This window comes from Martinezella tropici (assembly GCF_003287875.1).
Taxonomy (GTDB): domain Bacteria; phylum Pseudomonadota; class Alphaproteobacteria; order Rhizobiales; family Rhizobiaceae; genus Rhizobium; species Rhizobium tropici_C.
The window spans coordinates 1-56,753 of sequence record NZ_QMKK01000061.1 but is presented as its reverse complement, the minus strand read 5'-3'; the positions used below and the strand labels follow the sequence as shown (position 1 = coordinate 56,753).

53 protein-coding genes, 2 pseudogenes and 1 riboswitch (1 of these 56 running past the window's edge) are annotated in these 56,753 nt (G+C 60.3%); of the genes and pseudogenes, 26 read left to right on the top strand and 29 right to left on the bottom strand.

Features of this window, described 5'->3' with window-relative positions:
* Positions 1-223 carry the final stretch of a response regulator gene (locus tag DQ393_RS34250; protein WP_348628036.1) on the top strand. 461 nt of this gene lie to the left of the window's left edge, so the window shows 223 of its 684 coding nt (coding positions 462-684); the start codon falls outside the window, past its left edge; the stop codon is at positions 221-223.
* Between the two features lie 103 nt (positions 224-326).
* Here the strand turns inward: DQ393_RS34250 and DQ393_RS31190 are convergent, their stop codons facing one another.
* The 4 genes from DQ393_RS31190 to DQ393_RS31175 form a co-directional block, all read right to left on the bottom strand.
* Entirely contained in the window at positions 327-1,100 is a 774-nt protein-coding gene (locus DQ393_RS31190; protein ID WP_112345550.1) for an ABC transporter permease, read from the bottom strand.
* On the bottom strand, positions 1,084-1,854 hold the full coding sequence (locus DQ393_RS31185) for an ABC transporter ATP-binding protein (protein ID WP_162736931.1): 771 nt from the start codon (positions 1,852-1,854) through the stop codon (positions 1,084-1,086). The genes DQ393_RS31190 and DQ393_RS31185 overlap by 17 nt, the downstream gene beginning before the upstream one ends.
* Before the next feature lie 74 nt (positions 1,855-1,928).
* Positions 1,929-2,930: an ABC transporter substrate-binding protein gene (locus tag DQ393_RS31180; protein ID WP_112345548.1), complete on the bottom strand. Its 1,002-nt coding sequence runs from the start codon at positions 2,928-2,930 to the stop codon at positions 1,929-1,931.
* A gap of 47 nt (positions 2,931-2,977) precedes the next feature.
* Entirely contained in the window at positions 2,978-4,060 is a 1,083-nt protein-coding gene (locus DQ393_RS31175; RefSeq protein ID WP_112345547.1) for a 4-oxalomesaconate tautomerase, read from the bottom strand.
* Positions 4,061-4,170: 110 nt separating this feature from the next.
* On the opposite strand from DQ393_RS31175, the gene DQ393_RS31170 reads away from it, so the two are divergent.
* Positions 4,171-5,070: a LysR family transcriptional regulator gene (locus DQ393_RS31170; protein ID WP_112345546.1), complete on the top strand. Its 900-nt coding sequence runs from the start codon at positions 4,171-4,173 to the stop codon at positions 5,068-5,070.
* A 126-nt stretch (positions 5,071-5,196) separates the two neighbouring features.
* Here DQ393_RS31170 and DQ393_RS31165 read toward each other — a convergent pair whose 3' ends face one another.
* Complete coding sequence (locus DQ393_RS31165; RefSeq protein WP_112345545.1) at positions 5,197-6,066, bottom strand: SDR family oxidoreductase; 870 nt, start codon at positions 6,064-6,066, stop codon at positions 5,197-5,199.
* A 104-nt stretch (positions 6,067-6,170) separates the two neighbouring features.
* Between DQ393_RS31165 and DQ393_RS31160 the strand changes: the two genes are divergently transcribed.
* The 8 genes from DQ393_RS31160 to atzF all read left to right on the top strand — a co-directional run bounded on the left by DQ393_RS31160 (position 6,171) and on the right by atzF (position 17,119).
* A complete protein-coding gene (locus DQ393_RS31160; RefSeq protein ID WP_112345544.1) occupies positions 6,171-7,064 on the top strand; it encodes a LysR family transcriptional regulator in 894 nt (297 codons plus the stop codon).
* Positions 7,065-7,324: 260 nt separating this feature from the next.
* Positions 7,325-7,436, top strand: a riboswitch (guanidine-I (ykkC/yxkD leader).
* 74 nt (positions 7,437-7,510) lie between these two features.
* Positions 7,511-8,584: a putative urea ABC transporter substrate-binding protein gene (locus DQ393_RS31155; protein ID WP_112345543.1), complete on the top strand. Its 1,074-nt coding sequence runs from the start codon at positions 7,511-7,513 to the stop codon at positions 8,582-8,584.
* A 58-nt stretch (positions 8,585-8,642) separates the two neighbouring features.
* On the top strand, positions 8,643-9,461 hold the full coding sequence (locus DQ393_RS31150; protein WP_112345542.1) for an ABC transporter permease: 819 nt from the start codon (positions 8,643-8,645) through the stop codon (positions 9,459-9,461).
* Complete coding sequence (locus DQ393_RS31145; protein WP_112345541.1) at positions 9,458-10,285, top strand: ABC transporter ATP-binding protein; 828 nt, start codon at positions 9,458-9,460, stop codon at positions 10,283-10,285. Before DQ393_RS31150 ends, DQ393_RS31145 begins: the two co-directional genes overlap by 4 nt.
* Entirely contained in the window at positions 10,282-11,103 is an 822-nt protein-coding gene (locus DQ393_RS31140) for an urea amidolyase associated protein UAAP1 (RefSeq protein ID WP_112345540.1), read from the top strand. The genes DQ393_RS31145 and DQ393_RS31140 overlap by 4 nt, the downstream gene beginning before the upstream one ends.
* A 16-nt stretch (positions 11,104-11,119) precedes the next feature.
* On the top strand, positions 11,120-11,770 hold the full coding sequence (locus DQ393_RS31135; protein WP_112345539.1) for an urea amidolyase associated protein UAAP2: 651 nt from the start codon (positions 11,120-11,122) through the stop codon (positions 11,768-11,770).
* A 1-nt stretch (position 11,771) separates the two neighbouring features.
* Positions 11,772-15,308, top strand: coding sequence for an urea carboxylase (gene uca / locus DQ393_RS31130; protein WP_112345538.1), 3,537 nt, complete (start codon positions 11,772-11,774; stop codon positions 15,306-15,308).
* Positions 15,308-17,119 (top strand): allophanate hydrolase, encoded by a 1,812-nt coding sequence (atzF, locus tag DQ393_RS31125; protein ID WP_112345537.1) that lies wholly within the window; start codon positions 15,308-15,310, stop codon positions 17,117-17,119. Before uca ends, atzF begins: the two co-directional genes overlap by 1 nt.
* Positions 17,120-17,444: 325 nt before the next feature.
* Here atzF and DQ393_RS31120 read toward each other — a convergent pair whose 3' ends face one another.
* Complete coding sequence (locus DQ393_RS31120) at positions 17,445-17,720, bottom strand: hypothetical protein (protein ID WP_112345536.1); 276 nt, start codon at positions 17,718-17,720, stop codon at positions 17,445-17,447.
* 261 nt (positions 17,721-17,981) lie between these two features.
* Between DQ393_RS31120 and DQ393_RS31115 the strand changes: the two are divergent.
* Positions 17,982-18,365, top strand: a pseudogene (locus tag DQ393_RS31115) (RNA polymerase sigma factor); the annotation flags it as partial.
* A 21-nt stretch (positions 18,366-18,386) separates the two neighbouring features.
* Here DQ393_RS31115 and DQ393_RS31110 read toward each other — a convergent pair.
* Positions 18,387-19,325 (bottom strand): LysR family transcriptional regulator, encoded by a 939-nt coding sequence (locus DQ393_RS31110; RefSeq protein ID WP_112345535.1) that lies wholly within the window; start codon positions 19,323-19,325, stop codon positions 18,387-18,389.
* A 97-nt stretch (positions 19,326-19,422) separates the two neighbouring features.
* Between DQ393_RS31110 and DQ393_RS31105 the strand changes: the two genes are divergently transcribed.
* Complete coding sequence (locus DQ393_RS31105) at positions 19,423-20,433, top strand: zinc-dependent alcohol dehydrogenase family protein (protein WP_112345534.1); 1,011 nt, start codon at positions 19,423-19,425, stop codon at positions 20,431-20,433.
* 197 nt (positions 20,434-20,630) lie between these two features.
* On the opposite strand, the gene DQ393_RS31100 is transcribed toward DQ393_RS31105, so the two are convergent.
* The 8 genes from DQ393_RS31100 to DQ393_RS31070 form a co-directional block, all read right to left on the bottom strand.
* Positions 20,631-22,157, bottom strand: coding sequence for a SulP family inorganic anion transporter (locus DQ393_RS31100; RefSeq protein WP_112345533.1), 1,527 nt, complete (start codon positions 22,155-22,157; stop codon positions 20,631-20,633).
* Between the two features lie 4 nt (positions 22,158-22,161).
* Positions 22,162-22,851: a carbonic anhydrase gene (locus DQ393_RS31095; RefSeq protein ID WP_112345532.1), complete on the bottom strand. Its 690-nt coding sequence runs from the start codon at positions 22,849-22,851 to the stop codon at positions 22,162-22,164.
* Between the two features lie 406 nt (positions 22,852-23,257).
* The gene (locus tag DQ393_RS34370) at positions 23,258-23,638 is read right to left on the bottom strand and encodes a CGNR zinc finger domain-containing protein (RefSeq protein ID WP_210209450.1); all 381 of its coding nucleotides are present in this window, start codon (positions 23,636-23,638) and stop codon (positions 23,258-23,260) included.
* The gene (locus DQ393_RS33700; protein WP_210209449.1) at positions 23,593-23,808 is read right to left on the bottom strand and encodes an ABATE domain-containing protein; all 216 of its coding nucleotides are present in this window, start codon (positions 23,806-23,808) and stop codon (positions 23,593-23,595) included. The genes DQ393_RS34370 and DQ393_RS33700 overlap by 46 nt, the downstream gene beginning before the upstream one ends.
* 79 nt (positions 23,809-23,887) lie before the next feature.
* Positions 23,888-24,214 carry an antibiotic biosynthesis monooxygenase family protein gene (locus DQ393_RS31085; protein ID WP_112345531.1) on the bottom strand — a complete coding sequence of 109 codons (327 nt, stop codon included), beginning with the start codon at positions 24,212-24,214 and terminating at the stop codon, positions 23,888-23,890.
* A 51-nt stretch (positions 24,215-24,265) separates the two neighbouring features.
* Positions 24,266-24,508, bottom strand: a complete 243-nt coding sequence (locus DQ393_RS31080; RefSeq protein ID WP_432422049.1) for an alpha/beta fold hydrolase — start codon at positions 24,506-24,508, stop codon at positions 24,266-24,268.
* Between the two features lie 341 nt (positions 24,509-24,849).
* Positions 24,850-25,350 (bottom strand): GFA family protein, encoded by a 501-nt coding sequence (locus DQ393_RS31075; protein WP_112345530.1) that lies wholly within the window; start codon positions 25,348-25,350, stop codon positions 24,850-24,852.
* A 292-nt stretch (positions 25,351-25,642) separates the two neighbouring features.
* Positions 25,643-26,428 carry a DUF899 domain-containing protein gene (locus tag DQ393_RS31070; protein ID WP_112345529.1) on the bottom strand — a complete coding sequence of 262 codons (786 nt, stop codon included), beginning with the start codon at positions 26,426-26,428 and terminating at the stop codon, positions 25,643-25,645.
* 181 nt (positions 26,429-26,609) lie between these two features.
* Here DQ393_RS31070 and DQ393_RS31065 point away from each other — a divergent pair, with 181 nt between their 5' ends.
* From DQ393_RS31065 to DQ393_RS31015, 11 genes are all read left to right on the top strand, one after another.
* Complete coding sequence (locus DQ393_RS31065) at positions 26,610-27,083, top strand: MarR family winged helix-turn-helix transcriptional regulator (protein WP_112345528.1); 474 nt, start codon at positions 26,610-26,612, stop codon at positions 27,081-27,083.
* Positions 27,064-28,395, top strand: a complete 1,332-nt coding sequence (locus tag DQ393_RS31060) for an alpha-amylase family glycosyl hydrolase (protein ID WP_112345527.1) — start codon at positions 27,064-27,066, stop codon at positions 28,393-28,395. The genes DQ393_RS31065 and DQ393_RS31060 overlap by 20 nt, the downstream gene beginning before the upstream one ends.
* A gap of 328 nt (positions 28,396-28,723) precedes the next feature.
* A complete protein-coding gene (locus DQ393_RS31055) occupies positions 28,724-29,587 on the top strand; it encodes a DMT family transporter (protein ID WP_112345526.1) in 864 nt (287 codons plus the stop codon).
* Between the two features lie 350 nt (positions 29,588-29,937).
* Positions 29,938-30,738, top strand: coding sequence for a class I SAM-dependent methyltransferase (locus DQ393_RS31050; RefSeq protein ID WP_112345525.1), 801 nt, complete (start codon positions 29,938-29,940; stop codon positions 30,736-30,738).
* Positions 30,739-30,832: 94 nt separating this feature from the next.
* Positions 30,833-31,864, top strand: coding sequence for a prephenate dehydratase domain-containing protein (locus DQ393_RS31045; protein ID WP_112345524.1), 1,032 nt, complete (start codon positions 30,833-30,835; stop codon positions 31,862-31,864).
* The gene (locus DQ393_RS31040) at positions 31,861-33,288 is read left to right on the top strand and encodes an FAD-binding oxidoreductase (protein ID WP_112345523.1); all 1,428 of its coding nucleotides are present in this window, start codon (positions 31,861-31,863) and stop codon (positions 33,286-33,288) included. The genes DQ393_RS31045 and DQ393_RS31040 overlap by 4 nt, the downstream gene beginning before the upstream one ends.
* Positions 33,289-33,323: 35 nt before the next feature.
* Entirely contained in the window at positions 33,324-34,544 is a 1,221-nt protein-coding gene (locus DQ393_RS31035; protein WP_112345522.1) for an alpha-hydroxy acid oxidase, read from the top strand.
* Positions 34,545-34,581: 37 nt separating this feature from the next.
* On the top strand, positions 34,582-35,562 hold the full coding sequence (locus DQ393_RS31030; protein ID WP_210209448.1) for an ABC transporter substrate-binding protein: 981 nt from the start codon (positions 34,582-34,584) through the stop codon (positions 35,560-35,562).
* Positions 35,559-36,491 carry an ABC transporter permease gene (locus DQ393_RS31025; RefSeq protein WP_112345520.1) on the top strand — a complete coding sequence of 311 codons (933 nt, stop codon included), beginning with the start codon at positions 35,559-35,561 and terminating at the stop codon, positions 36,489-36,491. The genes DQ393_RS31030 and DQ393_RS31025 overlap by 4 nt, the downstream gene beginning before the upstream one ends.
* Positions 36,491-37,288, top strand: coding sequence for an ABC transporter ATP-binding protein (locus DQ393_RS31020; RefSeq protein ID WP_181592471.1), 798 nt, complete (start codon positions 36,491-36,493; stop codon positions 37,286-37,288). Before DQ393_RS31025 ends, DQ393_RS31020 begins: the two co-directional genes overlap by 1 nt.
* Positions 37,289-37,343: 55 nt before the next feature.
* Positions 37,344-37,895, top strand: a complete 552-nt coding sequence (locus tag DQ393_RS31015; RefSeq protein ID WP_112345518.1) for a MarR family winged helix-turn-helix transcriptional regulator — start codon at positions 37,344-37,346, stop codon at positions 37,893-37,895.
* 85 nt (positions 37,896-37,980) lie between these two features.
* On the opposite strand, the gene DQ393_RS31010 is transcribed toward DQ393_RS31015, so the two are convergent.
* Positions 37,981-38,724, bottom strand: coding sequence for an SDR family NAD(P)-dependent oxidoreductase (locus DQ393_RS31010; protein WP_112345897.1), 744 nt, complete (start codon positions 38,722-38,724; stop codon positions 37,981-37,983).
* 532 nt (positions 38,725-39,256) lie between these two features.
* Between DQ393_RS31010 and DQ393_RS31000 the strand changes: the two genes are divergently transcribed.
* Positions 39,257-41,047, top strand: coding sequence for an ABC transporter ATP-binding protein (locus DQ393_RS31000; RefSeq protein WP_112345516.1), 1,791 nt, complete (start codon positions 39,257-39,259; stop codon positions 41,045-41,047).
* 182 nt (positions 41,048-41,229) lie between these two features.
* On the opposite strand, the gene DQ393_RS30995 is transcribed toward DQ393_RS31000, so the two are convergent.
* The gene (locus tag DQ393_RS30995) at positions 41,230-42,141 is read right to left on the bottom strand and encodes a helix-turn-helix transcriptional regulator (protein ID WP_112345515.1); all 912 of its coding nucleotides are present in this window, start codon (positions 42,139-42,141) and stop codon (positions 41,230-41,232) included.
* Positions 42,142-42,879: 738 nt separating this feature from the next.
* Here DQ393_RS30995 and DQ393_RS30990 point away from each other — a divergent pair.
* A complete protein-coding gene (locus DQ393_RS30990) occupies positions 42,880-43,497 on the top strand; it encodes a response regulator transcription factor (RefSeq protein ID WP_112345514.1) in 618 nt (205 codons plus the stop codon).
* A 181-nt stretch (positions 43,498-43,678) separates the two neighbouring features.
* Here the strand turns inward: DQ393_RS30990 and DQ393_RS30985 are convergent, their stop codons facing one another.
* The 5 genes from DQ393_RS30985 to DQ393_RS30965 all read right to left on the bottom strand — a co-directional run bounded on the left by DQ393_RS30985 (position 43,679) and on the right by DQ393_RS30965 (position 47,740).
* Positions 43,679-44,254, bottom strand: coding sequence for a helix-turn-helix domain-containing protein (locus DQ393_RS30985; RefSeq protein ID WP_112345513.1), 576 nt, complete (start codon positions 44,252-44,254; stop codon positions 43,679-43,681).
* Between the two features lie 334 nt (positions 44,255-44,588).
* Positions 44,589-45,656: an MBL fold metallo-hydrolase gene (locus tag DQ393_RS30980; RefSeq protein ID WP_112345512.1), complete on the bottom strand. Its 1,068-nt coding sequence runs from the start codon at positions 45,654-45,656 to the stop codon at positions 44,589-44,591.
* 171 nt (positions 45,657-45,827) lie between these two features.
* Positions 45,828-46,067: a DUF2188 domain-containing protein gene (locus DQ393_RS30975; RefSeq protein ID WP_112345511.1), complete on the bottom strand. Its 240-nt coding sequence runs from the start codon at positions 46,065-46,067 to the stop codon at positions 45,828-45,830.
* 291 nt (positions 46,068-46,358) lie between these two features.
* Positions 46,359-47,573 carry an MFS transporter gene (locus tag DQ393_RS30970; RefSeq protein ID WP_112345510.1) on the bottom strand — a complete coding sequence of 405 codons (1,215 nt, stop codon included), beginning with the start codon at positions 47,571-47,573 and terminating at the stop codon, positions 46,359-46,361.
* The gene (locus tag DQ393_RS30965; protein ID WP_181592456.1) at positions 47,570-47,740 is read right to left on the bottom strand and encodes a hypothetical protein; all 171 of its coding nucleotides are present in this window, start codon (positions 47,738-47,740) and stop codon (positions 47,570-47,572) included. The genes DQ393_RS30970 and DQ393_RS30965 overlap by 4 nt, the downstream gene beginning before the upstream one ends.
* 222 nt (positions 47,741-47,962) lie before the next feature.
* Here DQ393_RS30965 and DQ393_RS30960 point away from each other — a divergent pair, with 222 nt between their 5' ends.
* The gene (locus DQ393_RS30960) at positions 47,963-49,417 is read left to right on the top strand and encodes a cyclic nucleotide-binding domain-containing protein (RefSeq protein ID WP_245430542.1); all 1,455 of its coding nucleotides are present in this window, start codon (positions 47,963-47,965) and stop codon (positions 49,415-49,417) included.
* Between the two features lie 317 nt (positions 49,418-49,734).
* Here DQ393_RS30960 and DQ393_RS30955 read toward each other — a convergent pair whose 3' ends face one another.
* From DQ393_RS30955 to DQ393_RS34030, 7 genes and pseudogenes are all read right to left on the bottom strand, one after another.
* Positions 49,735-50,415: a YoaK family protein gene (locus DQ393_RS30955; RefSeq protein WP_112345509.1), complete on the bottom strand. Its 681-nt coding sequence runs from the start codon at positions 50,413-50,415 to the stop codon at positions 49,735-49,737.
* Positions 50,416-50,525: 110 nt separating this feature from the next.
* A complete protein-coding gene (locus DQ393_RS30950) occupies positions 50,526-51,506 on the bottom strand; it encodes an alpha/beta fold hydrolase (protein ID WP_112345508.1) in 981 nt (326 codons plus the stop codon).
* 129 nt (positions 51,507-51,635) lie between these two features.
* Complete coding sequence (locus tag DQ393_RS30945) at positions 51,636-53,036, bottom strand: alginate export family protein (protein ID WP_112345507.1); 1,401 nt, start codon at positions 53,034-53,036, stop codon at positions 51,636-51,638.
* A gap of 55 nt (positions 53,037-53,091) precedes the next feature.
* On the bottom strand, positions 53,092-53,991 hold the full coding sequence (locus DQ393_RS30940) for a glyoxalase (RefSeq protein WP_112345506.1): 900 nt from the start codon (positions 53,989-53,991) through the stop codon (positions 53,092-53,094).
* 10 nt (positions 53,992-54,001) lie between these two features.
* The gene (locus tag DQ393_RS30935) at positions 54,002-54,457 is read right to left on the bottom strand and encodes a DoxX family protein (RefSeq protein WP_112345895.1); all 456 of its coding nucleotides are present in this window, start codon (positions 54,455-54,457) and stop codon (positions 54,002-54,004) included.
* 162 nt (positions 54,458-54,619) lie between these two features.
* Positions 54,620-56,602 carry an amidohydrolase gene (locus tag DQ393_RS30930; RefSeq protein ID WP_112345236.1) on the bottom strand — a complete coding sequence of 661 codons (1,983 nt, stop codon included), beginning with the start codon at positions 56,600-56,602 and terminating at the stop codon, positions 54,620-54,622.
* Positions 56,602-56,753: pseudogene (locus DQ393_RS34030) on the bottom strand (DUF1427 family protein); the annotation flags it as partial. The gene DQ393_RS30930 and the pseudogene DQ393_RS34030, both read right to left, overlap by 1 nt.

Sequence of the window (56,753 nt, the reverse complement as noted above, 5' to 3'; positions counted from 1 at the left end):
CGAAGATGTCGACGCAGCCATTCTCGATATCAATCTGGACGGCGAAATGGTGTTTCCCGTGGCCGATAGGCTGAATGAACTCAATATCCCTTACGTCTTCGCAACCGGCTATGATCCGTCGATCATTCCGGCGCGCTTTACCGGCTTCATTCTTTGTGAAAAGCCGATCGAGATAGAGCGCATTGCACGAGCTCTGTTTGGCCCGTGGCAACAGGATTCTTGAGGAACGCTCGGCACCAGGGATGATTATCAAAACCCCGAAAGTTGTTGTCCAACTTTCGGGGCTCGTTCGATCGTTACGCGGGCTTTTGGCGTTCTTTGCGGAATCAGGTCGCGCGTTCTGCTACGCGCGGCCGCCACTTGATCAGGCGGCTCTCGACGAAATCCAGGACCAGATCGATCAGTAGGACAAACACCGCCAGGATGAAGATCCCCGCGAAGACGCCGACGGCATCGAAATTGCCTTCCGCCTGCGCGATCAGGTAGCCCAGACCGGCCGATGCGCCCAGGTATTCACCGATGATCGCACCAACAACCGCAAAACCGACGGATGTTCGAAGCGAAGACAGAATCCAACTCGCCGCAGCCGGAAAATAGACGTGACGCAGCAGTTCGGACTTCTTCGCGCCGAGAATGCGAGCGTTCGACAGCACGACGGGGTTGACTTCACGCACGCCCTGCATCGCGTTGAAAAAGGTGACGAAGAACACGAGCGTGACGGCGAGGGCCACCTTCGACCAGAGGCCCAGGCCGAGCCAAAGGACAAAGATCGGAGCAAGAACCACGCGCGGAATGGCGTTCAGGCCCTTGATGAACGGATCGAGGATACGCGCAGCCGAGCGCGACAGTCCGAGCCATACCCCTGCCGCGACGCCAAGTCCCGTACCGATGACGTAGCCAAGCACCGTTTCCGTAAGCGTGATGCTCACGTGCTTGAAAAAGCTTGGATCGGCAACCCATGCGAACACCTGCTTTATGATATCGACAGGCGAGGGAAAGAAGAAGACATCGACCAAGCCGAGGTTCACGCCGATTTCCCAACCGCCGACGATGACCAGCAACAATGCCAGTTGGGTAAGTCTTTCAGTCATGGCGTTCATAGCTTTTCTCCACTTCACCGCGCAGGGAAGCCCAAATATTGCGATAGAGGTCGGTAAAACGGGGATCGAGCTTGATCTCCGCGACATCGCGAGGCCGCTCCAGATCGACAGGGAAACTGTCGATGACGCGCGACCGCGGACCTGAGGCCAGAACCACAACACGATCCCCCAGAGCAATCGCTTCCTCAAGATCATGCGTAATCAGAACCACAGCCCGCTGCTCTTCCTGCCATAGGCGAAGCAATTCGTTTTGCATCAAATGCCGAGTGTGAATGTCGAGCGCGGAGAAAGGCTCGTCCATCAGGATTACCTTCGGTCCCGTTATCAGCGCCTGCGCCATTTGCACTCGTTTGCGCTGGCCGCCGGAAAGCTGATGCGGATAACGGTCTTCGAAGCCCTTGAGACCGACCTTCGCGAGCCATTTGAGAGCCCGCTCCCGCCGCTCGCCCGCGCCAACACCTTGGAACAAGGGGCCTAGTTCCACATTCTCGAGCGCGGTTTTCCAAGGGAATAGCGCGTCCTGCTGAAATAGATAACCGATGTTATTCTGAACGCCCGAGACCAGAGCCCCATCGATGGAAACAGATCCCTTCGCTGGCTTCAAAAGTCCGGCGATTGCATTCAGGATCGTACTTTTGCCACAGCCCGTCGGCCCGACAATGGCGACGAATTCGCCATCGGCTACCGTCAGATTTACATCCTGGACCGCAACGAAGGAGCCGAAGGACATGGTGACGTTTTCAATTGCCACCATTGCTTTGGGTGAGGCCCCGGCCTGGGGCGTCTGTTTTGCCGGCGCGAACGCTGCCACGGACATCTTAACCTCCCTCAATTCGATGCCGCCGCCGGCACCTTAGCTACGAATTCGTTGGTAAAAGTCTTCGACAGATCGATCTTGGCCGCCTTGACCTTGTCGTTGAACGAGGTCAGGACATCGAGAGGCGTCTTGATATCTTTTTCGTCGAGCAGCCCATCCGTGGAAAAGATCTGCCGCGCGTTTTCAACTGCCTTGATGTATGTCTCTTTGTCGCCCGAAATGAATTCCGGCGGAAGCTTTTCGACGATCTCGGCGGCGCTGTGCGTCTTCATCCATTGAAGCGCCTTCACCGTTGCATTTGTGACCTTCTGGATCGTTTCCGGATTTTTGGAGATGTAGTCCTGCGTGGCGTAAAGGACCGATGTCGGATAGATACCGCCATAGATCTCCTTGGCGCCGTCGTCATTCCGGGCGTCGATCAGGATCTTTCCGACACCCTTCTCGACAACGAACGTCGCCGCAGGGTCGTAATTTACGAGCAGATCGATCTTGCCTTGCTGAAGCGCTGCGACCGCAGCCGAGCCCGAGCCCACGCCGATAATCGAAACGTCGTTCGCCGAGAGACTATGCCGCTGGAGATAGTAGCGAATAAAGAAGTCCGAGGATGAGCCCGGAGCGGTGATTCCGATCTTGGCACCCTTGATCGTTTCGGGGTTTTTCGGATCGAATTTCGCGTCTTTGCCGCCGGCCAGAACGAGCCCTGAATTTCGCCCGAACTCCACGAAGGCGACAACGTGCTTGTTTTGCGACTGCATCTGAATCGTATGATCGTAGAAGCCGACGGCGACATCCGTCGAGCCGGCAACCAATGCCTGCAAGGTCTTCGATCCGCCCGACGCGAAGTTTTCGACGGTAACCTCCAGACCCTCTTTCTCATAAAGGCCCAAGCCCTGCGCGACGGGGAAAGGCAGGTTGTTGAGGTTGTAGGAACCGACGCTTATGCGAACAGGTTCCGCCAAAGCCGTTCCGGACAGCGCTACCGCTGCCGCGAGTGCGAGAATAAGCTTTTTCATTTGATCTCCTCCATTTTGGCACCCTCCCGGCACCATGGGTTTATCGATTATGCTGCACAAACCAGCGCTTTGGCAGGCTTTGCAAAGACATGGCCCTCAAAAAGCCTGCGCGCCGTGCGAAGAATCCCGGCGACGAGCTTCCCATCCCGCAGTTGCAGCTTCACGTCCAGATGGCCGCTGGGATGTTCAATGGAAAGCACGACGGGCGGTGTTTGAACGCCGATAAGGCGGGACGCCACGGTGTTTTCGCTCACACAGGCCGTTGCAATCCCGACAGCGCCTGTCGTCGCCAGTGATGGATGGCATTCATTCGGCATGAAGTAGCGAACATTCAACGCGCCGCCTTGTCTGGCTGGAGAGATGAGAACCGGTTTCGGAGTGACTTGACTGCGGACATCACCCATTCCCATTTTCTCGCCGGCAAGGATACGAAGTTTTTCCAGCCGCTCGATCAACGAATGATTGCCGTTCAGTTCAGCAGCACTCTCATATCCGGTCACACCGAGTGAAGCGGCCTCGATAAGGAGCATCGGCATCGCGCAATCGATACAGGTCACATCGATACCGGCGATCGTTTCTATCGATTTACCGCTTGGGAAAAGCTGGCCCGTTCGGGCACCCGCCGCATCCTTGAACGTGAGCGCGATCGGAGCAGCCTGGCCAGGTACGCCGTCAATTCTTGCGTCGCCGAGATAGGCAACCGCGCCATTCGGTGTCGGAACCTCGGCTTCGATCATCTTGCCGGTGTTGACGTTGAATATCTTGACGAGCGTGGTGTCTCCGGCAACCGGCACAAGCCCCGCCTCTATCGCGAACGGCCCGACAGCCGCCAGCATGTTCCCGCAATTGGGGGAGGTATCGACGATCTGCCTGTCGACGCGAACCTGCGCGAACAGATAGTCCACATCCGCGCCAGGCACCGTTCCCGGGCCGCAGATGGCAACTTTGCTGGTGACCGGGTTTCCCCCTCCAATACCATCGATCTGAAGCGGATGCCCCGAGCCCATAACGGACAAAAGCACCTGATCCCGCTCGGCCGGGTCCCGCGGCAGGTCCGACGCCAGAAAGAACGGGCCCTTTGAGGTGCCACCCCGCATCAGGACACACGGTATGGAGAGCAAATCATTCATGCGTTTTTCTCGCCAAATAATGTGTTTATCGTATTAATCCGCTTCGTTATTGCTATTATGGAATTAATGATTGATATGTGAAATGCTAAAATCGAGGACATTGATACGAAATGAACATCAATTGTGAGATCCTTGACCTGAGAGCGTTCCTGGCCGTCGTGGAACTGCAGGGCTTTCATCGCGCTGCCGATCAGCTAAACATGTCGCAACCGGCGCTCAGCCGGCGGATTCAAAAGCTGGAGCAGGCGATCGGCGCGCCGCTGCTGGAGAGGACGACGCGCCATGTCGCGGCTACGGCTCTCGGAACCGAGCTCGTGCCTCTGGTGCAGCGTATGCTCGAGGAGTTCGATGGCTCGCTATTCTCGATGCGGGAACTGGGAGCCAAACGCGGAGGCTTGGTAACGATTGCCTGCCTGCCGACGGCAGCCTTTTATTTCCTGCCTTCCGTCATTCGGCAATTCAATCAGGAATACCCGAACATTCGGCTTCGGATTCTCGATCTTACCGCGACCGACGCACTGCAGGCGGTGGCACGCGGCGAGGTCGAATTCGGAATCAACATCATGGGAAGCTCAGACAGCGATCTGGTGTTCGAGAGGCTTGCGGAGGATCCCTTCGTCCTGGCAGCCAAACGAGACCATCCGCTGGCCGAAACGACGGAAGTGCGATGGCAGGATCTCGAGCCTTATCCCCTTATTACGGTTCATCGCTCCAGCGCGAACAGGACACTCCTGGATGCGGCTCTGGCGAGAGCCAATATCAAGCTCAACTGGTTTTACGAGGTCACGCATCTTTCGACGTCACTCGGTCTGGTCGAAGCCGGATTGGGAATTTCGGTGCTGCCTAAGATGGCGACACCACAGGGCGAACATCCCTTCCTGATCACTCGCCCCATTCGAAATCCGGAGATCTCCCGCACCATCGGTGTCGTCCGGCGTCGCGGGGGGAAGCTTTCACCGGCCGCGGAGCATTTCATGCGCATGCTGATTGGCGCATGGGCGCAAAACTAGACAGGGCGGCTCAGCGATCCCGTGAAAAGCTGAACCGCCCTTTTCCATGGCGAACTTCACCTGCCCTTCCGCGCCGTTCAGCTCCATGCCGAGCTGCCGGATGGCGTGGGTCGGGTGGGCCGGATGTTAGACCGAGGTCGCAATCGCGACCGCAAAGTCGTGATAGGAGTGCAGCGAACGACCCAGGATCGTGGTTAGCCGTTCGACGTCGCCAGCCTCAGGAATCATGCCGTCACTGACATAGCGCTCCGCCATCAGGCGCATCTCATAGGCCGTCCACTTCGGCATGAAGCTCGCCATGCTCTGCTCGAACCCACTGGGATCGTCGCCGCCGTAGACGACCGGGCGGCCCAGGATATCCGACCAGATCTTCGCCACGCCAGGGCCGGTCAGCGTGTCGGGTCCGACCAGGTTGATGGTCTCGATCGGCAGCTTGCCCGAAGCGGAATCGCGGCGGATCAACTCGATCGCGGCGACCTCGGCGATATCGCGGGCATCCACCATGGCAACGCCCTTGCTGCCGATCGGCATTGGATAGACGCCGTGATCAAGGACCACGTCCCTGATCATCAGCTCATTGTCGATGAAGTAGGTCGGACGCAGGATGGTGGCGCTGAAGCCCATCTGCACGAGCATGCGCTCTGCGCCGAACTTGACGGCGAAATGGGGCACGTTTACCGCCCGATCGGCTTCGAACACCGACAGATAGACAACGCGGTCGACGCCCGCCTCGCGAGCAACATTGAGCGCGATGATCGCCTGGGTGAATTCGTCGCCGGTAACGGCATTCAGCAGAAACAGCGTGCTTATGCCATGGAAGGCGCCACGCAGGGCATCGATGTCGAGCAGATCGCCCTGAGCGACCTCGACGCCGGCCGGAACATCAGCCTTCGAGGGATCGCGCGTCAGGATGCGCACCTTGGCACCGCGCTGCGTAAGCTGTTCGACGACATGACGGCCGACACGGCCGGTGGCGCCAGTAACGAGAATGGTCATGGTGGTTACTCCAGATTGGGTTCAGTTGACATCCACCAAGTTAATGATCCAAATTAATCCCGATAGACGCTATATCTGGACGCATCGTCTCACTGGTGAAACACATGGATCTGCTCGCCCTTGCCGACTTCAATCTGGTTGCCCGTTATGGCGGGTTCGGTAAAGCCGCACGCGCAGCCGGCCGTCCGAAGGCAACGCTCTCCCGGCGCGTGGCCGAGCTGGAAGCAAATCTCGATCTGCGCCTGTTCGAGCGAGGCGCGCGAACGCTCAAGCTCACGGAAGAAGGACGCGCTCTGTTCGAGCGTACAGGCGCTCTGCTGATCGAGCTCGACGAGACGGCGAAAGCGATCGCTTCGGGCGGTCGCAGCCCGCGCGGCCGATTGCGCATCAGCGCGCCTTTGCTCTTCTCGCAGACGGCCATCGGTAAGCTAGCGGCCGGCTTTGTCATCAAGTATCCCGAAGTTCAGCTTGAGATCACGACGGAAGACCGGACTGTCGACATGATCGAGGAAGCCTATGACCTGGTCATCCGCGTCAATCCCGAGCCGGATGCGAACCTAGTCGGTCGCGTTTTCCTCCGCGATCGTTTGGTGGTCGTGGCTAGACCGGACTTCATGCCGCCGACAGACCGCAGTCCGTTGCCGGCAGTCACCCGAGGAGCACTGAGGCAAACCGAAACGTGGGAGGTGACGACATCGGCGGGGAAGTCGACGATAACAGTCAAGCCGGTTCTGAGCCTGTCGTCTTTTCTCATGGTCCGCGATGCGGTTCGCCTGGGTGCGGGCGTGGCTCGCCTGCCCCTGTCGCTGGCAAGTTCCGATCTTGCTGCCGGCACCCTGGTGCATTGGGGCGATGTTGATGGACCCGATACCGCACTCTGGGCGCTCTATCCGACACGTCGCCTCCTCAGCGCCCGCGTCTCGGCCCTTCTTGACTATCTGAAGGAGACTTTCCAGCACGGGACAGCCGATGAACTCGCGGCCTATGTCGGAGAATGAAGAAGCGGCGGGCAAGGTGGGCAGGGCTAACGCGATAATCTGCAACATCCGGATACGGCCGCTGAGGGCTGCCGATTCCACATGCCGGTCGCGGGACTGTCATCACCCGCTGCTGCCTACCGGAGGATCAAACCGCCACACGAAATTGCACATTTTTCGTGCGTATTTTTGACTTGCTGAATTTTTAGAAGAAAGACTTTGCCGCCGGGTAATAAAATCAATGATTTGCAAACTGGCACGCACCTTGCTTCCCTGAAAATCGAGTTGGTGGCTAGGGTTCCGGCGTTTGGATAAAGCGTGCTGGTCCGAGAGCCACCACCGGTTGGGGGAGAAATCCCACCGGATGCACGGCGGGATAAAAGCCCGGGAGACCTCGTAAGCCAAGGGATTGGCGGCGCGATGGTCTTTGCCGATCCCTTTTTGAAAAAAGCAAAAGGGGAATTTCTATGCAGACTTTTTCGAAGATCCTTTCCGTAACGGCCCTTTCGATATCGCTGACCCTCGGGCTCGGTTCCGTCGCCAGTGCCGCGCCGAAAACCAGTTTCAAGGTCGCCTGGTCCATCTATGTCGGCTGGATGCCCTGGGGCTATGCGAGCGACCACGGCATCGTCAAGAAATGGGCCGACAAATACGACATCAACATCGAGGTCACCCAGTTCAACGATTATGTCGAGTCGATGAACCAGTACACCGCCGGCGCCTTCGACGCCGTGACGCTGACCAATATGGACGGTCTGTCGATCCCCGCCGCCGGCGGCGTCGATACGACTGCCGTCATCGTCGGTGACTTTTCCAACGGCAATGACGCGGTCATCCTGAAGGACAAGACCAGCCTGGCCGACATCAAGGGGCAAAACGTCAATCTCGTCGAATATTCCGTCTCGCACTATCTGCTCGCCCGCGCGCTCGACAGCATCAAGCTTAGTGAACGCGACGTGAAGGTGGTCAATACCTCCGACGCCGACATGGTCGCGGCCTACAAAACGCCCGACGTCTCCGCCGTCGTGACCTGGAATCCGCTGGTCTCGACCATTCTCGAAGAACTTTCCGCCAAGAAGGTCTTCGACAGTTCGCAGGTGCCTGGCGAAATCATCGACCTGATGGTCGCCAACAGCAATGTGCTGAAGGACAATCCGAATTTCGGCAAGGCGCTGGCCGGCATCTGGTATGAAACGGTGGCGCTGATGAAAGCGGACACGCCCGAAGGCAAGGCTGCGCGCGAGGCGATGGGGGCTGCCTCGGGCACGGACCTGAAGGGCTTCGAGGCGCAGCTTGCCGCAACGAAGCTCTTCGACAAGCCCGCCGAGGCGGTTGCCTTCACCGCCTCGCCGAACCTGCCGAAGACGATGAATCTGGTGCGTAGCTTCCTGTTCCAGAAGGGCCTGCTCGGCAATGGTGCGCCATCGGCCGATGTCATCGGCATCGAAATGCCCGATGGCAAGGTTCTCGGCGACAGCGCAAACGTCAAGCTGCGCTTCACGGAAACTTACATGAAGGCCGTCGCCGACGCTTCACTTTGAGCGAATCTTCACCGGCGGCGCCCATGCGCCGCCTGCCCCTTCATTCGCGGAGTTTCTCATGCGTTGGATCAACACCAGGCCCAGTCCCGGCGCACAGCTTGCCCTGACGCTCCTGCCTTTTGCCCTGCTGATCGTCGCCTATGGCGCCGGTTCGGCGGCGCGGCTTGCCGAAAACGCCAACGACAAGCTGTTGCCCAGCCTTGCCGGCTTTGCCGACGCCATCAACCGCATGGCCTTCATTGCCGACCCGCGCACGGGAGAATATCTGCTATGGTCGGATACCGGGGCAAGCCTGATCCGGCTTTTCGCGGGCCTCGGCATCTCCACGGTCACAGCGCTGCTGATCGGCATGCTGATCGGCATGCTGCCTTATCTCAGAGCCCTGCTCTCTCCCTTCGTCGCCGTCATCTCGATGGTGCCGCCGCTGGCGCTTCTGCCGATCCTCTTCATCGTCATGGGTCTCGGCGAGACGTCGAAGATCGCTCTCATCGTCATCGGCGTCGCGCCGACGATGATCCGCGACCTGGCGCTGAAGGCGCTGGAATTGCCGCGCGAGCAGATCGTCAAGGCCGAGACCCTCGGCGGCTCCTCCTGGCAGATCGCACTTCGCGTCGTGCTGCCGCAGATCCTGCCGCGACTGATCACCTGCCTCAGGCTGCAACTCGGACCGGCCTGGCTGTTCCTGATCGCGGCGGAAGCGATCTCGTCCGATTCCGGGTTGGGCTACCGCATCTTTCTCGTCCGCCGCTATCTGTCGATGGATGTGATCTTTCCCTATGTCGTCTGGATCACCCTGCTTGCCGTGCTCATGAACTATCTTCTCGATCGTCTGCGCGTCGCCGTCTTCCCCTGGTCCGAACTGGAGAAGCAGGCATGAGCGAGCTCAGGATAGACAGGGTCTGGAAGGAATATGGCGACCAGATCGTGCTCGAGGACCTGTCCTTGACGGTCGCTTCGCGAGCCTTCGTCGCTCTGGTCGGCCCGTCCGGTTGCGGCAAGTCGACCTTCCTGCGCATGCTGCTGGGGCAGGAACAGCCTACCCGCGGTACGATCTTCCTCGACGGCGCGGCGCTGCCCGCCGAGCCGGGCGCGGATCGCGGGGTAGTCTTCCAGCGCTATTCGGTCTTTCCGCATCTGACCGCGCTCGGCAACGTGCTGCTCGGCAAGGAACTTGCGGCCTCGCGCTACAAAGCCAAACTCTTCGGCGCCGCACGCCGCGGTGCCATCGAGGCGGCGCGTCAGCTCATCGCCGAAGTCGGCCTTGCCGGCGCCGAGGACAAATATCCGGCCCAGCTTTCCGGCGGCATGCAGCAGCGACTGGCGCTCGCCCAGGCGCTCATCATGCGCCCCAAGGTCCTGCTGCTCGACGAACCCTTCGGTGCGCTCGATCCGGGCATCCGAGCCGAAATCCATACGTTGATGAAACGCCTCTGGCACGAGACGCAAATGACCGTTGTCATGGTGACTCATGACATGCGCGAAGCTTTCACGCTTGCGACCCGCGTCGTCGCCTTCGAACGCCGCCGCAACCGGCCGGAAGAGAAGGAGCGCTACGGCGCAACTATTACCAAGGATATTTCCATCTGGCCGCCGCGCATCGCCGGCGCGCCATCGATCTTCAGCCCCGACCGGGACGGCCCGGTCGCTTCCCTGGGGCACCGCCGGGACGACCTGGCTTCGTCGGGAGAAATCCAGCCATGACAACACATGTCAGACGTTCGCCGGAAGAAATAGCCGCCAACCGCGCGCGCTACGAAGAGCATCAAAGGAAGGGCCTGGAATTCGCACCCAAGGCCCTGCCCGGGGCAAGCCCCTTGCCGGCGCCCGAAATCGCGTATGACAAGATCGTCCACCGCGAAGTGATCCCCGGCGGCTGGTACTGGTCGACCCGCCTCCGGAAGCACGAAACGTTGCGCCTCAGCCTCGATCATGGCTTCTCGACGCTGTCCCTCGTCGCCTGGAGCGCCGCCGACACCAGCGAGAGGCTGAACCTGCCCGATACGGTGAAGATGCAGTGGACGACCGCACTCGGCAAAGGCCGGGTGATCTTTTCGGACATGGGCCGGGTGATGTTTTCGGTGACGGAAGATAGTTCCGGTGCCCATGACGCGCTGATGGGTGGCTCGACCTTGTCATCGAATGCGGCGAAATACGGGGAAGATAAGCGCAACACGCGAGACAACCTCGTCCTGCTCGCCACCAAGGCCGGGCTTGATAAGCGGGATATTCCCTCGGTGCTGGCGCTCTTCGCCCCAGTCCGCGTCGACCGGGACGGCACGTTCCTATGGAAGCCGGAGCTTTTGCGCAGCGGCGATTATGTCGAGCTGCGTGCCGAGATGGACCTGATCGTCGGCTTTTCCAATTGCCCGCATCCGCTCGATCCCGACCCCGGCTACCGGCCGAACCCGGTGACCGTCACACGTATCGCAGCCGTGGAGCCATCGACCGAGGACCTGTGCCGGACCGCGACCGCCGAAGCCGTGCGCGGATTTGAAAACAACGTGCTGGCGGCGATCTGAGGGGGGGAGCGAGACCATGAGCGATTTCATCCAGACAGCACCGGGCCGCACGCTCGAAAACGCCGTGCAGGATCATGTCATTGCCGCGGAAGCGCCGTTCTCGACGGTGGTCCGGAAAGGCCAGACGTTGCGCATCGAGGATAGCTATGGCCAGCAGGCAATCGACACGCTGTTCTACAATGCCGCCGACTTCTCCGAGCGCTATTCCAACCAGGATACGATGCGCGAACAGGGTGCCGCCTATATCTCCACGCATACGAAGATCATCTCGAATGAGGGCCGGGTCATGCTGACCATGACCGCGGACAGTTGCGGTCGTCACGACACGTCGGCCGGCGCCTGCTCCTGCGAAAGCAACACGGTGCGCTTCGGCCACGGTACCAAATACCTCCATGCCTGCCGTGACAATTTCGTTCTGGAAGTCTCCAAGCATGGCATGAGCAAGCGCGATATCGTTCCCAACATCAACTTCTTCATGAACGTGCCGATCGAACCGTCGGGCGAGATGACGATCGTCGACGGCATTTCCGCGCCAGGCGATTATGTCGAATTGAGAGCGGAAATGGACGTGCTGCTCGTCATCTCCAATTGCCCGCAGATCAACAATCCCTGCAACGGTTTCGATCCGACACCGATCCGGGTGCTGGTCTGGGACAGCGAGGCCTGACATGTTCAACAAGGTTCTGATCGCAAACCGGGGCGAAATCGCTGTCCGGATCATCAAGACGTTGCGGCGCATGGGCATCGCCTCCGTCGCCGTCTATTCCGATGCCGACCGCTTTTCCAAGGCGGTGCTGATGGCTGACGAAGCGGTGAGGCTCGGCCCGGCGCCAGCCAGTGAGAGTTATCTCGATGTCGATGCCGTCATAGCTGCCTGCAAGACGACCGGCGCCGAGGCCGTGCATCCGGGCTATGGCTTCCTTTCGGAGAACATCGGCTTTGCCGAGCGGCTTGCGGAGGAAGGCATCGTTTTCATCGGTCCGACACAAGACAACATCGCCGCCTTCGGACTGAAGCATAGGGCCCGTGAACTGGCCCGCGAAAGCGGCGTGCCGCTGCTGCCCGGCAGCGGCCTCTTGGAAACGTGCGATGAAGCGCTGAAAGCCGCAACCGAGATCGGTTATCCGGTCATGCTGAAATCCACCGCCGGCGGCGGCGGCATCGGCATGCAGCTTTGCCACGGCCCGGAAAGCCTGAATGCCGCCTTCGAGAGCGTGCAACGCACCGCGCGCGCAAGCTTCGGCGATGCGCGTGTCTACCTCGAGCGTTTCGTGGCCAACGCCCGCCATGTCGAGGTGCAGATCTTCGGCGACGGCAAGGGCCGGGTGATCGCGCTCGGCGAGCGCGACTGCTCCTTGCAGCGCCGGAACCAGAAGGTGATCGAGGAGACGCCGGCGCCGGGGCTATCCGATGCAGTTCGGAGCCGCCTGCATGGCGCGGCCGTCGCACTCGGTATCTCCGCCCACTATCAGTCGGCGGGAACGGTCGAGTTCATCTACGACCCCGCACACGAAGAATTCTATTTCCTCGAGGTCAATACCCGCCTGCAGGTCGAACATCCCGTGACCGAAGCGGTCTTCGGCATCGATCTCGTCGAATGGATGATCCGGCAGGCGGCTGGCGAAGACGTTCTCACGGGCAAGGAGAACCTCGCTCCCAAGGGTGCAGCCATCGAGGCGCGCATCTATGCCGAAATGCCGCACGCCGGCTTCAGGCCGAGCGCCGGGCTGCTGACCGAGGTTGTCTTTCCGGACAAGATACGTGTCGATGGCTGGATCGAGACAGGCACCGAGGTCAGCCCCTATTACGACCCCATGCTTGCCAAGGTGATCGTGACGGGTGAAGATCGCGCAAGTGCGATCGAGGCGCTCGGCAAGGCGCTCGAAGAGAGCACGATCTCGGGTATCGAGACCAATCTCAACTATCTGAAAGCCATCGCCGCCTCGGATCTTCTGGCGAGCGGCCATGTGGCGACCACGGCTCTCAAGGATTTCGTCTTCTTGCCAGATGTGGTCGAGGTGGTTTCGCCAGGCGCCCAGTCGAGCCTGCAGGAGCTGCCGGGGCGGCTGGGCCTCTGGCATGTCGGCGTGCCACCAAGCGGACCGATGGACGAGCGATCCTTCCGCCATGCCAACCGGCTGGTCGGAAATGCCGACGAGACGGCGGCGCTGGAGCTGACCGTCTCAGGACCGGTGCTGAAATTCTTCTCGGATGTCACGATCGCACTTGCCGGCGCGCAGATGGCGATGACGCTCGATGGCATGCCGGCTCAACATGATGCGGCGATCCTCATCAAGGCGGGCCAGACGCTTTCGATCGGTGCGATCGCGGGAGCCGGCCAGCGGGCCTATCTCGCCGTTGCCGGCGGGTTCGCGGCCCCGGAGGTGCTCGGTTCGCGCGCGACCTTCGGCCTAGGCCAGTTCGGCGGTCATGCGACGGGACCGCTTCGCGCCGGCCATGTGCTGCGGCTTGCCCGGGCTCCGCAGCCTGGATCCAAGCCGGCCAACGCGCCGGCCGAGCTCACGCGTGAGTGGGAAGTCGGCGTGCTCTATGGCCCGCACGGCGCCCCCGATTTCTTCCTGGAGGACGATATCGAAATGCTGTTTTCGACCGAATACGAGGTTCATTTCAACAGCGCCCGCACCGGCGTCCGCCTGATCGGCCCGGCGCCGAAATGGGCGCGCACGGACGGCGGCGAAGCCGGGCTTCATCCCTCCAACCTGCACGACAATGCCTATGCCGTCGGCGCGATCGACTTCACCGGCGACATGCCCATCATTCTCGGCCCCGATGGCCCGAGCCTCGGCGGTTTCGTCTGCCCGGCGGTAATCGCGCGCGACGAGCAATGGAAGATGGGCCAGTTCAAACCGGGCGACAAGATCCGCTTCCGCGCGGAAAAACGCGCCGGGGACCCGATCGCCGGACCGGTGGTCAAGCGCATAGGCGACGATGCGGGGGCCACGATCATGGGGCGCAGCGAGGCGGGACCCGTGCCCGTGGTCTATCGCCGGCAGGGGGACGACAATCTGCTGGTCGAATATGGACCGATGCAGCTCGACATCGCGCTGCGCCTGCGCGTGCATCTTCTCATGCAGGCGATCAAGGAAGCAAAGCTTCCGGGCCTCATCGACCTGACACCGGGCATTCGGTCGCTGCAGATCCATTATGACGGAACGAGCCTTGCGCGCACACGCGTTCTCGGACTTCTGAGCGAAATGGAGGCTTCGCTGCCGCCGGCGCAGGCGGTGAAGGTGCCAAGCCGGATCGTGCATCTGCCGCTCTCCTGGAATGATCCCGATGCCGAACTTGCAATGCGCAAATATCAGGAGCTCGTCCGCCCAAATGCGCCCTGGTGCCCGTCGAATATCGAGTTCATCCGCCGCATCAACGGACTGGCCGACGAACAGGCGGTGCGCGACATCGTCTTCGACGCCAGCTATCTCGTCCTCGGGCTTGGCGATGTCTATCTCGGGGCGCCGGTCGCAACTCCGATGGATCCGCGCCATCGGCTGGTGACGACGAAGTACAATCCCGCCCGGACATGGACGCCGGAAAACGCTGTCGGCATCGGCGGCGCCTATATGTGCATCTACGGCATGGAAGGCCCCGGCGGCTATCAGCTCTTCGGCCGCACGATCCAGGTCTGGAACACCTGGCGCCAGACGCCGGTCTTTTCCAAGGAAAAGCCGTGGCTGCTCGACTTCTTCGACCAGATCCGCTTCTTCCCGGTGAGCCACCAGGAACTGAGCGAAGCGCGCGCCGCCTTCCCGCATGGCGGCTATCCGATCCGCATCGAGGAGAGCGAATTCTCCTATGCGGCCTATGAGGCGGACCTTGCCGCCAACGCGCTGGCGATCGGCACCTTCAAGGCCCGCCAGCAATCGGCCTTCGAGGCCGAGCGGCAGCGCTGGAAGGATCTCGGCCTCGACAGCTTTTCCGTCGACGAGGATAGTGGTCCCGGTCTCGCGGGCGACATCCCAGCAGGTTGTTTCGGCGTTGAAAGCGCCGTGCCCGGCAATGTCTGGAAGGTCCTCGTCGAGGAGGGGCAGCCCGTCGTCGCGGGCGAGACAGTCGCCATCATCGAATCCATGAAAATGGAAATCAACGTGACCGCTCACGCCGCGGGCCGCGTCCGCGATCTGCGCGCAGGCCCCGGTCGCAACGTCAAAGCCGGCGATGTCCTCGTCGTGCTGGAGGAAATCTGATGCTTCCCACCATTCTCGATCTCGCTTCGCTCCAATCCGCCTATGCGGCCGGCTTGTCTCCTTTTGATCTTGTCGAGGAGGTGATCCGCCGCCGCCTGGCGTCCGACGATCCGGCGATCTTCATCACGCTAACCCCGGACGATGACCTGCGCACTGCCGCCAAGGCGCTGCTGGCCCGCGCGCCGAAACCGAACAGCCTGCCGCTCTGGGGCATTCCTTTCGCAGTCAAGGACAATATCGACGTCGCGGGTCTTCCGACCACCGCCGCCTGCCCGGCCTTCGCCTATCATCCCGCTGATGATGCGACGGTGGTAGCCAGGCTGAGGGCCGCCGGGGCGCTGGTGATCGGCAAGACCAATCTCGACCAGTTCGCCACCGGCCTCAATGGCACGCGCTCGCCGCACGGCGCACCGCGCTCGGTCTTCGACAGGGATTATGTGTCAGGCGGCTCGAGCTCCGGTTCGGCGGTCGCCGTCGCTTCGGGCCTCGCCAGTTTCGCGCTCGGCACCGACACGGCCGGTTCAGGCCGTGTGCCGGCGGCCTTCAACAATCTCGTCGGCATCAAGCCCACACCGGGGCTCGTGCCGAATGTCGGCGTCGTGCCGGCCTGCCGCAGTGTCGATGTCGTTACCATTTTTGCCGCGACCGTCGGCGACGGCGTTGCAATCCGCAAGGTGATGGAGGGCTATGACGCCGCCGACCCGTTCTCGCGCAAAGCGGCATCCACCAGCCTGCCCGCCTCCGGACAGCGGATTGGCGTGCTCGACGAAGCAGAACGGGAATTCTTCGGCAACAGAGATGTGGAGGCCCTTTACGACGCTGCAATCGAACGGGCGCGCGCGCTCGGAGCGACCATCGTTCCCTTCGATTATACGCCCTTCCGGCTGTCGGCCGAGCTGCTCTATAACGGACCGTGGGTCGCCGAACGGCTGGCCGCGGTGAAGGATTTTCTCGCCAGCAATGCCGATGATTTCGACCCCACGGTGCGCACCATCATCGAAGGCGCGAAAGCCTATGATGCCGTCGATGCCTTCGAAGGCAGATACAGGCTCGAAACGCTGCGCCAGAAGACCCGGCGGGAATGGGAGAAGGTGGATATCCTGATGCTGCCGACCTCGCCGACCACTTATACGGTCGAGGAGATGATGGCGGACCCCATCGTCAAAAACGGGCATTTCGGCCGATACACCAACTTCGTCAATCTGCTCGATTGTGCGGCGATCGCCATTCCGGCCGGCTTCGACGCCAATGGCCACCTGCCGGCGGGCGTGACGCTGATCGGCCCGGCCTTCACCGACGAGGCGCTGGCCCCCTTCGCCGACGCCATGCACCGGACCTTGAGCGCGGGCATGGGTCGGGATCGCGCGGCAGCGATCCCCGAGGCAAGCCGTGTGCCGCCGGCGGATGACGGCTCGGTACCGATCGTTGTCGTCGGGGCACATTTAAGCGGCATGCCGCTCAACCACGAGCTCACCTCCTCCGGTGGCTATCGGCTGAAGACCTGCCGGACGGCCGGCGACTACCGTCTTTTCGCGCTGCCGGGGACGGTCCCGCCCAAGCCGGGACTGGTGCGCGAACCGGGCTTTACAGGCGGCGGCATAGAAGTCGAGGTCTGGGCGGTGTCACCGGAGGCCTTCGGCCGCTTCGTCCAGAAGATCCCAGCCCCGCTCGGCATCGGCAAGGTTATGCTGGATGACGGCACGGCGGTTTCCGGTTTTCTCTGCGAGGCCCACGCCACCACGGCGGCCAAAGACATTACCGAATTTGGCGGCTGGCGAAATTTCATTCGCGCGGCAGAGACCATGGCTTGAACAACGGAGGAACGAGATGAGAAAACTCCTCCTGCGGGCAATACAGGTCCTTCTCCACGGCCTGATCGCCAGAACGCTTGCAATTGATAGTCGCGATTTAACGCAATCCTCCCGCGGTTCCCGGCGAGGCATCCCGCGAGAATGATCGATCGTGCCAAGCGAAGCTGTGAATGGCCGACAATCGCGATCGATCGCTTTGAGCGTACGCAAGCAATTTCTATGAGCAATGGCCGCAACAATCGAAGGAGCAACCTTCCGTGCGGAAGGCGGCCTGTGCGTCCATCCAGACGGGCAGGCTCACCGATCTAAGAGCTTATTATGGAAACTATTTTTCCACTTGAACTTCTTTGTTGTTCATATCGCTGACGGCCGATTTCGTGCTGTCGGATTCCCGGCTTGTTTTCAGATCATTCTCGTCGAAGGCGTATCGGCGTAATAAGGCGAAAAGTGCCTCGTTCATATGAGGCCCATCCAACAGCTCGGGATTATCACAGATAACGTTGATGGTCCGCCGCACAACGCGATCTGCCGCGGCCTCCGATTCGACGAATTTACCTGCCCATTTCAGCAGGATAGGGCGAAGGTCACGATCCAGCGACATGTCTGTCGATCTCGAAGGGGGCATAGAGTTCCTCGTATTCCCGGGCGACCGGCTTACACTCTGTCCTGCGATCACAAGCGCCTGAGATGTGATGGCGGTATGTTCCATACTACGCGTTAAATGGCAGGAGTCCACTTGAGTGCCGCATTTTGTTGCGGTGCACACGCGGTGGAATGCTCGACAAGGCAACGGCCGCATCATGACCACCCGCCTCCACCCTTCGCGGGAGCTTCCGGCTCCTTGCATCGGACGAACCGCTTAACGGAGGCATTGGCGCGCTATGTCTCACTGTTCAATGGACGCGATTGGGACAGTCCGCGCGCGCTTCTGGCAGATGACGTCAAACTGCATCAGTCCGCGTACCCGGTTCGCGTCGGCTCGGCTGACGTTGGAAACTTCTTCAGCATCTATGCGGAGATTGAAGGTGTGTGGCTCGTGCCGGCTTGGCTTGGCGGACGGGAAGTCGTCGCTGTCTTTTCCGATCGGGCGAATGCCACGCCCGACTATTTCATGTGGCTGGAATGGCTCGACGGCCGGATCAGCTTCATACGCGACTATCGTTATGTCCGCTATGTCATCGATGACACGGAATTGACCTTGGCACCGCCAGCGGACTACCAAGACGCGGAGCATCCTTCCGATTGAGGAAAGACATTCAGACTGGACTTATTCAGGTTGTGGGTTCGACCATGGCGCCCGACTGAGCCGCGTTGCGATCCAGTCTGCAAATGCACGCGTTTTCGTGGGCAGACCGGCTTTCGAAGGTGTCATGACATAGATTCCGCCCTCGTCGGGAAGCGACCATTCGGGCAGGATTCGAACGAGGCGCCCGTCGGCGAGTTCCCGCCCCACCAGCCAGTCAGTGGCGTAAACTATCCCGAGGCCTGCAATTCCAGCCTGGACAAGGGTTTCGGCATCATCCGAGGCCATTGGACCGGAAACTGGCACAACACGCTCACCGCGCTCGGCATTGTCGAACTCCCAGACATGCGGGTTCGCTTTACCCGTGAAGCGTAGGCACGCGTGGTGTACGAGCTCGTCGGGGGTCCGGGGCTCTCCCCTTTCTCTGAGGTAGCTGGGAGCGGCGCATAGAAGACGACGACGGTCTGCGACCTTGCGTACGATCAGCCGCGAATCCGCAAGGCTTCCGAGACGAATAGCCAGATCATAGCCTTCGCCGATCAGGTCCACGTAGGCATTCGAAAAACTGGCCTCAATGGAGACAAGGGGATGCTCGCGCAGAAAAAGCGGTAATAGCGGCGCGATCCATTGGCGGCCGAATGCGGAGGGCAGAGCCAGCTTGATGGAACCGCGTGGCTCGCCTTCAGCAAGAGCGGCCGTCTCGAGCTCCGCTGTCTTGAGACTATCGAGGAGTGGCCTGATCCGCTCAAGATATGCCCGGCCTGCTTCGGTCAATACAACCTTGCGGGTGCTACGCTCTGCCAGGCGGACACCAAGCCGTACCTCGAGAGACTGAACACGCCTTGAGACAGCCGTCGGATTTCGCCGCAGTCTCTGGCCAGCCGCAATAAACGACCCGCATTCCGCGAGCGCTACGAAGGCGGATATGTCTCCAAGATCGGGATTGCTTATCCATTCCTGCATAATACGCAGTTCTAAACCGCCATATAAGGCAATTCAAGGCGGAGGAACGCAGTATTAGATTTCAGCTGGAGCTAGATTTCGGCTGAAAGGAGCCATCATGCATCAGATCGAACTCACGGGACCCGGACTCGATAACTTCCAGCATCGCCAGAGACAGGAGCCATCCGCGCCGTCCAGAGGGCAGGCGCTGGTCCGCATGCGGGCGGCAAGCCTGAATTTCATTGATCTTGCTGTTGCGCAGGGCAGCTATCCCGGCATCAATTATCCGCTGGTTCCCATCGCCGATGGCGCCGGGGAGATTATCGCGATCGGGCCGGAGGTGACCAACCTGTCCGTCGGTGACCGAGTGGCGCTTCACCCCAAGATTCTCTGGCACGCTGGTCGTGCGAATGCCCTGCAGGCGCGCACCATGCGCGGAGTGGATCAGCCCGGCTCGCTGTCCGAGTTCGCGACGGTGGACACGGCAACGCTTGTCAGGGCAGCCGATCACCTGACATGGGAAGCGATCGCGACCTTGCCCATCAGCGCTACCACATCCTGGAACGCGCTAGCGACGGCCGAGATCGGGCCGGGCTCGACTGTCGCACTGCTTGGCACTGGTGGCGTCTCCATCTTTGCGCTGCAGCTTGCCAAGGCGCGCGGTGGGCGGGTCATCATAACCTCGTCGTCGGATGAAAAGCTGGATCGCGCGCGAGCGCTCGGCGCCGATGAGACCGTGAACTATCGAAGCAATCCCGAATGGGACAAGGAAGTACTCGACCTCACCGGGGGCGTAGGAGCTGACCTTGTGCTCGACACGGTGGGCAGCTCGACCTTTGCGCGGTCCCTGGCCGCCGTTCGCCAGGGGGGCGTGGTCTACACAGTGGGTTTCGTGACGGGTTCGAAGCTCGAGCTCGATCTCATGCCGTTGATCGTCAAGGCAATCCGCGTCGTGGGAAACAACACCGGGTCCGTGGCCAATCTCTCGGATGCGGCAGCCGCAATCGCCGCCCATCGAATCGAACCGGTGATCGACCGGGTCTTCGGGATCGCGGAGCTCTCCGATGCCTACGCGGCCCTTGCCGCCGGCGGTCACGTGGGCAAGCTTGCAATCCGCCTGGATTGGTAGGCGGACCCAGAGGGTCCGGCGAACCTTGGATGTATCGTGATGGTTCTATTCGCTGTGACCGGGACTGCACACCAAGAGCGTTTCCAGGAAAATGCGCGGTAGTTTTCCGTCCGGAATTGCGAGCAGACAAAAGGATAGAGCGGCTCAGAGGTTCCGTGAAAAGCTGAGCCGCTCCAGCGGTTGGAGCGTGGCTGAGGTTAGGCTACCTCCTCCGAAAGCCGTTCAAAAATCGGCTTCAGCCGAGGATGGCGCCCGGCCGGTGGATGCTGGATTTCGATCAGGCGTCCCGATTTCTTCTGGCGTTTCACCCACTCGCGCAGGGTTTCGGCACTCGTATGGTCAAGATAATGCAGGCGAGTGCCCGCAATCCTGATCTTGCGTCCCTCGGGAAGCGCTTCCAGCATATTGAGCAACGTGGGAACGTCTCTGCAGGTCGCCACGCCGGCGAGATCGAGATGAATGGTTTCCTCATCTTCCAACCTGTCGATCGCAAGCTTGCGACGAAGATATGGAAAGATCTCCAGTATGGACAGAGCCAGGCCAAGCGCCACGCCGACGAGCAGGTCCTGGAGCACCACCATCGCCACCGTCGCGGTCCAGATCCCCACGGGAACCCAACCGTGGTGCTCGAAGAGATGGCGGACGTGATGAAGGCTGATCAACCGCCATCCCGTCACCAGCAGAACGGCGGCAAGCGCCGTCAGCGGCACCATTACGAGCAGCTGCGGCAGAAACGCCACGAGCCCGAGAATCCAGACGCCGTGCAGAATGGCCGATGCCCGGGTGCGCGCGCCTGCCTGAATGTTGGCGGAGGATCTGACGATGACGCCCGTGATCGGCAACGCACCAAGCAGGCCGCAAAGTCCGTTGCCGATGCCTTGCGCGAACAGCTCCTTGTTGAAGCGGGTCCGCACGCCATCATGCATGCGATCGACGGCCGCGGATGACAGCAGCGTTTCCGCACTGGCGATCACCGCGATGACCAGCGTCGCCACGATGATACCGGGCTCGATCATCCTAGCAAAACTCTCGAGCGTCGGCAGCGAAATGCTTTCGATGAGAGAGGACGGCACCTCCACCCGGGCGATCGGCAGCTGCATCCCGGCCGTCAATATCGTGCCAACCGCAACCCCCACCAGAGCGCCGGGTACCAGCGTCAATGGCTTCGGCCTGAACTTCTCCCATGCGATTGTGGCCAGCAAAGAGATCAATCCCACGAGGAGAGCCACCGATTCCCGGGTCAATCCCGCACCCCATACGCGACCGAGGGTCTGCTCCATGGCGGTGACGTTCTCGATGCCTCCGGCAGCAGGTCTCGCCCCCATCAGCACATGGACTTGTCCGAGAATGATAAGGATGCCGATCCCGGCGAGCATGCCGTGGACCACCGCAGGCGAAATGGCCCGAAACCACGATCCGATCTTCAGGAAGCCGGCAAGGACCTGCAACAATCCCGCCACGATGAGAACCGGCCCTAGCATGGCAACGCCATATTGCTCGACGAAGCTGAAGACGATCACGGCCAGACCGGCCGCCGGCCCTGACACCTGAAGTGGAGATCCGGCCAAAAGGCCGACGACGATGCCGCCGACAATGCCTGAAATGAGGCCCATCGCCACCGGAACTCCTGACGCCACCGCAATCCCGAGGCAAAGTGGTATGGCGACCAAGAATACGACGAGCGACGACGCGAAGTCGCGCGAAAGAGCAGAGCTTGACATCATCGGCCTACTCCGCGGCTTGAGGGATCACATGCGGACGACCGCGCCCGGTGACAGCGACAGGCAAGGGCCTGTCCTCGAGGATTTCCGTGAAGCGAGCCGCCCCACCGTCATAAACAAGCACCTCTCCTGTCTCGATATCGAAGAACCAGCCATGCAAAGTGATGTCACTGGTCGCCAGCTTGGCGGCGACGGAAGGATGGGTGCGCAGATGGTCCAGCTGGACGACGACATTTTCCATGGCGATGGCGCGAACCCTTTGGCGCTCGGGCAGATCGGCGGGATAGGCTTCGCAAACAATCGAATGGGCCGCATGACTGTGTTTCAGCCAGGCAGCGACATTCGGCATCGGCTTCAGAAGATCGGGATGGCAGAGCCCTTTCATCGCACCGCAATCGGAATGCCCGCAAACGATGATGTCACGAACGCCGAGCGCCACGACGGCATATTCGATCGCCGACGATACACCGCCATTCGCCGTGGAAAACGGCGGAACAATGTTTCCGGCATTGCGGCAGACGAAGAGTTCGCCGGGGCCTGATTGCGTGATCGTTTCGGGCATCACCCTGCTGTCGGCGCAGGAAATCATCAGCGCGTGCGGCTGCTGCCCTTCTTCCGCCAGCCGGCGGTAAAGTGCCTGATGATCGGGAAACACGGCACCGCGAAAGCTGGAGATTCCTTTGAGCAAATCACCCATTGTCGAGTCCTTGTGATGGGCCGGACGGCAGGCAGGGGGCGTACCCATGCCCGGCGGGTTGGAATGCGCGATCATTTCGCAAGTGCGAGATAGGTACGGGTGGCGGGAAGAAAATAGCGAGATCGGATTTAGTCAAATCTAATTTATAAAAATCTTGTGAGTGGATTGTGAGATGACTTTAGTTGCTCCGGCAATCTCTATGCGTTCGCCACCATCGATCCGAGCAATCCCGTCCCGGCAATTCCGGATTTGCGGCGTTCCACATCAGAAGCGGAGGGCATCTCATGACCGGAGCCCGGCGATCCCGAGCCGGATTGCGGCCGGGATATCTACCTTGAGAACATGCTATAGCGGTTGAGAAGAAGAAAGACCGTGCGGTGGCCAGCGTGCCGTCGTCAATTGAGCATCAGGCGCCATGTCGATGTGCGTGCTTCTTGGCTCGATTGCCGCAGGTAGCCATGTCGCACCAGCGACGCGAAAGATTCTTCGTGCGGTCGATGAACAACCATTGGCAATCGTCTGGCGGACATTGCTTCAGCCGGGATAATTCGTCGCCGCGAAGCAGATCCAACGCGGCCCAGGCGATAGTGCCGACAATCTGATCAATGCCCTCAAATTCGAGGATTGCGGGAACTCCCGAGACAGTAGCGGACTGCAGGGCGCCCGCAGCTAGATCGCGGATGATGTCGAAGGCAGATGAGGGAGGTTCCCTACCCTGCGCAATCGCAGCGCCAGCCTCACCTATCGCTGAGCGCAACGACGGGTGCGGTTGATCAACATATCGCATTCGCTCGCATCTATGGCGTAACTGCCTGCAACCAAACCGCCTTCCTTTGCCCACGCCACAATGTCCTCGGCGCTTGCCAGATGATCGATCTCGCGATCCCTACCACACCAGGACACGGTATTGGCGAGATCCAGCGCGATGTCGCCAGCGATGCGATGCAGGAAGGACATGGGCTCAGCCCCCGGCCTTTTTGCGATGCTTCCTCTTGTGCGATAGCGCGACGTCAGGCCCAGATCAGCGACATGCCGATCAACGCAGGTTCTGGTCGTCGACTAGGATGCGGTGGATTTCGATTTGCTCAGGCAATTCCATCAGCAGTTCGGCATCACGGTCGAGGTGATGCACCTTGGTGGGTTCGCCCTTGGTGAAGGCGGTCATCGCCTCGATGTCGTGCCAATAGGAGATGGTGGTGAACCAAGTCTCGTCCTTACGATCCTCGCGGAAGAGCTGAACGCCGAGTGCAACCTTCTGAAGTGGCGGAATGCCTTCAGCTCGTATGTAAGGCTCGTAGATATCGGCGATGTCTCGACGCGTGCGGCCGCGCCAGATGCGTGCAATGGTCGGCTTCGTAACCATGATTGGGCTCCTTTCGGTGACGTGCCAGTGACTCCTCAATAGGTTGGGGTTTTAGTGAAGCGTTCGGGAGAGATCGCGGATGAGCGGCAGAGCGTCATCGAAGTGTGTTTCCAGCAGCCAGTGACCGGCATCCTCAATGAGATGCAGTTCCGCCTCCGGCACATCGCGAAGATAAGCGCGGGCCGATTCCGCCGGCATGTAGCCGTCCTGCGGCCCCCAGACGAGCCGGCATGAGGCGACGGAATTGAAAGGACGAACATGGATAACCATGCGGCAGAAGCAGGGCTGGAGCATCTACCGGTCCGGCTTCGCGGATAAAGAGGTTTCGATTACCAATCCTGCCATGTCGATGTCGTGTCACCTTGCCATGCATGTCTCGCATCCCCATGAATGGAACCATCTAAATGCAGTTAGACCGTTCCGCGTTCCATCTTGGATGAGAATGCGCGGTTGTGAACTGGAGAAACAGATCGTGCGGAGCGGTTCCGCCGCGGGTCAACAGGGGCGAGCAGACCTTCATTCACTCTGCATGCACCATCTCGACAGTAGGCTGTTGCTATCGTCCGTTTCGGGCATGATGACTATTCGAAATAGCCGCGAGAGACAGGGCCGCACCGGCAACCGCCGGAATGGGATCAGCCGTCGCGCGCCCTCACCGCCCATGAGGCGGTATCGTGGTCGGGGTGCTGGTTGTTGCTTCCCTTGATCGCCGCGGCCCAATCGACGCCGTTATTCTCAGTCGCGCCGGTATTTTCTATGCCTGTGATCGTATCGAACCATGTCACCATGTTCTCGGTGCAGGTATTGGCGTGCGGCGCGAAGGCGTTGGGATCGTCAAGCGAACCGATCATCAAATTGGTGCGACCGTTTTCGAGGTGGTGGAAGAACAGCGGCGTGCCGCAATTGGCACAAAAACCGCGCTCGACAAGTTCCGAACTCTTCCAGACGCTCGGTTTGCCGCGTGTCCAGGTGAGCGCATCATCCGGCGCCGCGACCAGCGCGGCAAAGATGTTGCCCGAGGCTTTCTGGCACATGCGGCAATGGCAGAGATGCGAATTGTCGAGCATAGCGGTTGCGTGGTAGCGCACGGCACCACACTGGCAGCCGCCACTCACCTCCATCTCGATGCGCTTCATGTTTCTCCTCCGTCATGACGCGGTTTGATCTCTTTTAGGTTTTCGTCGTTTGATCGTCCAGCGGAAGGACGGACCGGCCACGTCTTTTCGACCTGCAGCCCACAACTTCCGCGTCAACCACCGCTTAAGCGGTGGCCGAAGTTCGCAGAGACTGTTGGGTCGCACCGGCCTGAGCCAACATCGACGCTGCACAAAACTCAGCCGTAGAATGTGGGTCCGCAGGCCGACAGGACACACCGCGATGCGTCCATGCCTGATAGTGCCGGTTGCTTCGAACCGTGGATGGCCGCCCTTATCGCTTCGGCTCGGCTTTCCCATTGCGGAATGCCGCCTCGCCTGCGTCCGATACCTCTGCCCATCGCGCACTGGGTGTTACCTCGGTCTCGTAGTTATCATTCCAGTTCCACCATTTATACGGAGGCTCCTGCGGATAACCTGCCGGAGAATCCTCCCAGATTTCCTGTCGCCCAAGCGGGGTTAGATCGAGATAGCTCCAAACGGTGCCCAATGCCTCGTCGCCGCGATTATCGGTGAAATAGGTACGGTAGATCTGGCCGCCGTCGTGAATGAAGACATTGTGACCATGCCATTCGTCGACCCCGAAATCTCGATCGAAGTCGTCTGTGATCGTGTACCAGGGGATGTGTTCCCACCCCATGCGCGTCTTCAGTCGCCTGATATCCTCTTGTGATGCGCGAGACGCGTAGACGAGAGTGGTGTCACGTGCGTTTAGATGGACCAGATTGGAAACCTGGTCCGCGCCAAGCGAGCAGCCGCGGCAGGCATGATCGGGCCAACCGAAGACCCCAGGCTCGAAGAAGGCGCGATAGACGATCAGCTGTCGGCGCCCTGCGAAAAGGTCGTGCAGGCTGGCTTTGCCGTCGGGCCCTTCAAACACATAATCCTTTTCGACGGCCATCCAAGGCATCCTCCGGCGCTCGGCGGCAAGCGCATCACGCGCCCTGACATGTGCCTTTTCCTTGATCAGCATCGCCTGCCGCGCCGCGCGCCATTCGCTGGCCGAAACGACGGAGGGATGATTCGGGAGGGTTCTGGTCAATTCATTGTCGGTGTTCATGAGCTTCTCCTTTCACGCTGAGTTGCCATTAGGAGCTGTGATCCAAACGGTCGCCATGAAAGAATTACCGCCGAATGGCGAGAGGCCGGGAGTAACAATTCTGCCGGGATTCGCTTGGTGGACAACCGGCGTCGGCAGGAGAGGACTCGCCTTTCTCCAATTGATACGCTATGCGTAGCATATGGCGAAAGATCTTGATCAAGAAGCTCTCTTCCTGCTCCGTGCCGTCCTCGCGCTCGGGCGGCGCTTGCGCTCGGAGCGCCCGGAAGGCGCGGTGACGCTGGCCGCGATCAGTCTTCTTGGAACGCTCGGTCGCCTTGGACCAACGCCGGCCGTGCAACTGGCCGCCGAGGAGCGCCTTCAACCTCAATCTCTGACGCGGATCATTGCCGGTCTCCAACGCGACGGGCTGATCGAACGCCGGAGAGACCCGACCGACCGGCGAGCGTTGATCATCGCTCTGACGGAGAAGGGCAAGACCGTGTTCGCGGACGATTTACGCGCGCGTCAGGCGTGGTTGCGCGATGCAATGCTGGGAGCGCTTTCAGAAGAGGAGCGCACGGCTTTGATCGCGGCCGCCGACATCATGCTCAAGCTGGCCTTCGATGGCCATGGCAAACGGGATACGGGGCTTCATGACTCGCTGGATCGATAATGCCGTCTTCTGGCATCTCTATCCCCTCGGTTTCGTAGGGGCCGCGCAGCATGCGGAAACCGGCCTTCGTCATCGTCTCGCCCACATCGTGGATTGGCTCGATTATGCGGTCGCGCTGGGGGCATCAGGTCTCCTGTTGGGACCGATCTTTGCCTCATCGACGCACGGCTACGACACGATAGACCATTTTCGGATAGATCCTCGCCTGGGAGATGGCGGGGATTTCGACCAGCTCATCACCGAGGCGCAACGATGCGGATTGCGGGTCGTTCTCGATGGTGTCTTCAACCATGTCGGAAGGGACTTTCCGCTTCTCCGGGCAGCTCTTGAGAGCGGCCCAACTTCCGTTGAAGCGGGCTGGTTCCGCTGGCTCGGCGGCGCGGACAGCGCAGGCGAGCCCGATTATGCGACGTTCGAAGGACATCACGCACTGGTCGCACTCAATCATGAGTCACCGGATGTCATCGCCTATGTGACGCGCGTGATGAACCACTGGCTGGACCGGGGCGCCTCTGGATGGCGGCTCGATGCAGCCTATGCAGTCCCTCGGCCGTTCTGGAAGACTGTGCTATCGGATGTGCGCCGAAACCATCCCGACGCCTACATATTCGGCGAGGTCATTCATGGCGATTACAAGGGGATCGTGGCGGACACGGGCGTCGACGCCGTGACGCAGTACGAATTGTGGAAAGCGATCTGGAGCGCGATCAACGACGGCAATCTGTTCGAGCTGCAATGGGCGCTCGATCGGCACAACGGTTTCCTCGAGCATTTCCAGCCGCTCACCTTCGTTGGAAACCATGACGTGACACGACTGGCGAGCCGGCTGACCGACGAACGGCACCTTGCCCACGCCTTGGCACTCCTACTGACCATCGGCGGTACGCCAACCATCTACGCGGGTGATGAGCAGGCCTTTCGAGGTATCAAGGAAAACCGGGCGGGCGGCGATGATGCGGTCCGGCCTGCCTTTCCCTCGACGCCGGAGGGTTTGGCACCGTTCGGCTGGTCGACTTACCGACTTCATCAGCAGCTCATAGGCCTTCGCCGTCGTCACCCCTGGCTTTTCAAAGCCAGAAGCCGCAAGATTCACCTCACAAAGCGGGAGGCCGTCTGGGCCATGGAAGCGGACGACAACAGCCTTCTCGTGGCGCTCAATCTCAGTGATGGCGACGCCATTCTCTCTGCGCCGGGTGGCGGCGATGTGCTGGCCGGAGCTGCCGAGGTGAGAACGACCTTTCCCGGTCGCGCAACGTCGGTCCGACTGCCATCGCACGGATGGGCCGTGCTCGCGGCTTCGAGGCGCAACTGAAAACTATCTCCTGGCAGACCTGCCAGGGGTCTCCTCCTCGGCGCCGGTCCTGAACTCGCCGAGAGCTCCACCCGTCGGTCATAGCGGTGAGAACCGGCACCGGTGCGAGCCATATTGCACCACGGGAGAGCTCTGCAGGGACATCGACGTTGCTCAACTTCCGCGCCCGATGTCGCCGCGCTTGAGAGCCAAGGGTTATGATGGCGCCGAGAATATGAATTTCTATTAGTTGCATTTTACAAGTAAATGATCGACATTATGCCTCATATCCCATGCGCATCACGCCAAAGCAGGCACTTGCCTGGATTCCAGCTACAAAGGATGTGAGATGACCGCAGCCCTCTTTCTCGCGACCGTACTTTTCTGGGGTTCTGGCGCCATTGTGACGTCCCTCCAAGCAAGCGCTTCTGCTCCCGAATTGTCGGTCGCAATCCGCATGTTTCTCGTAGGGTTAGGCATGCTCGGATTTTCGATCGCCACCGGCAGACCGATCACGATAGCCCGCAGCGACCGTCCTTGGGTGGCGTTGCAAGGCGTGTTGTTTTTCGGACTTGCCTTCATCGCCTTTTATAAGGCGACGAAGGGTATTCCCAGCGGGATTGCAGCTTTGGTGCTATCGAGCTCCTCGCTGTTCGCGGCCATCGTCAGCCGATTGCTTCTGAATCTGCGGATAAGCCGCCGCGCGACGATCGGCATAATTTGTGGTCTTCTGGGTCTTGGCATCGTCGCCGCCCCACAGATCTTCGCGCTGCATCTCAACCCGCAAACCGTGACGGGCTTCGTCTGGGCAGGCGTCGCGGCGGTGGCGACGGGTGCAGGGACAGCGATTGCTGCACGCAACCAGCGGCGCGGCCTGCCGATCCCGGTGCTCATGGGTTGGGGCGCATTGTGCGGATGCGGTTTCGGGGTCGCCTGGGCGGTCGTTGTCGGCACGTCTCTTACGACACCTGTCACCGCTGGCTATCTGGCGCAGCTCGCCTATCTCGCAATTGTCGCCTCCTGCGTTACGTTCCTCATGTATTTCACGCTCATCGAGAAGGTCGGCCCTGCACGGGCGGCCTATGCGCTGACCGTTGTTCCGATTGTGGCCATAACGATCTCGGTCATTTTCGAAGGCCTGCACATCGATACCCGTCTTGCCTTTGGTGGCGCGACAATCCTTCTTGGCAATATCCTGGTGCTCAACGCCTGAAACTGGGCAATCACAATGCCATCTGCGATCGGGCCTTACCCGTCACAGAGGCTGGCGTGTTGCGATAATGGTCCCACTGTAGTTTCGCAGCTCACCCCTGCAGTTGCGACGCGCTGCCGCCATTGTGAAGAATATTCCCTCAGAACCGGCTATTTCCTCGGGTAAAGTGCCTCCAATCAGAGCGATTGCCCAAAGTTTATGCATGTCTAAATTACTTGCAAATAGCAATTGATTTCCTAGCAAATCCGTGTTGTAGTTTTAATCATAAGAGGTAAATCGCACCGTGATTACCCGTATAACTAGAATCTAGGGAGATGTCCGAACCGCAACAATTTTGGAAGGCATATGTCATGTATATGTCCTCGACACCGATCGAATCTGAGATCGTCTTTTCCGGCCGCCGCTCGGCGACCTACCGTGATGCACTCCATCTCTTTCCCGATGCCTGGCTTGACGATATTGCCGCCATGCGCCGCTTCCTGCAGCCGATCGACGGCCGACGCGTCTTGGAAATCGGCGCCGGCAACGGTCATTTCAGCCGCGCGATCGCCGAAGATGTCGGCCCTGCCGGCTTATTGGTCGCGACCGATCCGTCCACCGAGCAGCTTGAGGATCTCGAACTCGAAAGTGATGGCCGGATCAGGGTCTTCGGTCAGGCAGCGCACATGCTCGACCTGCCGATCCGCGATTTTGACATGGCCTGGTCGCGCGGCGCCGTGCATCATATTTCCGACAAGACTGCCGCCTGGAAGGCGATCGCAGCGCATATGCGGCCCGGCGGCAAGCTGGTGATTGCCGACATCTTCGCCGGAACGCGGCTTGCCGCCTATTTCGACGATTTCATCGCGCTGAGTTGCTGTACCGGCCACGAGGTCTCTTTCCTTTCGCGGGAATTTGCAACGAGCCTGTGCGCTCTGACCGGATGGGACAAGCCTCAATTTACCGATGTCACCACCCGCTGGCGCTTCGACACCAAGGCGGATCTTGGACATTTTCTACGATTGCTGTTCTCGGCGACTGAGATCTTCACCGATGACGACTGCCTTGTTGCAGCGGAACGCCATCTTGACATCGTTTCCGACGGCAACGGCATCGCCCTGCTTTGGCCGATGACGGTGATGGAAACAACAAGGCTGCCGACCGCAAATTAATCATGGATGAGCGATGACAGGCGCTCGACGCGGGACGGCACAATACCGCCCGCGGCGTGACCTGGCGTGCACAAATTTCCTTCGGAGATCGCCTATGACTTCGACCGCCGCAAACCCTGGGTCCCAGACCCCTTCCCCCGCGATCCCTTTCGATCCGAATGCAAGCGCATCGCATCCGGTTGGCACGAAACTCGGCTCGGACACAACAGTCCATAAGGTCGGCTATAACGGTCGGCCCGGTGCATTCGCGGATGTTGCCTGCCGAACAGCGTTCCCATTCGCGGACCGCATTGCCCTGCCGAGCTTGGAGACCACGATCGCCAGCACCGTCCGCGGTGAAGTCGACCGGATCCTCCTGCCATGCGAAAACAGCCTGGTCGGGCGCGTGCCGGATGTGCACAGAATCGTGCCCGACAGTGGTCTGCATATCGTCGGCGAGCATTTTCAGCGCGTCGAACATTGCCTGATGGCACCGGCGGGCGCATCGCTTGCAAGTATCAGGAGGGTGCGTTCGCATCCCGTGGCACTTGGTCAGGTCAGCCGGCTTATCGCAGCGCTCGATCTCGAGGCCATCGCCGCGCCGACGACATCCCACGCCGCCGAGCTGGTGGCCTCCTGCGAGGATCCGAGCGAAGCCGCGATTGCTTCGGATCTCGCCGCCGACCTTTACGGATTGGATATCCTCAAACGCAATGTCGAAGACGATCCGCATAACACGACGCGGTTTTATGTGCTGTCTGCCGAACCTCAAGCGGCCGAGCAGAAAACACAGCTTCTGACGACGATCGTCTTCCGCACACAGAACCGGCCGGGCTGCCTTTACCATGCCATTGCCGGATTTGCCGAAAACGGCATCAACATGACCAAGATCGAAAGCTACCTTGTCGGCGGGCAATTCGTGCCGTCCCGCTTCCTCTGCGAGTTCGAGGGCGATCCGGCCACACCGGAGGTGGCCGATGCGCTCGATACTCTCGCCCGCCATGCTCGGGAGCTGGTCGTGCTCGGGACATTTCCGATGGCGAGCCGCCATCTGCGCAACCGCAGCGAGGAACATCTCTCGTCATGGGGGACCAAGCCTCCGGCCGCCTTTCGATGGTCCGATAGCCAGCAGGAGGCGGGACGATGACGATCGCAGTGAACCACCACGGACGCCATGGCGATCTTGTCGACGCCGCAATCACGAAGTTGAAGCTGCATTTTGGCGATCGGCTGACAACGGCGCCGGCCGTGCGTGACCAGCATGGCCATGACGTAAGCTGGCATCCGTCCTATCCGCCGGACGCGGTCGTTTTCCCTGATACGGCGGAGGAGGTATCGCGTATCGTGGCGACTTGCCACGCCTTTGACGTGCCGGTGATCCCGTTTGGGACCGGCACGTCCTGCGAAGGACATATTGCAGCCCTCATGGGTGGAATATGCATCGATCTCTCACGGTTGGATCGGATTTTGACGATTCGACCGGACGACATGACAGCGACGGTCGAGGCAGGCGTAACCCGCAAGCGCCTGAACGCTGAACTGCGCGATACAGGGCTGTTCTTTCCCGTCGATCCCGGCGCGGATGCCTCACTTGGCGGAATGGCCTCGACACGCGCCTCCGGCACGAATGCCATGCGTTATGGCACGATGAAAGACAACGTCGTTTCGCTCGGCGTCGTCCTGCCCAATGGTGATCGGATCCGCACCGCAAGCCATGCTCGGAAATCGGCTGCCGGCTACGATCTGACACGTCTCTGGGTGGGATCGGAAGGTACGCTCGGTATCGTAACCGACGTCACCGTCAAATTGCATCCGATTCCGGACCACATCGTTGCGATTTCGGCGAGTTTCTCCACGCTGGAACAGGCGGTCGGCTTCGTGCTAGTCGCGACCAGGCTCACCGACACCCTGGCACGCATCGAACTGCTCGATGAACTGCAGGTGGAGGCCGTCAATCGCTATTCAAAACTCTCCCTGCCGGTCGAGCCAACGCTTTTTATCGAACTGCACGGCAGCCGCGCGGCGGTCGAGGCCGCCTTGCCGTTCATCGAGGAGGAGGCGCGTGCCGCAGGCGCCAGTCGGTTCGATACCGCCGTATCGGCGGAGGCCAGGGGCCGGCTCTGGCAGGCACGCCATGATATCTGGTGGGCCAATCTTGCGCTACGTCCGGGCGCAAGTGCCCTTCCCACGGATAGCTGCGTCCCGGTATCGCGGCTTGTCGAGGCCATACTCGCCGCCAAGGATGACGTGCGGGATCTTGGCCTCCTCGCACCGATCTGCGGCCATGTCGGTGACGGCAATTTCCATCTTTGCGTCCTCTTCGATCCCGCCGATGCCGATGAGCGCCAGCGGGTTGAGGCTCTGACCAAGCGTCTCGCAGCCCGCGCCATCACGCTGCAGGGAACGTCGACCGGCGAGCATGGGATAGGCCACGGCAAAATAGCAGCGCTTGTCGCGGAGCACGGGCCTGCCATCCGGGTCATGGCCGCGATCAAACGCGCCATCGATCCTCACAACATCATGAATCCGGGCAAGATTTTCAATCTCGCCGAGGCGCCGCCTTTCAATTGAGCGAGATCCATAAACCAGGGAGGTAGTGAGAATTTATGTCCAATCCGCATGGTCCGGCATCGATCGCCGACTTCAGAACCGCCGCGCGGCGCGCATTGCCGAAAATGGTGTTTGACTTCTTCGACGGCGGCGCCGGCTCGGAGCTGACGCTGCGCGAAAACCGGGCGGCACTAGATCGGATCCGTCTCGTCGGCTCCGCCCCGGTCGACGTCGGCCTTCGCTCTGCCGCCATCTCGCTCTTTGGCAAGCCGCTCACAATGCCAGTCATCATCGGACCGACCGGACTGGCAGGCGCGGCTTGGCCCGCAGGCGACCAGGCGCTGGCCCGGGCCGCCGGACAGGCGGGAATCCCCTTTGTCATGAGTTCGGCGGCCAGCGCGACCATGGAAGCCGTGGCAGCCACCGGCGAAGGCAGGAAGTGGTTTCAGCTCTACCTGTTCCGGGACCGCGAGGTAAGCCTCAGGCTCCTGAAGCAGGCCGAAGCGCTGGGCTTCGAAGCGCTCGAGATTACCGTCGACAACGCCATTCCCGGCAGACGGTTGCGCGATGCCCGCAATGGCTTTTCGCTGCCGTTCCGCTGGACGCCCAGAAAGCTCCTGAGCCTTGCGGCCCATCCCGGATGGGCCTTGCGAATGGCCATGACCGGCGCTCCACGCCTGAAAGTCATGGAAGCCGGGTTCGACCTCAAATCCGCAGGAACGATTGCCGAGGTGATGGAACAGCAGCTCGACCCGACCGTGTCCTGGGACGATATCGCCTTCATACGGGATCGCTGGAAGGGACCGCTGATCCTCAAGGGATTGCTCAATCCGAGGCAGGGCAGCCGGGCAGCCGAGCTTGGGCTTGACGGCATCGTGGTCAGCAATCACGGCGGCCGGCAACTCGATGGAGCCGTCGCGAGTATCGACATCCTGCCGGAATTCGTCAGCGCCGTCGGGGGCAAGCTCGCAATCCTGGTCGACAGCGGCTTTCGCAGCGGCACCGATGTTGCCAAGGCGCTGGCGCTTGGAGCAACGGCCGTGCAGCTCGGACGTGCGACACTCTACGCCTTGGCAAGTGGCGGCGAGAATGCCGTGTTCAGAGCCCTTGCCATCATCGCCGCCGAACTCGACGTCGCCCAGGCAATGATGGGTGCGCCCACCATTGCCGATCTTCGACCTTCCAAGCTTCGCCTTCCTCCAATGCTGTTGCGGCCCGAGCAGGTTTCCGCCCGCGAACCCATGTCACCCCGCCCGCAGTCACCATTTGCCGCCTGACCCGTCATTGCCAAAACCTTACAAGGAGATTGCTCCGGTGAAACGCAGAACCGCTTTCGTACACGCACTGACCCTCTCGGCCCTGCTCCTGTCTTTCTCCGCCACGGTCACCACTGCGGCGAACAAGACAGTGGCGCTGACCTATATCGTCGAGCATCCGGCCATCGATGCGGCCCGCAAAGGGATCGTCGATGCACTGGCCGATGCCGGCTTCGTCGACGGCAAGACCGTCACGCTCGACATCGCAAGCGCTCAAGGAAGCATGCCGACGCAGACGCAGATCGCCAAGACATTTGCCGGCAAATCGCCCGACGTGATCGTTGCCATCTCCACACCGTCTGCCCAGGCCTGCCAGGCCGCAGCCAAAGGAGCAATCCCGATCGTCTTCTCGGCTGTGACCGATCCCGTCGCCGCGAAATTGGTCAAAAGCTTCGCTCAACCAGACGGCACGCTGACCGGAACCAGCGACAAGCAGCCTCTGAACCTGACCTTCGAACTGATCCATAAACTGACGCCAACGGCAACGAAGATCGGCGTCCTCTATAATGCTGGCGAGGCCAATTCCGTCGCACAAGTGGCTGAGATGAAAACCGAGGCGGCGAAGATCGGCATGAGTATCGTCGAGGCGACGGCGGCACAGTCGGCCGCGGTGCCGGACGCCGCCCGCAGCCTCGTCGGCAAGGCCGATGTGATCCTCCTGCCGACCGACAGCACGGTGGTTTCCGCTGTCGAAAGCGTGGTCAAGGTCGGCGTCGACGCGAAGATCCCGGTCTATGCCAGCGACACCAATTCGGTCGAGCGGGGTGCGATGGCTGCACTCGGATTCAATTATTACAAGCTGGGACGGCTGACGGGCGAGATTGCCGCCAAAGTTCTGAACGGCACAAAGCCGGGCGACATCCCGGTCGGAACGCTGGAGAGCGAGGATCTCTACCTCAATCTCGCCTCGGCCAAGAAGATGGGCGTCACTCTCTCTGAAGCCATGACACAGAGCGCAGCGAAGGTGATCGACCAATGAGCCTGATTGCCCTTTCCGGCGCCTGCGAAGCAGGCCTGCTGTTTGCCCTCGTTGCCCTTGGCGTCTATCTCTCGTTCCGGGTGCTCGATTTTCCGGATCTAACTGTCGACGGCAGTTTCCCGCTCGGCGCGTCGGTCGCGGCATCGACCATCATGGCGGGCGTGCCGCCCATCATCGCAACGCTCCTCGGATTTGCCGCGGGCGCGTCTGCGGGCTTCGTCACGGCGTTCCTGTCGGTCCGGTTGAAGATCATGAACCTTCTCGCAGGGATCCTGACCATGGTCGCATTGTTCTCGATCAATCTGCGCGTCATGGGTAAGCCGAATGTTTCACTTTATGGGACCGATACCATCTTTTCCTGGATCGACGGGATCGCAGCGCTCGGGGTCTGGGCCAATACGGTATTGCTCCTCTGCATCATATTGGCCGCAAAGATGTTCGTAGACTGGTTCCTTGCCACGCAAATGGGTCTGGCCTTGCGTGCAACCGGCGCCAGCCCGAGGATGGCCGAGGCACAGGCCGTCGACAACGGCCGCATGGTCATGCTCGGCATGGCCCTCGCCAACGGTCTCGTCGGACTTGCCGGGGCGCTTTATGCCGAAAGCCAGGGCGTTGCCGATGTCTCGATGGGTATCGGCACGATCGTCACCGGTCTTGCCGCCGTCATTATCGGCGAAACGGTCGTCGGTGCAGGATCGGTCGCACGAGCCACGTTCGGCTGTATCCTCGGTGCATTGATCTACCGGCTGGTTATTGCCCTGGCGCTCGACGGCGGCGTGATCGGAATCCAGGCACAGGATCTCAATCTGGTAACCGCATTGGTCGTTGCCGTCGCCGTAATGATTTCGAAAACGCGGTTGAAGAAGCTGCCCTCCATAAGGCGTACCCGGCTGCCTGAGCCATCGAAAGCAGAAGGAACGGCCTCATGATGCTGATTCTCGATACGATATCGGTCACGTTCAACCCGGGGACAGCTCTCGAAGTGGCCGCACTGCGCAGCCTGTCCCTGGCGATCCCACAAGGGCAGTTCGCAACCGTCATCGGCAGCAATGGTGCCGGAAAGTCGACGCTGCTTTCGGTCATTGCCGGCGCTACTCCGCCCGATCGGGGTCGGATCGTCATCGACGGCGTCGACGTTACGCGGTTGTCGACCCAGGCACGGGCGCGATTCATCGGCCGCGTCTTCCAGGACCCCCGGGTCGGAACCTGCGAGGCTCTTACGGTTGAGGAAAATCTCGCGCTCGCTTCCGCGCGCGCTGGGCGGCGCGGACTGTCCCTCGCTCTCGGCCGCCGGAATGGACGCGCGCGGTTTGAAGAACAGCTTTCCAGTCTCGGTCTTGGACTTGAAAGGAAGCTCAAGGCGGGGATCGGCACGCTTTCCGGCGGCCAGCGACAGGCGGTAAGCCTGCTGATGGCGACACTGCTGCCGATGAAGCTGCTTCTTCTCGACGAGCATACGGCAGCGCTCGATCCCAAGGCAGCGTCGCGCATCCTGGCGCTTTCGGCTGAGATCAGCGAACGTCAGCACCTCACCACGCTGATGGTCACGCACAGCATGCGCCATGCCCTCGACTATGGCGAGCGCACCATCATGATGAGCGGTGGACGCATCGTGCTTGACGTCGCGGGGGATGAACGGGCCGGCTATGATGTACCCGGCCTGATCGCCTTGTTCGGAGCGGCGAGTGGCGGCGAGATTGCCGAGGACAGGCTGCTGCTCGCTTGATTGCCGCCGCGATCGGCCGCTTGTTTTCGAAACTTCGCTGGAATATAGCTGCAATATGCAATTAAAAAATGATCAACCTGATAAGGGGCTGGCGGAGGAACGCGAGGATGGGACGGCGGTAAAGCCGGCCTTTCGGCTGGATCGCTGGGTACCCTATCGAATGTTTCTCGTGGCAAGTAGCACCGCCGAGCTGCTCGCGTCCTACTACGGGCCAAGATATGGTTTGTCGCAAGCGTCGTGGCGAATTCTCGCAATCGCCGGCGGCCGACCCGGGCTTTCGAGCAAGGAAATCTGTCATGCCGGTGCGCTGGATCAATTCGCCGTCAGCCGCGGCATAGCGCAACTGGTCTCTTTAGGTTTTGCCCGGCGCAATGCCGGTGCCGGTGACCGGCGGTTTTCTGCGGTCGAACTGACAGCCGAAGGCTACAAGGTGCTCGAAGAGATCGTATCCATCGGCCAGGCCATGGAAGCGCGTATACTCGAAAGTCTATCCGAGGGTGAACGCGAGGCACTGCATGCCATGCTTGATCGCATCGAAGATGCCTGTGCCGGAGCGGTTGCCCGCGGCTGGCAGGCTGTCGTGGCCGACGTCAAACCTGGAACCTGAACACCTGGTTCGGATCAGCACTATGAATTAATGGCAGCCGTTTGCGCCGAGCGGCACGGCAATGCCATTCGGTGCAAACAGAGCGTCAGTGGTGACAACAGTCCAGAGCCGCCTCAGCTATCGGCGGAACATAAGCGGCAAATTCCCGCTCGAGAGCCTTGATGACGCTGGTGTGCCAGCCATCTGCAATGCGTTCGGAATAGGGGTCTGGAAAGATATCCTCCTCGCCTCTTTCGAAGCCGTTGAATATTCCGGCTGCCACCAGGCCGGGCGGCGACTTCGGCACCTCGAAGCCGCGTGTCATGTCGGTATCGACGGGCCCGGTGAAACAATTATGTACCGTGACATCGTGCGCTGACAGGAGCGCTCGAAAGGCCTGCATCAAATTATGTGCCGCCGCCTTCGAAAGCGAATAGGCCGGCGTGGAGGCGACCGGCACGAGCGCCGATAGCGAGAGGTTGTTGATGATAGCGCCTTTCGATCGCATCAATGCAGGAAGAAAGGCCTGAGTCACTTTCAGCGGCCCGAAGAAATTGACCGCCAGATGGCGATTGATGATGTCAGCGTCGCCGAGATCGTCAGGCATGAAGATGCCGGCATTGTTGATGAGGATATCGAGCTTCCCGATCGTCCCGACGGTCTCCCGGACGTCGCGCTCGTCGGTTATGTCGAGTTTGACGAAGGTGACGCGTTCATCGTCATGACGCTGCTCGCTACGCGACCCCGAATAGACACGCTTTGCACCGCGCCGCAGCGCTTCGTCCATAAGAGCCCGGCCGATGCCGCGATTGGCGCCTGTGATCAGGACCGTTTTGTTTTCGATGTTCAAGACATGCTCCTGTAACTGACCGCCCATCAGGAGGGGTTTCCTGATGATCGTCGAGAAGCTTAGTCCCGGGCAGCCGATACATGGGAGTAACAAGGTTGGCGGGATTTCTGAGGTGTCTGCCGATGACTGGACCGCCGGATCGCTGCGCGACCGGCAGCCTACGCGGCGCGCCAGCGACCATCGGTTCGATCAGGCGGATGCGCCGAAATGGTGTGGCATTCGGGCATCATTCTCCGCAAAGTAGAAAATATTGGGTTGGCAAAAACGAAATAGTTCGGTACAGAATTCCTACCGCAGCAGATCAATCACAGGAGGCGTTGCATGACATCAGCATTCATCGAAACCCTCCCGTCCGGAATGATCCGACACTAGGTCATTTCCATTCGCGGCCCGCCACAGGGCGCGACATGCGGTTTTTAATTTCCTTCACAGCTCGATCGATCTGCCGGGATTAGTTCGTCTCCCGTGCGACTGTGTCTATTAACTCTCGATTTTGGGGCCGACTGCCAAATACGGAGTCGGACTGGTTAAAATGACTCGCAAGAAGCTCGACTTCCGCGCCGATGCTTATCGCAACGTACTCGGCTTTGTTTTTCGTCAGTGGGCCTATCGCCCTGCGCTGGTGGGCATCATCATCCTGCTGGTAATCGCCAGCACGCTGGCTGAAGTTCTGGTGCCGGTATTTTCCGGCCAGATTGTCGATGCGATTGCCGGCGGCGATGCGGCTGGCGATGCAATACGTGCCTTCGCTGTCGTTGCGACCCTGGGCCTGACCAGTGTCACCTTGCGCTGGTTCATCTTCAACGGGATCATACGGCTGACGTTGCGCATCATGGCGGATGTGGTCAATAATGGCTTCCACAAGGTCCAGCGGTTCTCGACCGATTGGCATGCCAATAGTTTCGCCGGCTCGACGGTACGCAAGATCACCCGCGGTATGTGGGCGCTCGATTCTCTCAACGACCTGCTGCTCGTAGCCCTGCTGCCTTCGATCGTCATGCTGGTGGGCGCGAGTATCGTGCTGGGCACTTATTGGCCGATCATGGGCCTGATCGTGGCTGCCGGATCGCTGATCTATATCGGCGTGACCGTGATGCTTTCGGTGGGCTTCGTGTCGCCGGCGGCGAAGCTTGCCAATGCCTGGGATACCAGGCTCGGTGGTGCTCTGGCTGATGCCATCAGCTGCAACTCGGTGGTGAAGGCTTTCGGTGCTGAAATCCGTGAGGAGGAACGCTTGCGCCACGTATTGGCCAAGTGGGACAAGCGAACGCGACGGACCTGGAAGCGCGGGACACTGAACGGCACGATCCAGGGCTTCATGATGGTCTTCATGCAGGCCGGCATTCTTGGTACCGGTCTTGTCATGTGGCAGCGGGGGCTGGCGACGCCCGGCGATATCACATTTGTCCTGGCGATGTTTTTCGTCCTGCAGGGATATCTGCGTTCGGTGGGGCAAGACATTCGAAACCTGCAGCGCGCTGTCAACGACATGGAGGAACTTGTCCTGCTCGACAAAACGCCGTTGGGCATCGAGGATAAGCCGAACGCGAAGGCCATCACGATCGGTGAGGGCGAAATCGTGTTCGATCGCGTCACTTTCCAGTACGGTGCCCATCCTACCCCGCTCTACGACGATTTCTCGGTCACGATCAAACCGGGAGAGCGGGTCGGATTGGTGGGACATTCGGGCTCGGGCAAGACGACCTTTGTCAAGCTCATCCAGCGCCTCCATGACGTGAAGTCCGGTTCGATCCGAATCGACGGACAGGATATCGGCCAGGTCAAGCAATCGAGCCTGCGTGGCCAGATCGCTATCGTGCAGCAGGAGCCCATCCTGTTTCATCGCACTCTGGCCGAAAACATCGCCTATGGCCGGCCAAACGCGTCCCGGCGTGAGATCGAGAATGCAGCGAAACAGGCCAGTGCGCATCGCTTTATCATGGACCTGCCGAAGGGCTATGAGACGATGGTGGGCGAACGCGGGGTCAAGCTGTCGGGAGGCGAGCGTCAGCGTGTCGCCATCGCGCGGGCATTTCTGGCTGATGCACCCGTGCTGATCCTGGACGAGGCGACCTCCAGCCTGGACAGCGAAAGCGAAGTGCAGATCCAGCAGGCCATGGAGCGCCTGATGGAGGGTCGTACGACACTCGTGATCGCGCACCGCCTATCGACGGTGCGGGCGCTCGACCGGCTGCTGGTTTTCGACAAAGGAAAGATCGTCGAAGAAGGCGACCATCAAGCACTCATCCGGCTTAACAACGGCATCTATCGCCGACTGTTCGAGCGGCAGGCGCTCGAACTGACCAAGGGACTGGTGGCATGAGCCGTAGCACTTGAGCTTCCGACCAAATTGCTGACGTGAAGATCCAAGTGCCTAGTTTCGGCGGCGGGCGCCAGCGGTAGCCATAGGCCCCGCCCGCTCGCCCTACGCCGTGTCCCCTTGGGAACTGGGAGGATATCCCTCTTGATCACGGCATGCCGTATAAATAGGGCAGGCCGTCGTTTTCACTGAGGCCTGACGCCAGCGGCACTTCGCCATGCTTCAGGTGTGACGGTCATCGATCTTGTAAACGCGGCAACAAAATTGGGGACGTCCGGATATCCGCAGGCAGCGGCGACGTCCGCGACAGAGAACGCTCCATTCCGAAGCAACAGACAAGCGCGCTCCAGACGTGCTTGCCGAAGCCATTCGTTGGGCGTCATCCCGGTCGTCTCACGGAAGGCGCGGATGAAAGTGAATCTCGGCAGACCGCAGAGCGAAGCGATCTCGCCGATCGAAATCTCAGCGGGAATCCGGCTGCTCAGAAGCTCCTTTGCGAGATCCTCCTGCTTCTTCGAGAGAGTCAATCGACGATCTGTCGTCCGAAGCCGACCGTTCCCGTAGCTGTGGGCCAGGTGAACACCAATCGCCGCGGAGATCTGGTCCACAAAGAGGCGATTGCTCTGGTGCCTTGCTCCACACTCAAGTAGCGTGCGTAACAATCCAGCTAGCAGCGCATCCGGGCGCGCGGTGGTAATGGCGAGGGTGTCAACGTCTCCCAAGTCGGACGCTGCAGCGATTTCCTGAAGATCCGAGCCCGAAATTTCCGCCAGAATGAAATCAAACGAGCCGCTCAGATCGGCTTTGTAGGGCTCGCGCAGATCACGGACATAGATATGATCCTCTCCAAAATCGTAAACGGTCGAGCGTCGCTCGTCAAAAATCCTTCTTCGATGCCCGCCCTGGACCGAGAGGCCAATTAGATAACCATCGGTGCCCGGGGACGTGGTGACCCTCCCCGGTGCCGTTTTCGATGCTTTTCTGAAAAAGGTCATGTTGCCGGCAAAAAGCTGCCAGTCCTCGTCGAGTCCCGCCACGGTACATCCGAAGGAATCCCTTTTATGCTGGGCTTCAGCGCCAAGACCTTCCCCTGTCATCGGCTTTGCCTTTCGGTTTCGACGGAACTCGGGTGGCGTTTAGCCCACCATTGTCTAGCGACCTATAACGCGACACCCACGCCAAATCTATATGTCCGCACTCGAGCCGCGCATCAAATTAGCCGTCAATTTTGAAGGAAAGGCTTGTTCTTTGGCGCATAGCTCCGTCTTGTAAATTCCACCTATGGTGCGGCCGAAATCGCTGTGATAGCGTCCGGATAGTTCAAAAAACTTCAGTTCTTCCAATGGAGTAAGACGGATGCCAAACTTGACCGTCCGCGACGACACGCGTCTTTACTACAAAGACTGGGGTAGCGGCCCACCTGGCGCCTCGATCTTTCGCCCACACGTCCGCTGGAAGGCGGACAAGGCGTAGATCCTGCACGTGATCGTCAATCTCGCCCTGAATGCCACCCAGGCAATGTCGGACGGACAGGCGTGGAACAGGACGTTGTGTATTGGCACTCGGCAGCGCGCCACCCATGGCTGGATGTCGACGACAGCGAACCGGAATTGATCCCCATAATCGCGAGCGACTTTTCGAGAGTTTTTTCTCAACCAGAGAAACCGGCGTCGGCATGGGTCTTGCCCGTATCGAGCTCCAATCGACGCCCCCTTGGGGCACATTTCAGCTTGGCCTTCCCGCGGAGCAGACGCGCACGAACGGATCGCTGATCAACAATGCGCAGGATGACGGTGCTCCCGAAAGATCGGCTTTGGTCTCAACTCGGTTTGGATATGAATACGACACCAATTGTGCATGTCATCGATGATGACCGGGGCTTGCGTCTTTCGCTCGACAGCTTGCTTCGGTCGGTCGGCTTGAAAACAGTGCTGCATGAAACGATTCCGAATTTCTCTGTTTTCACGGAATCGGTTGGCCCATGCTGTGCGCTCGTGGACGTACGTCTTCCCGGCTTCAGCGGTCTCGATTTCCAGGACCAGCTTTTGAAGAGCGAGAAGTCCATCCCTTTGATCTTCATGACCGGTTTTGGAGATATCCCGATGACGGTCCGCGCCATGAGGGCCGGTGCCATAGACTTTCTTCCAAAGCCCTTTCGAGATCAGGATATGCTTGACGCTGTGTCACGAGCACTGGAGGTCGACCGGCAGCGACGGTCGAAGGATTCCGAGGTCTCGTCACTGCGAGCACGCTACGAGGATCTGAGCTCGCGCGAAAAGGAAGTGATGGCGCTGGTCACGACCGGGCTGATGAACAAGCAGATCGCCGGGCGACTGTCGCTGAGCGAGGTTACGGTCAAGATTCATCGTGGATCGGCGATGCGCAAGATGGGTGCTCGCACGCTGGCCGACCTCATCAAAATGGCTGAAATACTCAGGCTGAACGAGCCCTGATCTGCCTCATTCGGCAATCACGCGATTTCCCTCAGGCTTGATGCGAACTCTTCGAAACCCAACGGCTGCAAATTTCTTTCACTTTTGAAGTAGTCCGGACGCAAAGCGAACGTCGCCTAAATTGGCCATTCGTCCTCGCGCTGGACCTGCGTCAAAGCAGCGCCTTGACGGCATCATTCCCTCATGCGGCGACCGCCCGACTTCCGGGGCTCGCCATGCATCGACGCCAGGCGCTCGGCGTCGTTCCGGTCACACGCCGGAAAATGCGCGAGAGATGAGCCTGGTCGGCCAGCCCGCAGTCCAGCGCAATCTCGCAGAGCGGGGCGTCACTGTTCAGCATGCGATGCTTTGCAAATTCCACCCTGCGTTCGATGACATAATTATGGGGAGACGTACCGAAGGTCACCTTAAACGCGGCGGAAAAGTAGCTGGTGCTGAGCTTTACGACCTGCGCGAGCTCATCGAGCGCAATCGGGTGGGAAATGCGATCTTCAATGTAGTTCTTCACGCGATTGATCTGCCAGGGAGCAAGGCCGCCGGCCGAATTGCGCGAGCGCTCGGCGGGTTCGACCGGGATCGAGAACGGCTTCAGCAAACGGGAAGCCTGCTTTATGAGAGCGATGGCGATCGTCTTGTCCTTTTCGACACAGCGGATCGCGCACAAAAGAAGGGAAGACACCTCCTCCGCTGTTTCCGTCGCGACGTTCTTGAAAGTGATGGGGGAAGCGTTCTGGGTGAAAACAGCGGCGGCGGACATCGTCAATCTCCAATGTGACCCTTCAAATTCTTGATAAGGTCATCTTGAAACGGACAGGCCGCCGGCGAAATCGTACACTGATCCGGTTTCCAGCATACATGCGTCCTACCGGATCATACCAAGGTATTATCGGCGCAAAATGGATGAAAGAAGGTTCGATCGATCACGCCTCGAACCCGTTGATCTACGGACGATCTGAGCGAGCCCTCGGCTGGCCAGCACACCAACCCAAACCTGCCCAACCGCAAAGGCAAGGCGCCGCAAGCCTACGACACCTCGCCTCATCCAAGAGCCCATCATACCGACGCCCTTCATCCGCGCCTTGAGGTTGCGTTCAGTTTGCGCCTGCTGGAGCAGCGTCGTAATTGGCGGGGATCCAGAAGAAGTGGCCGTCCTTCGCCTTCACATGACCGAGGCCCGGGAAGGAGATGTGGGCGGCTCCGATCCAATAGCCCTTCTGTGCGGCGTCGGCGAAGATCGCGAGCCGCTCGCTTTCGGCCATTTCGGCATCGCCGTCATAGGCGACGGTCACGGCAGGGTCAGGGAACTGCACGGCGCCGACATGAACGATATCGCCCCACAACAGCAATTTGGCCCCGTTGCTTTCGACCTCGAAGAAGCTATGGCCGGGCGTGTGTCCGGGGCTGGCGATCGGCTTGATGCCGGGGGAAAGTTCCTCGCCATAGGTGAACGGTTTGAAACGGCCAGCGTCGATATAGGGCTTCAGAGATGCCTTGGCGCCTTCGAACATCGATTTCAGGAGCTCTGGCGCCGCCGCTTCATTGGCGTCCTTCAGCCAATAGTCGGCATCGGTCTGGCTCACCCTGACGATGGCGTTCGGAAAGGCGATCTTGCCGTTCGGTGCCACGCCGCCGACGTGATCGGCATGCAGATGGGTGAGATAGATCTCATCGACCTGATCGGGCACGTAACCGGCCGCCCGAAGATTCTCGATGAGGTGGCCGCAGCAACCGCCGTAGAGGCTGCCCGCACCGCTATCGACCAGGATAAGCTTCGATCCGGTATTGATCAGGAAGGCGTTGATCGATCCGGCGACCGGAACGGCGAGATTGCTTTCGGCAAGCAGCGCATCTGCCTCGCCTGGGGAGGACTGGTCTAGCGGCACGCTCTGCCCACCGGTCGACAATGTCTTGGTGAGGACCTTGTGGACCGGGAATGCATGCGTGCCATCGGAGAGCGCGGTGATTTCAAAATTGCCGAGGGTCATGCGGTAAAAGCCGGGGGCTTGCGTGCCGACTTTCGAGGCTGCGGCCAGCGCATATCCATTCAACAAAGTGACGGCGAGGACCGAGCAGAGGGCGAACAGCGCAAGGCTCAAGCCCAGGTCCACAGCTCTCCGTTGCCGGCTGAAGGAGCCAGCTAGGAAATCTCGGTATCTCATGAATTTCTCCTGATTATTAATGGGACATACTGCTTCATCGCGCTGTGCATCGTTGCTCGGCGTCGCAATTAATTCGGAATGGAGAGATGGAGCCGTGGAACCAGAGAAGCTGGGAAACCGGAGCGTCGGCCCACCGGGCGCCTGTGAGCTCCGGAACCCTACGCCGCGGTGCTACTCGTTAGCGACATCGACTTCAGGACGATCGCCGGCTTCGACATGTTCCCGATGCCATGAACCGTCCTCGGATTGGAAAAGGATCTCCGCATCGTGGCCCCCAAGCTGCTGCCGGCGAGCGGCGCGATGGGCTGCGGCGCGTGCTGCCGCATGGCTCGGATAGGGCTCCGACCAGACGCCGTCCAGTCGATGAGCCCAGCCCCCGTCATGCTGGCCAATGTGATATGTCAGATGCATCGATACGCTTCCTTTTCATAGTGATCTCTCCGGAGGCTCAGTCTCCGGGCAGCGAAGCAGTGCGACAAGCTCTTGTCGAACGGCCTGCAGGCCTCCTGTGTTCTGAACCATTCGTAGGGAAAGCTGATCCATCGGTATTGTCAGTTTCTCCGTTCCATGGACGTTTCACCTGCCGATGTCGGCAGCAGTGGCAGATTGATTATCGATGGCGGCATCTGTCTCGAAGCTCTCGGTTATCGCGAACGTCCTGGGCCGGTCTTACGATCGACCCCATGCTGCATCCCGGTCACATCAGCACGCGTCGGATTTGCGAGCATGGCGGGCGGCGACCGCATTTCTGACCGCGTCAAGCAGAAGCGTTGCCAAGGCCAGCGTTGCGACCGTCGCGACGCCCAGATCCACCGCTGAAGAGAGACCTGCCCAGGTCGCGATCTTGCCCAGTAGCAGGGCCACGACCGCCTGGACGAGATAAGCAACGAGGAACAGCGCCGAGAGCGTCGCGCCTCTATGAGTCACGGGAGCAGCGGCATTGATCAGCGAAAGTCCCCCGAGGAGGAGCAGGCTGTAAGCCATCCCACTGCCGATTTGGGCAACAGTATAGAAGACCAGCGAGTGCAGGACCGCGGCGATCGCCAACAGCCCGGAGGAAACGATGGCAATGGCACTACCCGCGAGCATGACCCTGCTCGGCTTTACACCCCGCGCCGGAATTGTGGCGATGGCGGAAGAGATCGCAAAAAGCGCGATGGTCCCGCCATTGACGAGGGCGTTTTGAGAGGCGATGACATCCCGCGCCACCTGTGCATCAAGGGAAAGCGTCATGGCGCCAAGCACATAAGAGGCTGTTACCGCCGCCGTCGCCGTCACGAAAGTCGCAAACAATCCGTTCGGGATTGCGGGGATTCTTGGGCGCCAACGGCCGGCCGGTCGCGATGCCGTGCGGTTCGGGAGTCTCCAGGTCGTAACCATGAGCATGGCGAGGACGACGGCAAGAACCGCGAAATTCAGCCGCGTCGGCAGCGGCGCATATTCGATCAGCGCACCGCCGACAAGGGCGGCGCCGATCATGCCGAATGCCTGGGCGGCCGCTGTCATGCTACCGGCTTGCGAGGCCCGGGCCGGTGCGCTGAACTCGACCACGGCTGCAGCCGACGGCCCCGCGGACAGGCCTACGCCAACGCCCATGAAAGCCCTGCCGATGAAGATCCAGTCAACGTCCGGCGCCAGCGCAAATATGACCGAACCGACGAGCGAAGCCGCAAGGCCGAACAGCATTGCTTCCCGTCGCCCGATATAATCCGAGACATTGCCGAAGACGACGAGCATGAGGACGACGAAGACGGGATAGACGGCGAAGATCGCCGTTGTGGTGAATGTCGTCAGGTGCCATTCCTGCGCATAAAGCGGATAGGTCAGAGCCGGGGCCGCGCTGGTCCAGATCGTGTGGGCGACGACCGCCGCGGCCGTCAGAAAGCTCGCCTGCCTTCCAAAAACCTTGCGGCTCATGATCGTGCCTCCGTCACAGGGCTCGGCTGGAAATGCGTGCCCGCGCCGACATCGACAAGAATGCCGTCATTCGTGGTGACGTTAAGCGGAATGTTGGGACCCTCGGAGAGCACAGTGATATCGAACCGACCGTGCTTGAAGGTGTGGAATGCAACTGGCTTGTTCATTTGCCGAACTCCTGTTTCGATGAACAAGATGTCGGCCAATTCGATTGAGATTGAAATTGTCTACGTGGACTATGCATTGTTCATTATTACTGAACGATAGAACGCCAAAATTCATTGAAATCGCCAAGACGCCGTTCGGAAATTGGGGTATTGATCGCGGGCTGCTTCCCGGGCCACACGATGCAATATTTTTTTGATCCCATTATACAATTCTTGCTTCTTGTGGTTGTCCTCGCTGCGGCGCATTGGCTGCTGCCGAGGCACAGGGCTGCCCGTTTTGCCACCGATGTCGCTTTTTTTGCCACGTTGACCGCTATTCTGCTGGCCAAAGGCGTAGCGCCCTACTCCGAAACGCCGCCATCATCAGATCTCTGGCACCGCCTGTTTTACGGCCTCGCAAAAGCAATCTGGTGGCTCGGCGGCGCGATGATGCTCGTCAGCTGCGTCAGGCTGTTCCTGATCTTCGAGCGCCGCCCCCGGGAAGCACGATTCGTCCAGGACCTGATCGCCGGGATCATTTATGTCGGGGCCGTTCTTTCGGTAGTAGCCTATGTCTTCAGCGTGCCGGTTGGCACGCTGATCGCCACATCCGGCGTGTTTGCGATCGTCCTCGGTCTTGCGATGCAAAGCACGCTTTCCGATGTCTTTTCCGGTATCGCGCTCAATCTGGGCCGTTCGTACAGCGTCGGAAACTGGATCATTCTCGAAAGCGGGGTGCAGGGTCGCGTCATCGAGACCAACTGGCGCGCGACACATCTATCCAACGCGACGAACGATCTTGTCGTCGTTCCCAACAGCGCACTCGCCAAGTCACAATTGGTCAACCTCAACAGTCCCGACGAGACCCACGGCATTACCATGTCGATCAAACTCGCCCCGACCCGGACGCCTGCGACAATGGCGAGGTTGCTCGAGACGGTCACGCTGGGAAGCAATCATATGATGCGCATTCCGGATCCCTTGGTCTCGATCATCAGCCTCACCAAGGAGGTCATCGAATTCGAGCTTGCTTTCCGAATCCGCGACATATCCGAGACGACGGCAGCGAAAAACGAGATCTACGATCTGGTATACCGGCATGCGCTGGCGGCTGGAATTCCGCTCGCAAGTAGTATCGTATTCAGCGCGGCGCCCGCAGCAGAGTCGACGATCGGTTCGGAGGAAGGGTCTGAGAAGGCATTGCGGCTCATGGCGATGCTGCCGCTCTTTTCCGCCCTCACCGAAATAGAGCGTGAGACGCTTTCCAAATCTGCGACCCGCCGAACTTACGCCAGAGGGACAGAGATCATTCCGCAGGGAGAACACGCGCAGGCGTTGACGCTTGTCGAAAGCGGCGTCGTGAATGTCGTTCGCCACGAAAATGGTCGAGACTTAGAGCTCAATCGGCTATCGCCTGGTGATTTCTTCGGCGAGCGTGGTCTCTTGATCGGCGCGGAAGAACCCGGCCGCATCATCGCGTTGACGCCGGTCGTTGCCTGCGAGATCGGACGTGATCAGCTTTGCGAGATCTTGCGGCAACGCCCGGCTCTTGCTGAAGACATCGGCGCAACGCTCGCTGGCCGCCTCGAGCAGGAAAGACGCCTGCATGGGGAAGGCAGCACGCCATTGCTGCACGCGCAGACATTGACCAGCCGCATCCGTCATCTCTTCCAGTTGCCGCATTCGCCGGTGGCCTGACGGAACATGGCCAGATAAGGCCAGCGCCTCCAGTGATCACCAGTGCTGATCGCTGGATCAAGCGGTCTTTCCCTCGAAGGTGGGATACGGTGTGCATGAGCTCGAAGTTATGGTCGACCGCGCGCTCCAGCTTATCGACTTGGAGGCTCTGAGGCCACTCGGGCTGGATGTTTCCAGGTATGGGCAGCTTTCCTACGACCGCGTAGGCGACGAATATCCGCGATCGCAGGACATTGCTGAAAGCGTCCTAAGCGGGCCTTTGTTAGATCTATCGCACATGCTGGCTCGAGATGTTGCGTTTTCGCGGCGCATGCCGATCAATCGCCTTCGGGCGTTTCAACATGCGCAAAGAGTGCCAGGGCAGCCAGGACGGCAGGGACGGCAAAACTCCAGACGGGCGAGAAAATGAATGCCAGCGCCCCAATAGCACAGCCCAGTGCGAAGGCGATAACGGCGAGCACCATCCGCTTCAGACGCGAGTAGGCTGCGGCGGTGCTCTCCGAACGGCCGCCCATGGCGATATCGGCAAGATCGAGCATGATCTGGGTCGTCGTTCCGGTCATCAGGGTCGACGGAGGAGACTTCGCCAGATGAACGCGGTGAATGCCGTTCTGCACTGCCATGGCGGCAACAAGGATCATGCCGATTGCAAAGGCGGTCGGACTGTTCGGATCGCCGAAGGGACCGTATGCCAAGGCGATCGCGGCAGCAACGATAAGCAGCACAAGCTTGACGACGAGAAGAGGACGCAGGACCGGTCGACCGCCTCGCTTCAGCGCCAGCCCGACGATACGAGAGGCGAAGACGACGGCGCAGAAAACCGGAAGTGCGAGGAGCTTGGACAGGGTGCCTCCCGTACCCAAGGCTAATGATGCGCCCAAGGTCACGAAGTTGCCGGTCACATGGGCGGTAAACAGCCCGCCCAACGCCAGGAAGCCGACAGTATCGACATATCCTCCGTTGAAGCTGAGGAGGAGAGGAAGCGGAACAGCTTTCATTGGCGGAGCATCCTGGATATCTCGGTAAAGTGCTCCGGCACTCCGGGCACTGCTTTAATGGGCGGCCTGCCGCTGCACTCGAGCTCAGCGGCAGGCCCGGATCGTGTTCGTCAGGCCTTGATGAAGGCGAGCAGGTCCGGATTGATGACGTCGGCATGCGTCGTCAGCATGCCATGGGGGTAGCCCTTGTAAACCTTCAGCGTGCCGTTCTTGAGCAGCTTGACGGAAAGTTCGGCGGAATCGGCGATCGGAACGACCTGATCATCGTCACCATGCATGACGAGGGTCGGAACGGTGATCTTCTTGAGATCCTCGGTCTGATCGGTTTCGGAGAAAGCCTTGATGCCGTCGTAATGGGCTTTTGCGCCGCCCATCATGCCCTGGCGCCACCAATTCTGGATCACGCCCTGGTAAACGGTCGCGCCCTCGCGGTTGAAGCCGTAGAACGGCCCGGCGGGGAAGTCGAGGAAGAGCTGAGCACGGTTTTCGGCCACGGCCTTGCGGATGCCGTCGAAGACTTCCATGGGCAGGCCACCCGGATTGGTTTCGGTCTTCAGCATCAGCGGTGGAACGGCGCTGACCAGCACGGCTTTGGCGACACGGCCCTGTGGCTGACCGAACTTGGCGACATAACGGGCGACTTCGCCGCCGCCTGTCGAGTGGCCGATGTGGACGGCGTTCCTCAGATTCAGATGTTCGGCGACTGCGGATGCGTCAGCTGCGTAGTGATCCATGTCGTGACCGCCGCTGACCTGCGAGGAGCGGCCGTGACCGCGGCGGTCATGGGCGACGACGCGATAACCGTGCTGAACGAAGAACAGCATCTGGGTGTCCCAGTCGTCCGAAGACAGCGGCCAGCCGTGATGGAAAACGATCGGCTGGGCGTCCTTCGGACCCCAATCCTTGTAAAAGATCTGTACGCCGTCCTTGGTTTCGACGAAGCCGGTGGTCATTGGAGATATTCCTTCAATTCTTGTGGGGGTGGCAGCGGAAAAGGCAAGAGATGGCATGGCTATGGCGGCGGAAAGGGTTGCGCCGGCCAGCAATGTTTGCCTGCGGGAAAACATTATCTCGATCGGATTGTCAGACATCTTGGTAACCTTTGGAGTGGACTTCGATTGCATAGCCTGTGAGCGCTGCTGCCTCTTGTCCGATACTTGTCCCATTTGGACAAAGCTCGGGTCGCCGCAGGCCGGCGAATGGGATCGCTTGAAATTCGATCACCAGGCGAAAGTCAGTTGAACGCCCAGATAATTGCCATCGTGACCGCCGGCTTTGCGGATGGCATCGCCGATCTCGTAGTGCACCGCCTCGATGGCGCCTGTCAGATTTGCATTGAAGGCATAGTCGAGCCTGATCTGCCCATAAGCTCCGGTCCAGGCGCCGCCACGGCCCGCCGTTCCTGCCAGAGGCTGGTTGGGCTGCACATAGATCGCATCTGCCGTGGTTTGCCGCCATTGAAGACCAACTGCCGCCATCAGCGTCATATTGTCCGTCGGTTTCACCGTTATTGAGGGCTTGAGGTGAATGAGGTTTGTATAGCCGGTGTAGCCGGCGAGCGCGAAATAATAGCCGTTCGGGAAAAGAGGATTGAAGGTGCCGACAGTACCATCGCCGGGATGGCGATCCCCTGAGGCCATATCGAACTGCAGACCCAGCCGCGGCGTCCAGGATGCATCCTCGAAGGTGTACCCCCCACGCGCGCCGATCGCCCAGGCTCGAATATCCTTATCGCCGACGGAACCCACCTGCCCCATCCCCTCGAGATCCCAATCGAGACCGTTCGAACTGCCGGCGAACCGGGTGTCGAATATGTGCCGGTCTTCGTCTCCGGATCCATCCAGGTAATGTGCGTTGCGCTTCTGATAGAGCGAATAGTAAGCGGAGAGCTCATTGGTTCCCAGGACCTGCCGTTCCACGCGCAACGTGCTGAAGCGGAAGTCGCCGTTCGATGTGTCGTCGAAGGCCTTGTCGTTTCGATATTGGACTGGCTGGCTGACGAAGCCGATGAAACGCCACGGCCCCGTCTCCCAATCCGCCCAGACAGCGTCGAAGGATTGCCGAACGTTCGGCCCGTCGCGCGAGGAAACGAAGCGCTGCAGGTCGAAAGCAAAATCCTGCCGGCCGACTCGGGCCTTGAAGGTCCCGGCATCGAAATCGTGTGAATAGGAGACGAATGCAAGCCGCAGATCCACTTTGTCGGCATCCGCCGGGCCGATCGAGCTTTTTCCGAATGCGCGATCATCTTCGAACTGCGTGAATACCTGCCAGTCCTCGAAGAGGTGCAGATCGATGTGGAATTGCGCTCGCTCGATCACATAGTTGTCACGCGCGACACCGCCGATTCCGAAACTTGGGGCGTTGTTTGTCTCGAACCGTTCTCGCAAATTCGCGCCGAACGATATGTAGGTTCCCGGATCACCAGGCGAAAACGGCAGATATTTCAGGCTGTCGAGCGGCTGCGTCCTGAGTGCAGGATCCGCCAGGACGGACCAATCCTCTTGCCAGCGGTTGCTCTTGATCGCGGGCCGCTTGACGGCTTTTGCCTCGTCAGCAGCAATTGCCGCCGTCGCTGACAAGGCCAGCAAGGCGGCGGCCGAAAGTAAGTGGCGTTCAATCATCTTTATACTCCCTCAAAGGCAGGGCGGCCGCGTCTGCGCGGCCGCTGCGCTGTCATCAGGGCTTCGTGATGGCATGAATTTCCGCCACATACCCGCCGGGGAATTCCACCATGGCGGCCCGGCGGCCACTCGACTGATAGGGGTCGACGAGAATCTTTGCGCCGCTGTCCTTGGCCTTCTGCAGGGTCGCGGCAAGATCCGGGACTTCGTAGCCCGTCATCTCATGGCCATAAGGAAAGGGCAGATGTCCGTCGGTGACGAGCACGGTCATCCTGCCGTACACGGATTCGATGCGGACGCGGCGGAACGTATCGTCGGGACGGCCGATCTCGACGCCGGGTGCCTTTTTATCGTCGGAGACAACCTTGCCCTTCGAGAAGGCGAGGAAACCCCTGACAAAGGCAGAGACGGCATCTGCCGACACATAGACGCGGTTGTCCGGCACGGTTTCGAAGGCCGCATAGTTCGGCTTGGTCGTGTGCCAGTAGATCTGCATGTTGACGCCGCCCGGCCACTGGATGACGGCGTCGCGGCCGATGGGATCGGGGAATGGCGACACGGTCACGCTGGCGCCGGCGGCACGGGCAGCGGCAACGGCCTTGTCCATATCGGTAACGAGATAGCCGGTGCGCTCGGCGCCGAAGGGATAGGGAATCGGCGTCTTGAAGCCGAACAGCGACACGGTGCCGACGGGAGTCTGCAGGAGTTGCGACGTCGTGCTGCTCGGGGTCGGCGTCACCGTGGCAACGACCTGCTTCGTACTTGCCCCACCGAAAGTCGCAAGGAAGCTCTGGGTGAAGGCGTCGACCTTGTCCGGCGCCACGTAAACATGCGTGGTGTCATATTGAGCGCCGACACCGACCTGCGGATAGGCATTGCGGGCCAGCGCGGGTGCGGCCGGCAGCGCAGTAAGGGCAAGAAGAAAAGCTAGTATTGGGAGCGGTCGTGAGATCACGTCTTAAGCCTCAGCGTTCGAGATGGGATTGAGATGGATGGGAGAGATCTAGCCAGGCGACGAGCAAAAAGCCGCCGGCGAGACCGAGATGTTCGAAGAAGGCGTTGGTCGCCATCATGCGGTCGATGCCGGGCGCCATTTCCCAGAAGCGGAGCGCGATGAAGGTTGCAAGAAGCGTAAAGCCAGCGAGCGCCAGGGCACCTGCCCAACGCAGGAAGCCTGAGATCACCATGGACGAAGCGGCAAGTTCGAAGACGATGACGGCCACTGCGAAGAAGGTGGCGGGATGGAGACCGAAATGATCCATCTCGGCCAGGGCACCGTTGAAGTCGAAGATTTTGGTGAGCGGACCTTGGACATAGGCTGCGCAAAGAGCCAACAGTGATACCGTCCGGATGACCGGAGAGCCGACGGCGCGTGCCAGACTGCTCCGGACTGGGTTGGACATATGAGATTGAAAGGTCATTTCAGCTCCTGCATGTTCGCCGTCGAGGCCGCTTTTGATGGAGCGATATTGGCTGGTAACCGCCACGCCAACAATTGCAGCAATAGTTTCGATTTAATTGCGGATTTGGCAATGATGAGGTGACGCTCGGGCGGCGGTGTGGCCGCCCGGGCTGGAGGCTGGTCAGACTGCCCAGCACGAGCAGCCGAGCGCACTGAAGAAGCCCTTGAGGTCGGCGACCGGAAGCTTCGAGGTCCAGGCACCAGCATGATCGTGGCCATGCACGCCGCAATCGGTGGCACATCCGCATGTGGAGATGGCGGTTCGGCGCAGCGAACGGGCACCCGCGCCTTCCGGTTCGCCCCAGGCCGCGTAGCCGCCGAAGCTGCGGACAGGAGACCAGTCCGGCATGGCGGGCGGGATGTCGTTCTCGTCGAGCGTCTTGAAGTCGCCTGCTCCATAGACGATCTTGCCGCCGACCATGGTCAGCTCCGAGACGAGGAAGGAGATCTCGTCCTCGGCGCAGGAGAAGAAGTCCTTGTCCGGCACCACGAGGTCGGCGAACTGGCCCTTCTCGATGCGGCCCTTCTTGCCTTCCTCGTTGGAGAACCAGGTGACCTTCTCGGTCCACATGCGCAGCGCCGTCTCGCGGTCGAGGCAGTTGGCGCGCGGGTAGAGCTGCATGCCGCCGACCGTCTTGCCAGTCACCATCCACGACAGCGAGACCCACGGATTGTAGGAAGCAACGCGGGTGGCGTCTGTGCCGGCCGAGACGTTGACGCCCTTGTCGAGCATGCGGGCGATCGGCGGCGTAGCCTCGGCCACGCCGTGACCGTACCGCTCCACGAAGTATTCGCCCTGGTAGGCCATGCGGTGCTGCGTGGCGATGCCGCCGCCGAGGGCCGCGATGCGGTCGATCGAGCGGTCCGAGATGGTTTCGGCATGGTCGAAGAACCAGTTCAGTCCTTCGAGCGGGATATCCTTGTTGACCTTCTCGAACACGTCGAGCGCACGCGAGATCGTCTCGTCATAGGTGGCGTGCAGACGCCAAGGCCAGCGGTTTTCTGCCAGAACGCGCACGACCTCTTCCAGCTCGCCCTCCATTTCCGGAGCCATCTCCGGACGGGGCTGGCGGAAATCCTCGAAGTCCGCGGCGGAGAACACCAGCATCTCGCCCGCACCGTTGTGGCGGAAGTAATCGTTGCCCTGCTTGTATTTGACCGAAGCGGTCCAGTTCAGGAAGTCCTGCTTCTCTTCCTTCGGCTTCTGGGTGAAGAGGTTGTAGGCGAGGCGCACCGTCATCTGGTTCTCGTCGGACAGCTTCTGGATGACGGCGTAATCGTCCGGATAGTTCTGGAAGCCGCCGCCGGCATCGATGACGCCGGTGACGCCGAGGCGGTTCAATTCCCGCATGAAATGACGGGTGGAGTTGACCTGGTAGTCGAAGGGCAGCTTCGGACCCTTGGCAAGTGTCGAATAGAGGATGCCGGCATTGGGCTTGGCCAGCAGCATGCCCGTCGGGTTGCCGTTGGCATCGCGGGTGATCTCGCCGCCGGGCGGGTTCGGTGTGTCACGGGTATAGCCGACGGCGCGGAGAGCGGCGCCGTTCAACAGGGCGCGGTCATAAACATGCAGCAGGAAGACCGGCGTGTCGGGCGCGACAGCGTTGATCTCCTCGATGGTCGGCAGGCGCTTTTCCGCAAACTGGTGCTCGGTGAAGCCGCCGACGACGCGCACCCACTGCGGTGCGGGCGTGATCGCCACCTGGCGCTTCAGCATGTCCATCGCATCGGCGAGCGAGCGCACGCCATCCCAGCGCAGTTCCATGTTGTAGTTCAGACCACCGCGGACGACATGGGTATGGTTGTCGATCAGGCCGGGCAGAACACGCTTGCCCTTGAGGTCGACGATCCTAGTGCCAGAACCAGCCAGCGCCATGATCTCGCTGTCGGATCCGACTTCCAGAAACAGCCCGTCCTTGATGGCGATCGCCGTCGCATTCGGATTGGTTCGGTCAAGGGTCGTCACGCGGCCATTGTGGAGGATCAGGTCGGGATGCATGGTGTCTACTCCGGTCGGGTTGGGATCGGCGGCGTTTGCCGGGGAGAAGAGGTTCGAGAACGCCAGGCTCGATGCGCCTCCAAGAAAGGATCGACGCGTCGTCATCAGCTTCGCTCCTCGGCATTGACCTTCGCCTGATGGGCAGTCTCGATACGATCGGTGCCTTTCGGCAGGTGGCCGAACATGTGCGGCTTGATCTGCTGCATCCAGGAGACGGCAGCCGGTTCCTTATTGATCAGCGTTTTGGCGAAAGGGA

What these genes read in the sequence shown, in the direction of transcription:
- DQ393_RS31140 (WP_112345540.1), top strand. Translation starts at nt 10,282, where the DNA reads ATGACAACACATGTCAGACGTTCGCCGGAAGAAATAGCCGCCAACCGC.
- DQ393_RS30945 (WP_112345507.1), bottom strand. Translation starts at nt 53,036, where the DNA reads ATGATTGAACGCCACTTACTTTCGGCCGCCGCCTTGCTGGCCTTGTCA.
- DQ393_RS31170 (WP_112345546.1), top strand. Translation starts at nt 4,171, where the DNA reads ATGAACATCAATTGTGAGATCCTTGACCTGAGAGCGTTCCTGGCCGTC.
- DQ393_RS31100 (WP_112345533.1), bottom strand. Translation starts at nt 22,157, where the DNA reads ATGATGTCAAGCTCTGCTCTTTCGCGCGACTTCGCGTCGTCGCTCGTC.
- DQ393_RS31025 (WP_112345520.1), top strand. Translation starts at nt 35,559, where the DNA reads ATGAGCCTGATTGCCCTTTCCGGCGCCTGCGAAGCAGGCCTGCTGTTT.
- DQ393_RS33700 (WP_210209449.1), bottom strand. Translation starts at nt 23,808, where the DNA reads ATGTCCTTCCTGCATCGCATCGCTGGCGACATCGCGCTGGATCTCGCC.
- DQ393_RS31165 (WP_112345545.1), bottom strand. Translation starts at nt 6,066, where the DNA reads ATGACCATTCTCGTTACTGGCGCCACCGGCCGTGTCGGCCGTCATGTC.
- DQ393_RS30935 (WP_112345895.1), bottom strand. Translation starts at nt 54,457, where the DNA reads ATGACCTTTCAATCTCATATGTCCAACCCAGTCCGGAGCAGTCTGGCA.
- DQ393_RS30995 (WP_112345515.1), bottom strand. Translation starts at nt 42,141, where the DNA reads ATGACAGGGGAAGGTCTTGGCGCTGAAGCCCAGCATAAAAGGGATTCC.
- DQ393_RS31155 (WP_112345543.1), top strand. Translation starts at nt 7,511, where the DNA reads ATGCAGACTTTTTCGAAGATCCTTTCCGTAACGGCCCTTTCGATATCG.
- DQ393_RS31095 (WP_112345532.1), bottom strand. Translation starts at nt 22,851, where the DNA reads ATGGGTGATTTGCTCAAAGGAATCTCCAGCTTTCGCGGTGCCGTGTTT.
- DQ393_RS31180 (WP_112345548.1), bottom strand. Translation starts at nt 2,930, where the DNA reads ATGAAAAAGCTTATTCTCGCACTCGCGGCAGCGGTAGCGCTGTCCGGA.
- DQ393_RS31075 (WP_112345530.1), bottom strand. Translation starts at nt 25,350, where the DNA reads ATGAAGCGCATCGAGATGGAGGTGAGTGGCGGCTGCCAGTGTGGTGCC.
- DQ393_RS31145 (WP_112345541.1), top strand. Translation starts at nt 9,458, where the DNA reads ATGAGCGAGCTCAGGATAGACAGGGTCTGGAAGGAATATGGCGACCAG.
- DQ393_RS30930 (WP_112345236.1), bottom strand. Translation starts at nt 56,602, where the DNA reads ATGACGACGCGTCGATCCTTTCTTGGAGGCGCATCGAGCCTGGCGTTC.
- atzF (WP_112345537.1), top strand. Translation starts at nt 15,308, where the DNA reads ATGCTTCCCACCATTCTCGATCTCGCTTCGCTCCAATCCGCCTATGCG.
- DQ393_RS34370 (WP_210209450.1), bottom strand. Translation starts at nt 23,638, where the DNA reads ATGCGATATGTTGATCAACCGCACCCGTCGTTGCGCTCAGCGATAGGT.
- DQ393_RS31070 (WP_112345529.1), bottom strand. Translation starts at nt 26,428, where the DNA reads ATGAACACCGACAATGAATTGACCAGAACCCTCCCGAATCATCCCTCC.
- DQ393_RS30975 (WP_112345511.1), bottom strand. Translation starts at nt 46,067, where the DNA reads ATGCATCTGACATATCACATTGGCCAGCATGACGGGGGCTGGGCTCAT.
- DQ393_RS30980 (WP_112345512.1), bottom strand. Translation starts at nt 45,656, where the DNA reads ATGAGATACCGAGATTTCCTAGCTGGCTCCTTCAGCCGGCAACGGAGA.
- DQ393_RS30955 (WP_112345509.1), bottom strand. Translation starts at nt 50,415, where the DNA reads ATGAAAGCTGTTCCGCTTCCTCTCCTCCTCAGCTTCAACGGAGGATAT.
- DQ393_RS30970 (WP_112345510.1), bottom strand. Translation starts at nt 47,573, where the DNA reads ATGAGCCGCAAGGTTTTTGGAAGGCAGGCGAGCTTTCTGACGGCCGCG.
- DQ393_RS31150 (WP_112345542.1), top strand. Translation starts at nt 8,643, where the DNA reads ATGCGTTGGATCAACACCAGGCCCAGTCCCGGCGCACAGCTTGCCCTG.
- DQ393_RS31000 (WP_112345516.1), top strand. Translation starts at nt 39,257, where the DNA reads ATGACTCGCAAGAAGCTCGACTTCCGCGCCGATGCTTATCGCAACGTA.
- DQ393_RS31015 (WP_112345518.1), top strand. Translation starts at nt 37,344, where the DNA reads ATGCAATTAAAAAATGATCAACCTGATAAGGGGCTGGCGGAGGAACGC.
- DQ393_RS31060 (WP_112345527.1), top strand. Translation starts at nt 27,064, where the DNA reads ATGACTCGCTGGATCGATAATGCCGTCTTCTGGCATCTCTATCCCCTC.
- DQ393_RS31065 (WP_112345528.1), top strand. Translation starts at nt 26,610, where the DNA reads ATGGCGAAAGATCTTGATCAAGAAGCTCTCTTCCTGCTCCGTGCCGTC.
- uca (WP_112345538.1), top strand. Translation starts at nt 11,772, where the DNA reads ATGTTCAACAAGGTTCTGATCGCAAACCGGGGCGAAATCGCTGTCCGG.
- DQ393_RS31085 (WP_112345531.1), bottom strand. Translation starts at nt 24,214, where the DNA reads ATGGTTACGAAGCCGACCATTGCACGCATCTGGCGCGGCCGCACGCGT.
- DQ393_RS31105 (WP_112345534.1), top strand. Translation starts at nt 19,423, where the DNA reads ATGCATCAGATCGAACTCACGGGACCCGGACTCGATAACTTCCAGCAT.
- DQ393_RS31050 (WP_112345525.1), top strand. Translation starts at nt 29,938, where the DNA reads ATGTATATGTCCTCGACACCGATCGAATCTGAGATCGTCTTTTCCGGC.
- DQ393_RS31160 (WP_112345544.1), top strand. Translation starts at nt 6,171, where the DNA reads ATGGATCTGCTCGCCCTTGCCGACTTCAATCTGGTTGCCCGTTATGGC.
- DQ393_RS31190 (WP_112345550.1), bottom strand. Translation starts at nt 1,100, where the DNA reads ATGAACGCCATGACTGAAAGACTTACCCAACTGGCATTGTTGCTGGTC.
- DQ393_RS31175 (WP_112345547.1), bottom strand. Translation starts at nt 4,060, where the DNA reads ATGAATGATTTGCTCTCCATACCGTGTGTCCTGATGCGGGGTGGCACC.
- DQ393_RS30950 (WP_112345508.1), bottom strand. Translation starts at nt 51,506, where the DNA reads ATGTCTGACAATCCGATCGAGATAATGTTTTCCCGCAGGCAAACATTG.
- DQ393_RS31040 (WP_112345523.1), top strand. Translation starts at nt 31,861, where the DNA reads ATGACGATCGCAGTGAACCACCACGGACGCCATGGCGATCTTGTCGAC.
- DQ393_RS31045 (WP_112345524.1), top strand. Translation starts at nt 30,833, where the DNA reads ATGACTTCGACCGCCGCAAACCCTGGGTCCCAGACCCCTTCCCCCGCG.
- DQ393_RS31035 (WP_112345522.1), top strand. Translation starts at nt 33,324, where the DNA reads ATGTCCAATCCGCATGGTCCGGCATCGATCGCCGACTTCAGAACCGCC.
- DQ393_RS31185 (WP_162736931.1), bottom strand. Translation starts at nt 1,854, where the DNA reads ATGGTGGCAATTGAAAACGTCACCATGTCCTTCGGCTCCTTCGTTGCG.
- DQ393_RS30965 (WP_181592456.1), bottom strand. Translation starts at nt 47,740, where the DNA reads ATGAACAAGCCAGTTGCATTCCACACCTTCAAGCACGGTCGGTTCGAT.
- DQ393_RS31020 (WP_181592471.1), top strand. Translation starts at nt 36,491, where the DNA reads ATGCTGATTCTCGATACGATATCGGTCACGTTCAACCCGGGGACAGCT.
- DQ393_RS31120 (WP_112345536.1), bottom strand. Translation starts at nt 17,720, where the DNA reads ATGTCGCTGGATCGTGACCTTCGCCCTATCCTGCTGAAATGGGCAGGT.
- DQ393_RS30990 (WP_112345514.1), top strand. Translation starts at nt 42,880, where the DNA reads ATGAATACGACACCAATTGTGCATGTCATCGATGATGACCGGGGCTTG.
- DQ393_RS30985 (WP_112345513.1), bottom strand. Translation starts at nt 44,254, where the DNA reads ATGTCCGCCGCCGCTGTTTTCACCCAGAACGCTTCCCCCATCACTTTC.
- DQ393_RS31135 (WP_112345539.1), top strand. Translation starts at nt 11,120, where the DNA reads ATGAGCGATTTCATCCAGACAGCACCGGGCCGCACGCTCGAAAACGCC.
- DQ393_RS31110 (WP_112345535.1), bottom strand. Translation starts at nt 19,325, where the DNA reads ATGCAGGAATGGATAAGCAATCCCGATCTTGGAGACATATCCGCCTTC.
- DQ393_RS31055 (WP_112345526.1), top strand. Translation starts at nt 28,724, where the DNA reads ATGACCGCAGCCCTCTTTCTCGCGACCGTACTTTTCTGGGGTTCTGGC.
- DQ393_RS31080 (WP_432422049.1), bottom strand. Translation starts at nt 24,508, where the DNA reads ATGCTCCAGCCCTGCTTCTGCCGCATGGTTATCCATGTTCGTCCTTTC.